Source organism: Streptomyces sp. NRRL S-646, assembly GCF_000720765.1.
In the GTDB taxonomy this organism is placed as follows: Bacteria; Actinomycetota; Actinomycetes; order Streptomycetales; family Streptomycetaceae; genus Streptomyces.
On the sequence record NZ_JODC01000012.1, the window covers coordinates 1 to 57,445 of the forward strand.

General features: G+C 70.6%; 47 protein-coding genes and 2 pseudogenes (1 of these 49 cut by a window edge). 22 read left to right on the forward strand and 27 right to left on the reverse strand.

Annotated elements, in window-relative coordinates; all coding sequences use genetic code 11:
- Positions 1–324: 324 nt before the first annotated feature.
- Positions 325–1,332: a stage II sporulation protein M gene (locus tag IH68_RS0131140; RefSeq protein ID WP_030941639.1), complete on the reverse strand. Its 1,008-nt coding sequence runs from the start codon at positions 1,330–1,332 to the stop codon at positions 325–327.
- Positions 1,333–1,461: 129 nt separating this feature from the next.
- On the opposite strand from IH68_RS0131140, the gene IH68_RS0131145 reads away from it, so the two are divergent.
- Complete coding sequence (locus IH68_RS0131145; RefSeq protein ID WP_037885556.1) at positions 1,462–2,499, forward strand: RDD family protein; 1,038 nt, start codon at positions 1,462–1,464, stop codon at positions 2,497–2,499.
- Between the two features lie 83 nt (positions 2,500–2,582).
- Here the strand turns inward: IH68_RS0131145 and IH68_RS0131150 are convergent, their stop codons facing one another.
- Positions 2,583–3,197: a hypothetical protein gene (locus IH68_RS0131150; protein ID WP_030941643.1), complete on the reverse strand. Its 615-nt coding sequence runs from the start codon at positions 3,195–3,197 to the stop codon at positions 2,583–2,585.
- A 157-nt stretch (positions 3,198–3,354) separates the two neighbouring features.
- Positions 3,355–4,486, reverse strand: a pseudogene (locus IH68_RS50335) (adenosylhomocysteinase).
- Between the two features lie 465 nt (positions 4,487–4,951).
- On the opposite strand from IH68_RS50335, the gene IH68_RS0131160 reads away from it, so the two are divergent.
- The 3 genes from IH68_RS0131160 (at position 4,952) to IH68_RS59225 (ending at position 7,840) form a co-directional block, all read left to right on the forward strand.
- Positions 4,952–7,063 carry a fructose-specific PTS transporter subunit EIIC gene (locus tag IH68_RS0131160; RefSeq protein WP_030941646.1) on the forward strand — a complete coding sequence of 704 codons (2,112 nt, stop codon included), beginning with the start codon at positions 4,952–4,954 and terminating at the stop codon, positions 7,061–7,063.
- Between the two features lie 107 nt (positions 7,064–7,170).
- Positions 7,171–7,482, forward strand: coding sequence for a S26 family signal peptidase (locus tag IH68_RS59220; protein WP_267883747.1), 312 nt, complete (start codon positions 7,171–7,173; stop codon positions 7,480–7,482).
- Positions 7,483–7,492: 10 nt separating this feature from the next.
- Positions 7,493–7,840 carry a S26 family signal peptidase gene (locus IH68_RS59225; protein ID WP_267883748.1) on the forward strand — a complete coding sequence of 116 codons (348 nt, stop codon included), beginning with the start codon at positions 7,493–7,495 and terminating at the stop codon, positions 7,838–7,840.
- A gap of 69 nt (positions 7,841–7,909) precedes the next feature.
- Here IH68_RS59225 and IH68_RS0131170 read toward each other — a convergent pair whose 3' ends face one another.
- From IH68_RS0131170 to IH68_RS0131200, 7 genes and pseudogenes are all read right to left on the reverse strand, one after another.
- Complete coding sequence (locus IH68_RS0131170) at positions 7,910–8,890, reverse strand: cation diffusion facilitator family transporter (protein ID WP_030941648.1); 981 nt, start codon at positions 8,888–8,890, stop codon at positions 7,910–7,912.
- A 136-nt stretch (positions 8,891–9,026) separates the two neighbouring features.
- Positions 9,027–10,178 carry a mannose-6-phosphate isomerase, class I gene (gene manA / locus IH68_RS0131175; RefSeq protein WP_030941650.1) on the reverse strand — a complete coding sequence of 384 codons (1,152 nt, stop codon included), beginning with the start codon at positions 10,176–10,178 and terminating at the stop codon, positions 9,027–9,029.
- Between the two features lie 75 nt (positions 10,179–10,253).
- On the reverse strand, positions 10,254–11,384 hold the full coding sequence (locus tag IH68_RS0131180; protein ID WP_030941651.1) for an SIS domain-containing protein: 1,131 nt from the start codon (positions 11,382–11,384) through the stop codon (positions 10,254–10,256).
- 122 nt (positions 11,385–11,506) lie between these two features.
- Positions 11,507–11,707, reverse strand: coding sequence for a Trm112 family protein (locus tag IH68_RS0131185; protein WP_030941653.1), 201 nt, complete (start codon positions 11,705–11,707; stop codon positions 11,507–11,509).
- Between the two features lie 325 nt (positions 11,708–12,032).
- Entirely contained in the window at positions 12,033–13,397 is a 1,365-nt protein-coding gene (locus IH68_RS0131190) for a phosphomannomutase/phosphoglucomutase (protein WP_030941655.1), read from the reverse strand.
- A gap of 171 nt (positions 13,398–13,568) precedes the next feature.
- A pseudogene (locus tag IH68_RS50345) lies at positions 13,569–15,186 on the reverse strand (L-lactate permease).
- Positions 15,187–15,320: 134 nt separating this feature from the next.
- Complete coding sequence (locus tag IH68_RS0131200; RefSeq protein WP_030941657.1) at positions 15,321–15,698, reverse strand: DUF3499 domain-containing protein; 378 nt, start codon at positions 15,696–15,698, stop codon at positions 15,321–15,323.
- A gap of 343 nt (positions 15,699–16,041) precedes the next feature.
- On the opposite strand from IH68_RS0131200, the gene IH68_RS0131205 reads away from it, so the two are divergent.
- Positions 16,042–16,491, forward strand: a complete 450-nt coding sequence (locus IH68_RS0131205) for a metallopeptidase family protein (protein ID WP_078912687.1) — start codon at positions 16,042–16,044, stop codon at positions 16,489–16,491.
- A gap of 143 nt (positions 16,492–16,634) precedes the next feature.
- On the opposite strand, the gene IH68_RS0131210 is transcribed toward IH68_RS0131205, so the two are convergent.
- The 3 genes from IH68_RS0131210 to IH68_RS0131220 form a co-directional block, all read right to left on the reverse strand.
- Positions 16,635–18,197, reverse strand: a complete 1,563-nt coding sequence (locus tag IH68_RS0131210) for a DUF5719 family protein (RefSeq protein ID WP_030941660.1) — start codon at positions 18,195–18,197, stop codon at positions 16,635–16,637.
- Positions 18,194–21,847: a glycosyltransferase family 2 protein gene (locus IH68_RS0131215; protein ID WP_078912688.1), complete on the reverse strand. Its 3,654-nt coding sequence runs from the start codon at positions 21,845–21,847 to the stop codon at positions 18,194–18,196. Before IH68_RS0131215 ends, IH68_RS0131210 begins: the two co-directional genes overlap by 4 nt.
- 184 nt (positions 21,848–22,031) lie before the next feature.
- On the reverse strand, positions 22,032–22,295 hold the full coding sequence (locus tag IH68_RS0131220; protein ID WP_010986447.1) for a WhiB family transcriptional regulator: 264 nt from the start codon (positions 22,293–22,295) through the stop codon (positions 22,032–22,034).
- Between the two features lie 641 nt (positions 22,296–22,936).
- Here IH68_RS0131220 and IH68_RS0131225 point away from each other — a divergent pair.
- The 4 genes from IH68_RS0131225 to IH68_RS0131240 all read left to right on the forward strand — a co-directional run bounded on the left by IH68_RS0131225 (position 22,937) and on the right by IH68_RS0131240 (position 27,007).
- A complete protein-coding gene (locus IH68_RS0131225) occupies positions 22,937–23,449 on the forward strand; it encodes a cysteine dioxygenase (RefSeq protein ID WP_030941664.1) in 513 nt (170 codons plus the stop codon).
- A 33-nt stretch (positions 23,450–23,482) separates the two neighbouring features.
- On the forward strand, positions 23,483–24,442 hold the full coding sequence (gene cofD, locus IH68_RS0131230) for a 2-phospho-L-lactate transferase (protein ID WP_030941667.1): 960 nt from the start codon (positions 23,483–23,485) through the stop codon (positions 24,440–24,442).
- An 8-nt stretch (positions 24,443–24,450) separates the two neighbouring features.
- Positions 24,451–25,785, forward strand: a complete 1,335-nt coding sequence (locus IH68_RS0131235) for a coenzyme F420-0:L-glutamate ligase (protein ID WP_030941668.1) — start codon at positions 24,451–24,453, stop codon at positions 25,783–25,785.
- A 202-nt stretch (positions 25,786–25,987) separates the two neighbouring features.
- Positions 25,988–27,007: a DNA-3-methyladenine glycosylase family protein gene (locus IH68_RS0131240; protein ID WP_078912690.1), complete on the forward strand. Its 1,020-nt coding sequence runs from the start codon at positions 25,988–25,990 to the stop codon at positions 27,005–27,007.
- A 175-nt stretch (positions 27,008–27,182) separates the two neighbouring features.
- On the opposite strand, the gene IH68_RS0131245 is transcribed toward IH68_RS0131240, so the two are convergent.
- Positions 27,183–28,265, reverse strand: coding sequence for a nucleotidyltransferase family protein (locus tag IH68_RS0131245; RefSeq protein ID WP_030941672.1), 1,083 nt, complete (start codon positions 28,263–28,265; stop codon positions 27,183–27,185).
- A gap of 175 nt (positions 28,266–28,440) precedes the next feature.
- Positions 28,441–29,922, reverse strand: a complete 1,482-nt coding sequence (locus IH68_RS0131250; RefSeq protein ID WP_030941674.1) for a peptidoglycan recognition protein — start codon at positions 29,920–29,922, stop codon at positions 28,441–28,443.
- A 129-nt stretch (positions 29,923–30,051) separates the two neighbouring features.
- Between IH68_RS0131250 and IH68_RS0131255 the strand changes: the two genes are divergently transcribed.
- The 5 genes from IH68_RS0131255 to IH68_RS0131275 all read left to right on the forward strand — a co-directional run bounded on the left by IH68_RS0131255 (position 30,052) and on the right by IH68_RS0131275 (position 37,760).
- Complete coding sequence (locus tag IH68_RS0131255) at positions 30,052–30,807, forward strand: TIGR03089 family protein (protein ID WP_030941676.1); 756 nt, start codon at positions 30,052–30,054, stop codon at positions 30,805–30,807.
- A gap of 228 nt (positions 30,808–31,035) precedes the next feature.
- Positions 31,036–32,280 carry an LCP family protein gene (locus tag IH68_RS0131260; RefSeq protein ID WP_030941678.1) on the forward strand — a complete coding sequence of 415 codons (1,245 nt, stop codon included), beginning with the start codon at positions 31,036–31,038 and terminating at the stop codon, positions 32,278–32,280.
- A 241-nt stretch (positions 32,281–32,521) separates the two neighbouring features.
- Positions 32,522–34,246: an LCP family protein gene (locus IH68_RS0131265; protein ID WP_030941680.1), complete on the forward strand. Its 1,725-nt coding sequence runs from the start codon at positions 32,522–32,524 to the stop codon at positions 34,244–34,246.
- A gap of 80 nt (positions 34,247–34,326) precedes the next feature.
- Positions 34,327–35,967 (forward strand): LCP family protein, encoded by a 1,641-nt coding sequence (locus IH68_RS0131270; RefSeq protein WP_030941682.1) that lies wholly within the window; start codon positions 34,327–34,329, stop codon positions 35,965–35,967.
- A gap of 209 nt (positions 35,968–36,176) precedes the next feature.
- The gene (locus IH68_RS0131275) at positions 36,177–37,760 is read left to right on the forward strand and encodes an LCP family protein (RefSeq protein WP_078912701.1); all 1,584 of its coding nucleotides are present in this window, start codon (positions 36,177–36,179) and stop codon (positions 37,758–37,760) included.
- A 30-nt stretch (positions 37,761–37,790) separates the two neighbouring features.
- Here the strand turns inward: IH68_RS0131275 and IH68_RS0131280 are convergent, their stop codons facing one another.
- Positions 37,791–38,819 carry a glycosyltransferase family 2 protein gene (locus IH68_RS0131280; protein WP_030941686.1) on the reverse strand — a complete coding sequence of 343 codons (1,029 nt, stop codon included), beginning with the start codon at positions 38,817–38,819 and terminating at the stop codon, positions 37,791–37,793.
- Positions 38,820–39,066: 247 nt separating this feature from the next.
- On the opposite strand from IH68_RS0131280, the gene IH68_RS0131285 reads away from it, so the two are divergent.
- On the forward strand, positions 39,067–40,428 hold the full coding sequence (locus IH68_RS0131285; protein ID WP_030941688.1) for an LCP family protein: 1,362 nt from the start codon (positions 39,067–39,069) through the stop codon (positions 40,426–40,428).
- Between the two features lie 168 nt (positions 40,429–40,596).
- Positions 40,597–40,959 carry a four-helix bundle copper-binding protein gene (locus tag IH68_RS0131290; RefSeq protein ID WP_030941690.1) on the forward strand — a complete coding sequence of 121 codons (363 nt, stop codon included), beginning with the start codon at positions 40,597–40,599 and terminating at the stop codon, positions 40,957–40,959.
- A gap of 296 nt (positions 40,960–41,255) precedes the next feature.
- On the opposite strand, the gene IH68_RS0131295 is transcribed toward IH68_RS0131290, so the two are convergent.
- Both IH68_RS0131295 and IH68_RS0131300 read right to left on the reverse strand, forming a co-directional pair.
- On the reverse strand, positions 41,256–41,885 hold the full coding sequence (locus IH68_RS0131295) for an HAD family hydrolase (RefSeq protein WP_030941691.1): 630 nt from the start codon (positions 41,883–41,885) through the stop codon (positions 41,256–41,258).
- Positions 41,878–43,179 carry an LCP family protein gene (locus IH68_RS0131300; RefSeq protein WP_030941693.1) on the reverse strand — a complete coding sequence of 434 codons (1,302 nt, stop codon included), beginning with the start codon at positions 43,177–43,179 and terminating at the stop codon, positions 41,878–41,880. The genes IH68_RS0131295 and IH68_RS0131300 overlap by 8 nt, the downstream gene beginning before the upstream one ends.
- 92 nt (positions 43,180–43,271) lie before the next feature.
- On the opposite strand from IH68_RS0131300, the gene IH68_RS0131305 reads away from it, so the two are divergent.
- Positions 43,272–43,865, forward strand: coding sequence for an acyl-CoA thioesterase (locus IH68_RS0131305; protein ID WP_078912691.1), 594 nt, complete (start codon positions 43,272–43,274; stop codon positions 43,863–43,865).
- A gap of 66 nt (positions 43,866–43,931) precedes the next feature.
- Here IH68_RS0131305 and IH68_RS0131310 read toward each other — a convergent pair whose 3' ends face one another.
- Positions 43,932–45,089: an acyl-CoA dehydrogenase gene (locus IH68_RS0131310; protein WP_030941698.1), complete on the reverse strand. Its 1,158-nt coding sequence runs from the start codon at positions 45,087–45,089 to the stop codon at positions 43,932–43,934.
- Between the two features lie 189 nt (positions 45,090–45,278).
- Between IH68_RS0131310 and IH68_RS0131315 the strand changes: the two genes are divergently transcribed.
- On the forward strand, positions 45,279–46,622 hold the full coding sequence (locus tag IH68_RS0131315) for a UDP-glucose dehydrogenase family protein (RefSeq protein ID WP_030941700.1): 1,344 nt from the start codon (positions 45,279–45,281) through the stop codon (positions 46,620–46,622).
- A 109-nt stretch (positions 46,623–46,731) separates the two neighbouring features.
- On the opposite strand, the gene IH68_RS0131320 is transcribed toward IH68_RS0131315, so the two are convergent.
- Complete coding sequence (locus tag IH68_RS0131320; RefSeq protein ID WP_030941702.1) at positions 46,732–47,232, reverse strand: CGNR zinc finger domain-containing protein; 501 nt, start codon at positions 47,230–47,232, stop codon at positions 46,732–46,734.
- A 114-nt stretch (positions 47,233–47,346) separates the two neighbouring features.
- Between IH68_RS0131320 and IH68_RS0131325 the strand changes: the two genes are divergently transcribed.
- Both IH68_RS0131325 and IH68_RS0131330 read left to right on the forward strand, forming a co-directional pair.
- Complete coding sequence (locus IH68_RS0131325; protein WP_030941704.1) at positions 47,347–47,706, forward strand: VOC family protein; 360 nt, start codon at positions 47,347–47,349, stop codon at positions 47,704–47,706.
- 14 nt (positions 47,707–47,720) lie between these two features.
- Complete coding sequence (locus IH68_RS0131330) at positions 47,721–48,110, forward strand: VOC family protein (protein ID WP_030941706.1); 390 nt, start codon at positions 47,721–47,723, stop codon at positions 48,108–48,110.
- Here IH68_RS0131330 and IH68_RS0131335 read toward each other — a convergent pair.
- The 4 genes from IH68_RS0131335 to IH68_RS0131350 form a co-directional block, all read right to left on the reverse strand.
- Positions 48,097–49,227, reverse strand: coding sequence for a dipeptidase (locus IH68_RS0131335; RefSeq protein ID WP_030941708.1), 1,131 nt, complete (start codon positions 49,225–49,227; stop codon positions 48,097–48,099). The genes IH68_RS0131330 and IH68_RS0131335 overlap by 14 nt on opposite strands.
- 441 nt (positions 49,228–49,668) lie before the next feature.
- Complete coding sequence (locus IH68_RS0131340; RefSeq protein WP_030941710.1) at positions 49,669–50,853, reverse strand: dipeptidase; 1,185 nt, start codon at positions 50,851–50,853, stop codon at positions 49,669–49,671.
- 5 nt (positions 50,854–50,858) lie between these two features.
- Complete coding sequence (purE, locus tag IH68_RS0131345; protein WP_030941712.1) at positions 50,859–51,362, reverse strand: 5-(carboxyamino)imidazole ribonucleotide mutase; 504 nt, start codon at positions 51,360–51,362, stop codon at positions 50,859–50,861.
- Positions 51,363–51,445: 83 nt separating this feature from the next.
- Positions 51,446–52,585, reverse strand: a complete 1,140-nt coding sequence (locus tag IH68_RS0131350; protein ID WP_030941714.1) for a 5-(carboxyamino)imidazole ribonucleotide synthase — start codon at positions 52,583–52,585, stop codon at positions 51,446–51,448.
- Between the two features lie 196 nt (positions 52,586–52,781).
- On the opposite strand from IH68_RS0131350, the gene IH68_RS0131355 reads away from it, so the two are divergent.
- On the forward strand, positions 52,782–53,294 hold the full coding sequence (locus tag IH68_RS0131355; RefSeq protein WP_037885592.1) for a GtrA family protein: 513 nt from the start codon (positions 52,782–52,784) through the stop codon (positions 53,292–53,294).
- Positions 53,295–53,439: 145 nt separating this feature from the next.
- On the opposite strand, the gene IH68_RS0131360 is transcribed toward IH68_RS0131355, so the two are convergent.
- Together IH68_RS0131360 and IH68_RS0131365 are read right to left on the reverse strand one after the other, a co-directional pair.
- Positions 53,440–54,714, reverse strand: coding sequence for an ATP-binding protein (locus IH68_RS0131360; RefSeq protein ID WP_030941718.1), 1,275 nt, complete (start codon positions 54,712–54,714; stop codon positions 53,440–53,442).
- 107 nt (positions 54,715–54,821) lie between these two features.
- Positions 54,822–55,499: a response regulator transcription factor gene (locus tag IH68_RS0131365; protein ID WP_030941720.1), complete on the reverse strand. Its 678-nt coding sequence runs from the start codon at positions 55,497–55,499 to the stop codon at positions 54,822–54,824.
- Between the two features lie 301 nt (positions 55,500–55,800).
- Between IH68_RS0131365 and IH68_RS0131370 the strand changes: the two genes are divergently transcribed.
- Complete coding sequence (locus IH68_RS0131370) at positions 55,801–57,339, forward strand: peptide MFS transporter (RefSeq protein WP_030941721.1); 1,539 nt, start codon at positions 55,801–55,803, stop codon at positions 57,337–57,339.
- Positions 57,340–57,411: 72 nt separating this feature from the next.
- Here IH68_RS0131370 and IH68_RS0131375 read toward each other — a convergent pair whose 3' ends face one another.
- Positions 57,412–57,445: the 3' portion of a hypothetical protein gene (locus IH68_RS0131375; RefSeq protein ID WP_030941722.1), read on the reverse strand. The gene runs 329 nt beyond the window's last position; only the last 34 of its 363 coding nucleotides appear in the window; its start codon lies off the right edge, out of view; its stop codon occupies positions 57,412–57,414.

Sequence of the window (57,445 nt, forward strand, 5' to 3'; positions counted from 1 at the left end):
GTCTTGCGTTTCCGACTCTATCAGACCGTTTCCCGATCCGATTTCCTCGGTGCTTTCCAGGTTCCCGCTTTCGCGTTTCCCTTTCCGGCGGCTCCGACTTTATCAGAAGTTTCGAGCCGGACTGACCGGCCGCTCATTTTCCGATTCATCGGGAGTGGCTTCTTCGAAATCGATGTTTCCGAGAAGCAGACAGACACTCACTGTTGCCGACCGGACTAGATCCAGTTCCAGGCAACTGTTCGAATCTACCTCCCCACTTGGTCCGTGTCAACGGCTCCTGTGGGGCGAAGGAGAGACTAACAGGTCAGGAGGTGCGGCCGCACATCAGGCGGCCGTCGGCACCGTGGCGCTGCGCTCGGCTGCATCGACGTCACCCGTCTCTCCGGCACGGGCCGCTCGGCCGCCCAGGACGAAGACGTACACGAGGAACGCGAGCTCTACAGCGACCCCGATGCCTATTCGAGCCCACGTGGGCAGGCCCGACGGGGTGACGAAGCCTTCGATGGCGCCTGAGACGAAGAGGACGAGCGCGAGACCGATCGCCATGCCCACGGCGGCGCGGCCCTCCTCGGCGAGGGCCGTGCGTCGGGAGCGGGGGCCCGGGTCTATGAGGGTCCAGCCGAGGCGAAGGCCGGTGCCGGCGGCCACGAAGACAGCGGTCAGTTCGAGCAGGCCGTGTGGGAGGACGAGGCCGAGGAAGGTGTCGAGCCTGCCGGCCGAGGACATCAGCCCGAAGCCGACCCCGAGGTTGAGCATGTTCTGGAGGAGGATCCAGAGGACGGGCAGGCCGAGGAAGACGCCCAGGATCAGGCACTGGGCGGCGGCCCAGGCGTTGTTCGTCCAGACCTGGGCGGCGAAGGACGCCGCAGGGTGGCTCGAGTAGTACGTCTCGTACTGCCCCCCTGGGCGGGTGAGTTCACGCAGCTCGCTGGGTGCCGCAATCGTGGCCTGCACCTCTGGGTGGGTGCCTATCCACCAGCCCAGGAGGACGGCGACGACGGTGGACAGAAGCGCTGTGGGGATCCACCAGCGGCGCGATCTGTAGACCGCAGCAGGGAATCCCTGCGTCAGGAAGCGGATGACGTCTCGCCAGGAGGCGCGTCGGGTGCCTGTCACTGCGCTACGCGCGCGTGCCACGAGCTGGCTGAGGCGTCCGGTCAGCTGGGGGTCCGGGGCGCTGGACTGGATCAGAGAGAGGTGGGTGGCTGTGCGCTGGTAGAGCGCGACGAGTTCGTCGGCCTCCGCGCCGGTGAGACGGCGTTGCCGCCCGAGGAGGGCGTCGAGGCGATCCCATTCGGCTCGGTGGGCAGTGACGAAGACGTCGAGGTCCATCGGTTTGCCTGCTCCTCGGCTGTTCGTCGGCGGCTCGTCGTGGGGTCAGCTTTTCGTACTGCGGCGCGATGCGCCCTCAGCTTGGCAGACTGACCGTTCACGGGGCAGGCCAGGGGAAGGACTACGGGCGTGAGTGAGCTTGTGACGGGCGAGGCGGTGGCGCTGGAGTTGCGCCCCGCAAGGCTGCCCAGCAGGGCGCTTGCAGTGTTGCTCGACCTGGTCGTGGCCATGGTCGTCTACGTGGTGCTGACCATCGCTCTGGTCGCTGCCACCGCTTCGCTGGACGACGCGGCACAGATCGCGGTGTCGATCGCGACGTCCGTTCTGGTGCTGGTGGGCGGGCCGATCGCGGTCGAGACGCTCAGCCATGGGCGGTCGCTAGGAAAGTTGGCGTGTGGGCTGCGGGTAGTGCGGGACGACGGGGGGCCGATCCGGTTCCGGCATGCGCTGGTTCGGGGTGGGATCGGTGTGGTCGAGATCGTGATGACGTTCGGGGTCGTCGCCTGCATCGCATCCCTTGTGTCGGCTCGGGGACGTCGGCTCGGCGACGTGTTCGCCGGGACTCTCGTCGTTCGGGAAAGGGTGCCTGCGGTGCGGACGGGCTTCTTGCCTCCGCCGCCGCCCTGGCTGGCCGGGAGGTTCTCCGGGCTTGATCTGTCTGCGGTTCCCGACGGGTTGTGGCTCGCCATCCGTCAGTACCTGTCGCGCATGCAACAGCTGGACCCGCAGGTCGGCGGGGCGATGGCGCAGCGGCTCGCCTCGGATCTCTCGGCGCGTACGGGTACGCCGGTGCCGCAGGGGGTTCCGCCGGCGGCGTATCTGGCGGCTGTGGTGCAGGAGCGGCAGGCCCGGGAGGCACGACGGACCTTCGCGAATGGATCCGCGGTGGGGAGCCCGGCTGCGAGTGGGTGGCCTGCGGGTGCATTGCGCCCGGCTGGTTCGCCTGGCTCCTACGAACCTCCCGCCGGCTTCCCTCCGGTGACGGCACCGCCGGCTGCTCATGCGGCGCAGACGGCTGCCGTCGGACGGCAGGCTGAGGGGCCGACGCAGGAAGCTCCGGCACATGAGACGGCGCAGACCGCGGAGCAGCATGCGTCGTCGAGCCACCGTCCAGCCGGCAACGGGGGCGGAACCACCGAGTCCACCGGGTTCGTGCCACCGGCGTAGGGCCGTGGCGGCCGCCGTAGGAGCCGCCTGGCCCAGGCGGCTCTATCCGCGTGTTCCCCCTGCAACGCATGCGAACGTCTCGCTCAGGTGAATGTGGACGGCGGCGATTCGAGGTCTTCGAGCTCGATGCCGGGCGCGGCGAGCACCACGTCACCGGCGATGTGTACGGCGTACTGCTCGCCCGTGTCCAGGGCTGTGACCTGGTATTCGTCCACGGCCAGGGGGGCGTTGTCAGTGGCGTGTGTTTCTCTGTTCACCAAGGCCCAGGACTGGTCCACGGTGCGCGGGGCGAGGACAGGGTCGGTGAAGGTGACGAGGCGTACGCGGGTTGCTGTGGCGGAGGGGGTGAGGCGCAGGAGACGGGTGGTGGCGATGAGGAACGCGGGGGATGTGCCGGTGAAGGCGTGGGCGCGCACGTTGCCTTCGGTGGCATGTGTTCCGGTCGGGTCTGTCCGGACCCAGGTGACGCCGTCGAGGGCGGCACCGCGGACCTGCCAGCCTGCGGCGTGCAGCTCGAGACGGATGGGGCGCCCCAGCTCGTCGAGGGCGAGGTCGACGGAGCCCCGGTGATCGCCGGCGGGGGTGGTGAGTTGGGACACGTAGCGCCAGCCGGACGGTCCGGGGGCGCAGTGGAAGTGCTCTTCTGCGAGGGGGGTGTGATCGTGCGGATCGTGGAGCGAATAACGGCCGCGGGGCATGGGGGTCCTGGGTCTTGACGGGCTGGTCCGGCCGACGGGCCGCAGAGCCAAAGGGGCAGGCCCCCGGCACGGGGGTGCGGGGGCCTGCCTCGGAGGAACTGCTGCTGGTGAGCGCGTCAGCGCACCGACGCGCTCACCATCCGCTGTGCCGAGCCGCTCAGTAGCGGTAGTGGTCCGACTTGTACGGGCCCTCGACCTGGACGCCGATGTACGCGGCCTGCTCGGGGCGGAGCGTGGTCAGCTTCACGCCGAGCGAGTCCAGGTGGAGACGGGCGACCTTCTCGTCGAGGTGCTTGGGCAGCGTGTACACGCCGGTCGGGTACTCGTCGGGCTTGGTGAACAGCTCGATCTGGGCCAGGGTCTGGTCCGCGAAGGAGTTGGACATCACGAACGACGGGTGGCCGGTGGCGTTGCCCAGGTTCAGCAGACGGCCCTCGGACAGGATGATGATCACCTTGCCGTCGGGGAAGGTCCAGGTGTGGACCTGCGGCTTGACCTCGTCCTTGACGATGCCTGGGATCTTGGCGAGGCCGGCCATGTCGATCTCGTTGTCGAAGTGGCCGATGTTGCCCACGATCGCCTGGTGCTTCATCTTGGCCATGTCCGAGGCCATGATGATGTCCTTGTTGCCGGTCGTGGTGACGAAGATGTCGGCCTTGTCGACGACCTCGTCGAGCGTGGTGACCTGGTAGCCCGAGCTGGGTCCACTTCTGCGAGCCGTTGGTGATGGTGCGGTGCAGGAGCTCGAGGATGACGCGGTGCTCGTCGGACTCGGCGGTGTCGACGGAGGGGACCTTGCCGTCCTTCTCGTACTCGACGCCCTTGTGGACGAGGAGGGTGGCGTCACCGCCGTCGTCGAGGATCATGTTGGGGCCGCCGGTGGGGCTGTCCGGCCAGGTCAGCGCCTGCTCCGTGCACCACCAGTACTCCTCCAGGGTCTCGCCCTTCCAGGCGAAGACCGGGATGCCCTGCGGGTTCTCGGGCGTGCCGTTCGGGCCGACGGCGATGGCGGCGGCCGCGTGGTCCTGGGTGGAGAAGATGTTGCAGGACGCCCAGCGGACCTCGGCGCCCAGGGCGACCAGGGTCTCGATGAGCACGGCGGTCTGCACGGTCATGTGCAGGGAACCGGTGACACGGGCGCCGGCCAGCGGCTGGGTCTCGGCGTACTCCTTGCGGATCGCCATCAGGCCGGGCATCTCGTGCTCGGCGAGGGTGATCTCCTTGCGGCCGAAGGCGGCCAGGGAGAGGTCGGCGACCTTGAAGTCCTGTCGGTTCTCGACAGTCGTCATTGCGAGCTGCTCCTCGGGGTTGGGGCGAGGTGGGTACGGCTGGTCTGCGCGGCGGCTGGCACAGGGGTGCCCAAGAGGACACAGGATGCCCGCGTGCGCGCAGCGCAGTCCGTCGGAGGCCCTCTCTCCCTCGGTCGGTCCGCGGTGGGACCGCCCGACCGCCATCAGCAGCGACGTCTGGCTCGGTTCCAAGCTACACCGGCCGCCCCGGCGACCCCAGTCCGCCTTCGAACACATCGCGCCGGTCGAGCGTTCGGCGGGTGCCGGCCGCGAGGGTCGGGAGAGCGATAACAGGGCACCTACGAACGGGAGAACAGGAGGCAGCAGACCAGGTCGAACAGGGACTTCCGCGCCTTTGAGCAGGGCGGCGGATGTTGCAGGATGCCAGGAGATCGGGAACCACTGATCGATCTTGCGGGGCGCCCGGGACGGCGTTTCGCGCGACAAAGGCGTTAGGAGATCGATGTGACCAATCCGGCCGGCCCTCCCCCCACGGGCGGCGGCAGTGGCGAGCAGAGGCGGCTGAAGCTGCTCGCGGTGACCGCATGCCCGACCGGCATCGCACACACATATATGGCCGCGGAGAAGCTCGCGCAGGCTGCCGAGAGCCGTGGCATCGACATGAAGGTGGAGACGCAGGGGTCCATCGGGGCTGAAAACGTCCTCGGCGACAACGATGTCAGAACCGCGGACGGCGTCATCGTGGCCGCGGACAAGGATGTGGATCTGAGCCGCTTTGCAGGCAAGAGGGTGCTGACCGTGGGGGTGGCGGAGGGGATTCACCACCCTGAGCAGTTGATCGAACGAGTGCGCTCGGCGCCTGTCCATACGGCTGGTGGTGTGCCGACGGCGGCGTCTCTGGTGGACGGTGGCAAGCAGCGGAGCACGGTCTACAAGGCGCTGATGAACGGTGTCTCGTACATGATCCCGTTCGTCGTGGTCGGCGGTCTGCTGATCGCCGTATCGCTCGCGCTCGGAGGTGACGCGACGGCGAAGGGTTATGTCATCCCGGAGGGCACCTTCTGGGCCGACGTGAACCAGATCGGCGTCGTCGGCTTCCAGCTGATGATCCCGATCCTGTCCGGGTACATCGCCTACGCCATCGCCGACCGGCCCGCGCTCGTGCCGGGCATGATCGGTGGCTGGATCGCCAACACCGGGTCGTTGTACGACTCCAAGGCCGGTGCCGGGTTCATCGGGGCGATCGTGACCGGGTTTCTCGCCGGGTATCTGGTGCTGTGGATCAAGAAGGTCAGGGTCCCGAAGTTCGTACAGCCGATCATGCCGATCATCGTGATCCCGATTGTGGCGACGACGGTGCTCGGGATGTTCTTCATCTACGTCATCGGAAAGCCGATCTCGTGGGTGTTCGAGCATCTGACCAGCTGGCTCAGTGGAATGACGGGTACGAGTGCGGTTCTGCTCGGCGCGATTCTGGGGCTCATGATCGCGTTCGACATGGGCGGGCCGGTGAACAAGACGGCGTTCCTGTTCGGCGCCGGGCTCATCGCGACCGGCAACCAGACGGTCATGGGGATGTGCGCGGCCGCGATCCCGGTCATGCCGCTGGGTCAGGGGCTGGCGACGCTGATACGGCAACGGCTCTACACCGAGCAGGAGCGGGAGACCGGTTTCGCGTCCCTGTTCATGGGCTGTTTCGGTATCTCGGAGGGTGCGATCCCGTTCGCGGCGGCGCGGCCCGCGCAGGTCATTCCGGCCAACATGCTCGGCGGCGCGGTGGCCGGTGCGGTCGCCGGGATCGCGGGAGTGAAGGACGCGGTTCCGCACGGTGGGCCGATCGTGGCCCTGCTGGGCGCGGTGAGCGGCGTACCGATGTTCTTCGTGGCCGTGGTGATCGGCACGGTGGTCACGTCGCTGACCACGGTGACGCTGGTCGACCTCGCTGAGCGCAGGCGGAGCGGTGCGGCGGTGGTCGGTGCGGGGGTGGCGGATGCCGAGGCCGCGCTGGTCCCGGTCGGCGCTGGTGTGTCGTCGAGTTCGGGCGAGCATGCCGTCGTGGGGCCGCGGGCCGAGCATGGATCCACGCCGTCCGCTTCCGGTTCGGGGGGTGCGGGCTCAGCGCCCGCGGCCGATCCTGCCGGTGCCGCCGAACCCGGTGGCGAGGTCCTCTCCGGCTACCTCACCGAGCAGACCGTCAAGGTCCGGCTCGACGCGCAGGAGAAGGAGGCCGCCATCCGGGAGATGGCGGACCTGCTGGCCCGCAGCGGCGAGGTCGCGGACGTGGACGAGCTCGTGCGGACGGCGCTGCGGCGCGAGGAGCAGGGCAGCACCGGGCTCGGTGAGGAGATCGCGATTCCGCATGCCAAGACGGACGCGGTGACGGCGCCGGTGGTCGGGTTCGCACGCTCCGACGAGGGCGTCGAGTGGGGCTCGATGGACGGTACGAAGGCGCGGCTGGTGTTCATGATCGCCGTACCGGAGGCGGCCGCGGGCGATGAGCATCTGCGGATTCTGGCCTTGCTGTCGCGGAAGTTGACGGACGCCGGGTTCCGGGAACGGCTGACGGCGGCCACGGACGAGCGGGCGGTCCTCGGTGTGCTGAGCGAGATCCGGTAGCCGGCTCAGGGCCCGCGCCCGTCGAGGGCGCGGGCCAGCACAGCCGGTTCACAGCCGGCGGCTACCCTCTGCGCGGCGCGGATGTTCCGCGTGGGGAGGGAGTGGCGATGAGCAGGGCGCGGAAGCTCGGGATCTGGGCCGGGGTGCTGGGGCCGCTGGGGGTCGTGCTGGTGGTTGCGGCGCTGGTGAGCCTGTGGACGGGCTACCACGGCACCACGGTGGCCGGCGACAGCATGTCGCCGACGTACACACAGGGGCAGCAGCTGGTGTACGAGCGCATGGACGGGACCGGGGTGCGGCGGGGCGACGTCGTGCTCTACTCGGCGCCGGAGCGCTACCAGGGCGCCGTCGTCATGCAGCGCGTCATCGGTGTCGGCGGCGATCACATCGTCTGCTGTACGGGGGAAGGGCGAGGGTGAGCGGCTCCTAGTGAACGGCAAACCGCTCGACGAGCCGTACCTGGCAGGCGGCATCGCCGACGGGATGCACCAGACGTACGCCGTGAAGGTGCCCGAGGGCCGGCTCTTCCTGCTCGGTGATCACCGGTCGAACTCGCGGGACTCGCGGGCCTTTCCCGACGATCACGGCGGCACCGTCCCGGTGAGCGCGGTCCAGGGCCGTGTGACGGACGACTACACCGGGCCGGCCCTGCTCGGGGTGGCCGCGCTGGTGGGGGGCTTGATGGCGCTCACGGGGCTCGGCCTGGGGATCGCGGCCGTGGCCGTACGGAAGCGGATCGTGGTGCCCCCGTCTGTGCCCTGGGCCGTGCAGGTGTGACGGCGGGGCCCACCGAGTGTTCGGCGGGCCCCGTCGTCGTACGGCGAAGTGCCGTACGGCGCAGTGGTGTCAGTGGTCGGCAGGGTGCGGCGCCGGTCCGCCGGGCGTGGCCTCGCGGTCGGGGCCCTTCGCCGCCTCGGCCTCGCTGTAGATGTCCGGCTCGAGGTAGATGACACGGGCGATGGGGACCGCGGCGCGGATGCGGGCCTCGGCGGCGTTGATGGCGGAGGCGACCTCGGCGGCCGTGTCGTCGTGCTGGACGGCGATCTTGGCTGCGATCAGCAGTTCCTCGGGGCCGAGGTGGAGCGTGCGCATGTGGATGATGCCGGTGACGGTGTCGCCGTCGACGATGGCCGCCTCGATCTGCTTGACCTCGTCGATCCCGGCGGCCTCGCCGAGGAGGAGGGACTTGGTCTCGGCGGCGAGGACGAGGGCGATCAGCACGAGCAGGACGCCGATGCAGACTGTGCCGATGCCGTCCCAGACGCCGTCGCCGGTGAGCAGGGCGAGGCCGACACCGCCGAGCGCCAGGACCAGACCGATCAGGGCGCCGAAGTCCTCCAGGAGGACCACGGGCAGCTCGGGCGCCTTGGCGCGGCGGATGAACTGCGACCAGGACAGCTTGCCGCGCAGCTCGTTCGACTCCTTGATGGCCGTCTTGAAGGAGAAGCCTTCGGCGATGATCGCGAAGACGAGGACACCCACCGGCCAGTACCAGTGCTCCACGTCGTGCGGGTGGCGGATCTTCTCGTAGCCCTCGTAGATGGCGAACATGCCGCCGACCGAGAAGAGGACGATGGAGACGAGGAAGGCGTAGATGTACCGCTCGCGGCCGTAGCCGAAGGGGTGCTGCGGGGTGGCCTCGCGCTGCGCCTTCTTGCCGCCGATCAGCAGCAGGAACTGGTTGCCCGAGTCGGCGAGCGAGTGGACGCCCTCGGCGAGCATCGACGACGAACCGCTGAACGCGAACGCCACGAACTTCGATGCCGCAATCGCGAGGTTGGCGCCGAGTGCCGCCACGATCGCCCTGGTGCCGCCTGACGCACTCATCTGTCCGCGTTGTCCCTTCGCCTTCGTACGTATGCCGTCCGGGGTCCCGCCTCGTCGCGGCTTTGCCCGTCCTTTGCCGGTGGGCCATTCTTGCAGCCCTGCCCGACGACGGCGCGTCAGGTATCCACAACCCCGGTCATACGATCACAGTGGCCCGGAAGACCGTACCCGCTCCGGACACCTCGGCCTTCTCGCCCGCCGGGACGAAGACCGACTGGCCGGGGCGCAGTTCGTGTTCGCCCGCATGCACAGAACCGGCCGTGCAGAGCAGGATCTGCGGGGTGGCGCGGGTGAGGTCGTGGGCGGAGCCGCCCTCGGGGAGGACATAGCGCGACAGCCGGAATTCGTCGATCGGGGTCTCGTAGACCTCTTCGCCGTCCGGGGACGCCTCGGGGCGCAGCACGCCGGGGTCACTGGCCTCGAAGCGGACGATGCGCAGGAGTTCGGGGACGTCGACGTGCTTGGGGGTCAGGCCGCAGCGCAGGACGTTGTCGGAGTTGGCCATGATCTCGACGCCGAGACCGTTGAGGTAGGCGTGCGGGATGCCGGCGCCGAGGAAAAGGGCCTCGCCGGGCTGCAGGCGGACGTAGTTGAGGAGCATGGCGGCGATGACGCCCGGGTCGCCCGGGTAGTGGTGGGCGATGTCCGCGTAGGGCGCGTAGTCGCCGCCGAGGCGGGTGCAGGCGGCCGCGGCTTCGGCGACCGTGTGGTGCATCTCCTCGGGGTCGGCGGTGAGGATCGCCGTGAGGACCTCGCGCAGGGCGGCGTCCTCGGGGTGGGCGTGCAGCAGGTCGACGTACGGCTTGAGGGAGTCGACACCCAGGCCGTCCAGCAGGTCAGCGGCCTGGAGCGGGTCGCGGAAGCCGCAGAGTCCGTCGAACTCGGTGAGCGCGCAGATCAGTTCGGGCTTGTGGTTGGCGTCCTTGTAGTTGCGGTGCGGGGCGTCGACGGGGATGTTGCGGCGCTCCTCGTCCTGGTAACCCTCCTTCGCCTGGGCCAGGTTGGGGTGCACCTGGAGGGAGAGGGGGGCGCCGGCGGCGAGGATCTTGAGGAGGAAGGGCAGGCGGGGGCCGAACTTGGCGACGGCGGCCGGGCCGAGTTCCTTCTCCGGGTCCGCGTCGACGACCTCGACGAGCGTGCCGCGTCCGGTGCGCGAGGGGGCGCCGGGGTGGGCGCCCATCCACATCTCCGCCTGCGGTTCACCGCTCGGTTCGACACCGAGCAGGTGCGGGATCGCGGTGGTCGAACCCCAGGCGTAGGGGCGGACGGTGTTGTCGAGGCGGTCCATGCTGTGTCTTCGTCTCCGTATGTACGCCGCGCTCGGCGGGCGCTGGTCAGTAGGCGCGGGTTGCGCGGGTCAACGTCAGGCCCCCGAGGCAAGCGCCAGGTAAACGGCGGCGAAATCCGTGATGGCGATCAGTTCGGCGAGGGTCTCCAGTTCGCCGCCGGGTTCCGGTTCCAGTTCGCTGATCGGCGTGTCGTGGCTGAGGGCCAGGTCACGAGCGGCGGGGGCGGCGGTGAGGCCTTCGATCGGGCGGTCGCGGAGCAGCACCACGCGCGCGTGCAGGGCGGGCGCTTCCTCTACGCGGTCGCGGAAGAAGTCGTCCGGGTCGGCGCTGGCGGCGAGCGGACCGGCCAGCAGGGCGCCGTGTGCGGCGAGTGCCTCGGGGAGCTCGGCGACGACCGCCGGGCGGCCCGCGAGTTCGGCGAGGGCGGCCGCGAAGCGCCGTCCCGCGGGGCCTGCCGAGACGCCCTCGGTCCATACGACGGGCAGCGTGTCCGCGAGTTCGGCGGCGAGCGTCTTGGCGGGGTTGCTGTAGGTCGCGATGGCGGGGCCGCAGCGTTCGGCGATGTGGTCGAGACGGTCGGCGATCTTCTCGACGGCCTCCGGCGGGGCGGTGACCAGGCCGGTGCGGTCGAGGAGGGCGAGGAGGGGCGTGAGCAGGGCCCACAGGACGCCGGGGGCGGAGGCGGCGAGCTCCTGCCCTTCCTCCTCGTAGGGGGCTGTAGCCATCGGCACGAAGAGGCCGTGGGCGCCTTCCACCGCCTCGGTGAGCGGGGTGCGGGCGGGGGCGACGGCGACGACCGTGCAGCCGCGGCGGTAGGCCGCGTCGGTGAGCAGGGACAGGCCCGGTTCGGTGCCGTCCGGGGTGGTGATCAGGAGCAGGTCGACGCTGCCGGCCCAGCCCGGGAGTTCCCAGCGCAGGGCGCCCGCGGCGGGGGCGACGCCGGTGGGGGCGAGCCGGATGACGGGACTGCCGGGGCCGGCGAGCGTGCCGAGGAGGTCGGCCACGCAGATCGCTGCGGCGCCGGGGCCAGCGATGAGGACCGCGCGGGGGCGGCCGTCGGGCTTGAGGTCGTCCACGCCGGCCTCTGCGGCGTGCCGGGCGGCCGTGCGGACGCGGGCGCCTGCCTCGGCGGCGCCGCGGAGCAGGCCGCGGCGGTCGGCCTCCGAGAGGGCCTCGGGAGTGTCGAGCAGCGATTCGTCGAGCATGGGCGGCAGCCTCCGATCGCCGGGGGTTCTTTGTGTGCGCGCCGGGGTCGTACCCGCGGCGGGGGCTTCCTGCGCGGGTGCCCTTTGCGGGCGCCTTCTTGCGCGGGTGGCCGGGCTCGGCGTTACGCGGGGCGGCGGGCCTCGTCGACGAGCAGGACGGGGATGCCGTCGCGGATGGGGTAGGCCAGGCCGCAGTCCTTGCCCGTGCAGACCAGCTCGGTTTCCTGCTCCTTGGTTTCCTGCCCCTCGGTTTCCTGCTCCTTGAGCGGGGCGTGGCAGGCCGGGCAGGCGAGGATCTCCAGGAGGCCGGCTTCGAGCGGCATGGGTGTGTCCCTTCGGGGGTGCGCGCGTGTGCGTGTGCGGATGTGCCTGGTCAGCGTACCGCCGTGGGGGGCGGGGTGCCGGGGTTGGGACGGGGTCGGGTCGGGTGGCTGTGGGAGGGGATCGCCCCCGCCGCCCCTACCCGTCCCGTCCCAGGGGCGCGGCCCCTTCGGCCCCGCCAGGGGGCTCCGCCCCTGGACCCCCTGTCGGTCTGAACGGCCTCGTCCTCAAACGCCGGACGGGCTGAAAACTCGAACGCCGGACGGGTTGAAAGACTTCAGACACCGGACGGGCTGAAAGACTCAGACACCGGACGGGCTGGGCGGTTCACCCTCGGATGATCGCCAGAGCCTCGTCCCGGATCTTCGTCATCGTCGCCTCGTCCCTCGCCTCTGCGTTCAGCCTGAGCAGCGGTTCCGTGTTGGAGGGGCGGACGTTGAACCACCAGTCGGTGGAGGTGACCGTCAGGCCGTCGAGTTCGTCGAGGGCGATGTCCTCGCGGGCGCCGTACGCCGCCTTGATGGCCGCCAGGCGGCCGGCCTGGTCGGCGACCGTGGAGTTGATCTCGCCGGAGCCTACGTAGCGGTCGTACTCGGCGACGAGTTCGGAAAGCGGGCCGTCCTGGCCGCCGAGGGCCGCGAGGACGTGGAGGGCGGCCAGCATGCCCGTGTCGGCGTTCCAGAAGTCCTTGAAGTAGTAGTGCGCCGAGTGTTCGCCGCCGAAGATCGCGCCCGACTTGGCCATTTCGGCCTTGATGAAGGAGTGGCCGACTCGGGTACGGGCCGGGGTGCCGCCGTGTTCGCGCACCACCTCGGGGACCGACCAGGAGGTGATCAGGTTGTGGATGATCACGCCCTTGCCGCCGTTCCTGGCCAGCTCGCGCGCGGCCACCAGGGCCGTGATGGCGGACGGTGGGACCGGGTCGCCGTGCTCGTCGACGACGAAGCAGCGGTCCGCGTCGCCGTCGAAGGCGATGCCCAGGTCGGCGGACTCCTCGCGCACGCGCTGCTGCAGGTCGACGAGGTTCGCCGGGTCCAGCGGGTTCGCCTCGTGGTTCGGGAACGTGCCGTCGAGTTCGAAGTACATGGGTACGACGGTCAGGGGCAGGCCCGCGAAGACCGTGGGGACGGTGTGGCCGCCCATGCCGTTGCCCGCGTCGACGACGACCTTCAGGGGGCGGACGGAGGTCAGGTCGACGAGGGAGCGGAGGTGGGCCGCGTAGTCCGACAACGTGTCGCGCGAGGTGATGGTTCCCGGCTCGGCTGCCGGCTCGGGAGCGCCCGACTCGCTCCACTGCTCGGCCAGTTCGCGGATCCGGGACAGGCCCGTGTCCTGGCCCACCGGCGCCGCGCCCGCGCGGCACAGCTTGATGCCGTTGTACTGCGCCGGATTGTGCGAGGCCGTGAACATCGCGCCCGGCAGGTTCAGGGCGCCCGAGGCGTAGTAGAGCTGGTCGGTCGAGCACAGGCCGATCTCGGTCACGTCGACGCCCTGTGCGGCCGCCCCGCGCGCGAAGGCGCGCGACAGGCCCGGCGACGAAGGCCGCATGTCGTGGCCGGTCACGATCGCGTCCGCCCCGGTCACCTGGACGAAGGCCGCCCCGAAGAGCTCGGCCAGCGACTCGTCCCACTGGTCCGGGACCACCCCGCGTACGTCGTACGCCTTCACGATCTGCGACAGATCAGCAGCCACGGCCAACCCTCCTGAAGTCCTATCGGTCGCCTCAAACTACCCGTACCGGTTGGCCGAGCGCTGCGCGGACTCAGAGTGGACTCCCAGCCGTAACCTCAGGTCAGAGCAGGGTGAGAAACCGGGAAGAACCGGGGCAGGATCCGGGAAGAGCGGGACAGGGTCCGCCACGGGTCAGGGCAGCATCCAGTCCAGGACCGGTGAGCTCTGGCCCACCACGATCAGGCACATCACCAGCAGCAGGCCTACGCTCCAGGGCAGCACCTTGCGCAGGAGGTCCCCCTCGCGGCCCGCGAGGCCCACGGCCGCGCACGCGATGGTGAGGTTCTGCGGCGAGATCATCTTGCCGAGGACGCCGCCCGAACTGTTGGCAGCGGCCAGGAGTTCGGGCGACAGGCCGGACTCGCGGGCCGCGGTCACCTGCAGGGCTCCGAAGAGCGCGTTGGCCGAGGTGTCCGAGCCGGAGACCGCCACCCCGAACCAGCCCAGGACGGGTGACAGGAAGGCCAGTCCGGCTCCCGCAGCCGCCACGAAGTGGCCGATGTGGCCCGCCTGTCCGGAGAGGTTCATGACGTACGCCGAGCGCCAGCACGGACGTCACGGTCAGGATCGCGAACCTCAGCTCGTGCACGGTCGCCAGCCACTCCTTGACGGCCACGCGCGCGTGCACGCCGAGTACGACCGCCGTGCAGACTCCGGCGAGCAGCACGAGCGTGCCGCCCGTCGACACGATCGGCCAGGTGAAGGCATTGCCGCCGACCGGCTTCCCGTCCGGCCCGGCGACATCCAGGTACGGCCGGTCGTACGTCTGCGTCACCCGGGCCAGCCGGTCCTTGACCGCCGGGATCTGCGCGACCCAGAAGATCGCGACGATGAGCGCGTACGGGGCGTAGGCGCGCAGGACTTCGCGCCGCGGGTCCTCCTCGTCCAGCTCCCCGCTGCGTACGCCGGTCAGCACGGACGTGCGCACCGACTCGGTGGCGGGCACGCGCGCGTGCGGCACGGCGACCAGGGCGCCCGCGCCCGCCAAGGACGCGCCGATGTCGGCGAGTTGTGCGGAGACGTAGTTGGAGGTGGCGAACTGGGCGACGGCGAAGGCCACTCCGCACACCAGGGCGGGCACCCAGGTCTCGCGCAGGCCGCGCCGCCCGTCCACGAGCCGGACCAGGACGAGCGGCACCACCAGTGCCAGCAGCGGCGTCTGACGCCCCACCACGGAGGCCACGGAGTCCAGCGGCAGCCCCGTCACCTGCGCGAGGGTCACGACCGGTGTGCCCATCGCCCCGAACGCGACCGGGGCCGTGTTGGCGACGAGCGCGACGACCGCGGCGCGCACGGGGTCGAAGCCGAGGGCGACGAGCATGACGGAGCAGATCGCGACCGGCGCACCGAATCCGGCGAGGGCCTCCAGGAGCGCGCCGAAGCAGAACGCGACCACGAGCGCCTGGATGCGCGGGTCGTCCGAGAGCCGTGCGAAGGAGCGGCGCAGGATGTCGAAGTGCCGGGTGCGGACCGTCATGCGGTACACCCACAGGGCGTTGACCACGATCCACAGGATGGGGAAGAGGCCGAAGACGGCCCCCTGGGCGGCGCTGGAGAGCGTTTGGTCGAGCGGCATGCGGTAGGCGAGCCGGGCGACCAGAACGGCCGCGAGAAGCCCTGTCAGGCCTGCCAGATGCGCTTTCGTGCGCACTCCGCCGAGCAGGATCAGGACGATCAACAGGGGCAGGACCGCGACGAGGGCGGACAGGCCGAGCGAGTCGGCGACGGGTTCCATTTCCTGGACGTACACGGGCGCCTCCCTGGATTCCGGCATGCGGAAAGCGATTTCCCGCCGGTGGCATCACCGGAATGGCCGTGTCCGCGACAAGGGCGCGTCAACGGGTGTGCATCACTGGGCGGAACGGGAGGATTGGACGGAGGCGCTCAGTTGTCCGGAGACCGCAGTACCCGCAGATGCCCGCGCCGCGCGACCTCCATCGGGTCCGCCGTGCGCGCCCCGCCACCGCCGGCGCCTGCCGCCCGCTCCTGGGGGCGGGCCGCCTCGCGCACCGCATTGGCAAGCGCTTCCAGGTCGTCGCCGCTGGGGCGGGCCGGAGCGGAACCGTCGAGCAGTCGGACGACCTCCCAGCCGCGCGGGGCGGTGAGGCGCTCGGAGTGCTCGGCACACAGGTCGTAGCAGTGGGGTTCGGCGTAGGTGGCGAGCGGGCCGAGGACCGCGGTCGAGTCGGCGTAGACGTACGTCAGCGTCGCGACGGCGGGACGGCCGCAAGCGGTGCGCGAACAGCGACGTACAGGGCTCACGACGTTGGACGGTACCGCACTCTTGAGCGGGCCGCGACGACTCTCCCCCAGGTCACTCCACCGTGTCGTACTGTGAAACACCCCACACACTTCCCGTGGAACACGCCGCTGACCTGCACGGACGCGCATTCACACGGCCTCGCGCACCCCTTCGCCCGATCAACACACCGTACAAACACCGTCAATTGCCCCAAGATCGCCGGTCTCGGAGAGATACGGAAACGAGCCCAACCTTGGCTGGAATGGTCATCCTGCGACAGGCCGTCCAGGGGGGTCCGAGGCACTCCGGCCGGCCGCGTGGGGCACGGCGTGCGGTCCCGGCGGGGACTACGCTTCACCAGTGATGGACAACCCCGTACCGCCCCGTGCCGCCCGCCCCGGGCCCCGCCGTCGTGATCGCCACGGCCGGGGCATGCGCGGCCCGATCGCGCCGCCCCAGGTACCGCTCGCCGCGAGCCGTGCAGAGGCGTTCGCGGATCTGGTGCAGGACTCCGTGGAGCGACTGGAACGGCGGTGGCCGCAGCTCGCCGAGATCGATTTCCTCGTCCTGGAGGTGCCGCGTCTGGACGGCCCGGCCGAGGCCTGGAGCGACGAGGCGGTGCCGTTGGGCGGCACGATTCCCTCCCGGGAGGGGCGGCCGGCACGGGTGGTCGTGTACCGGCGGCCCGTGGAGATCCGTACGAAGGGGCGCGACGAGCGGGCGGCTCTGGTGCACGAGGTCGTTGTCGAGCAGGTCGCCGAGTTGCTGGGGCTCACTCCGGAGACGGTGGATCCGCGGTACGGCGAGGACTGAGCCGGCGTTCAGCTGGCACCCGGCGGTGGTGTGGCCCTGCTGGGGGCTGCCGCCCCCAGACCCCCGCTTCGGCCTGAACGGCCTCGTCCTCAAACGCCGGACGGGCTGAAAAATCAAGCCCAGGCCGGCGCCTCGAAGTGCCGCTATTTCTGCAGCACAGACAGGTCCTGGTCCGCCTCCGGTACCGCCACCGTCCCCCGGTCGTCCGGGAGTGTCTGGACCGTGAAGCCCGGGACTCCCTCCTCGGTCGCCGCCAGTGTGCGTGCCGCGTAGACCGGGCCGCCGGACAGGGGCTCGACCGTCAGGGCGTAGGTGCCCTGCAGGCCGCTCGGGACGGGGGCGGCGATGTCCTGGGTGGTGCCGGCCTTGATCGTGTACGTCTTCGAGACCGCGGTGCCGCCGTCGCTGCCCGCGGACGCCGTGACCTTCACCTGGGCGGTGCGGGTGGGTGCCGCGAGGGACAGCGTGGTGCCCTTTCCGCTGTTGTCGGCGGACGTCGCGCGCGTGCCCACCGGGCTGGTGGCCGGGATGAACGCCGTCTCCTGCTTGTCGCCCTTGCCCCGTACGACGCGCAGCGCGGCGACCACCGGCACGGACTTGTCGGTGGGGGTGAGGACCAGGGAGCCCGCCTCGCCGCGGGTGACGGGGCCGAGGTCGACGGCGTTGGTCATGCCGGCCTTCACGTGCAGCGTCTCGTTCCCGGCGGGGGTGATCTGCCCGGACGGGGAGGCGAGCCGCACCTTGAGGTCGGCGTCCGCGTCGCCGGGCGTGAAGGCGATCAGGCGCACGGACGTGGCGTCCTTGGGGATGCCGGGCAGGACGAGGCTGCCCGCCGGGTCCGTGGACGCGGCCAGCCAGTCGCCGCCGACCTTGTCGTCGAGAGCCTGCACGGCGGCGCCCACGCGTCCGCTGCGGACGTTCACATGCACCGTGAGGTTGGTCTGCTTCTCGTCGGTGAGCGTGGACAGCAGAACCGGGTCGCTGGAGTGCGGTGCGACGGTGATGCCCTCCCCCACGGTCGACTTGAGGGCGCCGTCCTTGCCGTAGAGCTCGATGTCGACGACGGCGGCGGAGTCGTCCGGGTTGGTGAGGTGGACGTAGTCGGTGCGGGCGGCGTCCGTGCTGGCGCCCGGGAACCAGAACTCGGTGTCGGGCGCGGTGCAGTTGACGCCCTGGAGGCCGCGTCCGGTGCCCGCGGCGACCTCGGTGGTCTCCTGCACCGCCCAGCCGGGCGCGAACCTGCCCTCGGCGGTGCCGACGAGCGCGGGTGTACCGGAACCGGAGGTGTCGCCCGTGACGGGCTTGCCGGGCTCCTTGGGCGTGAGGACCGGCTTGTCGGTCTTCGGCTTGTCGGTCTTCGGCTTGTCGGTCTTCGGCTTGCCGGCCTTCTTCTTGCCGCTCTTCTTGCCGTCGGTCTTGCCGCTGTCCCCCGTTCCGTCGGCCGACTGCTCGGTGGCGGACCGGAGTTGGGCCGTGCCGTCGCCTCCCGCGCCCTTCGTGACGGGCGTGAAGGAGGTGTACGACGTGTCGGCGAGGTCGGAGGTGCTGGGCTGCGGGCACAGCAACGTGGTGCGTTCCACGGGCAGTTCGGCGGCCGCCTTGGCGGTGTCCGCGCCGGAGGCGCCCGGCGCGGTGAGCGAGGCGAAGCCCGTGATGGCGGCGAGCGCGGCCGTGCCGGCGATCAGGGAGATGGTGGTGCGGTTCACTGCTGACTCCCGTCGGGGCGCTCAGGGGCGTGCGGGTGCGGCTGCGCAGGGTCGTACGTCGGGTCGTAACCCTGCTGGTACGACGGGTCGTACGCGGTCTGGTCGTACGCCCCCTGGGAGGAGCCGCCGTACGCGTACGGGTCGTACTGGCCGCCCTGGTACGGGTCCGCCTGGTACGTCTGGTCGTAGGTGCCCGCCGGGTACTGCTGGGTGCCCTGGTACTGCTCGTTGCCGTAGCTGCCGTAGTCGGCGCCCTGGTAGCCCGCCGCATCCCAGTCGCCGTAGGACTGCTGATGCGGGACCGCCACCGGTGTCTCCTCCGCAGGAGGAGACGGGAACTCCTCGCTCCGGCCCGCCTCTTCGGCCTCGGCCTCCGCCTGGGCGCGCAGACGGCGGGCGCGGCGGCCCTCGCCTGCGACGGCCTCGGCGGGTACGGCCGGCTCCTCGGGGAGGTCGTCGTCGATGTCGCGGCGCCGGCCGGGCAGCGCCAGGACGACGAGGACGACGGCCAGGAAGCCCTGCGCCCACAGCCAGGCGGTGTGTGTGATCGGGTCGTCGAAGGTGACGTCCAACTTGCCGCCGGAGGCGGGGAGTTGGAAGCCCTGGGCCCAGCCGTCGAGCGTGGTGCGGGTGAGCGGCCTGCCGTCCAGGGTGGCCGTCCAGCCCTCGGCGGCGGTGTCGGCGAGGCGCAGGACGCGGCCGCCGGTGCCGGAGGGGACCGTGGTGTGGATCTCGACGGGTCCGGCGGCGACGGGCTGCGCCGCCCCGGAGCCGGAGGCGGGGACGATGGTGGCGCGCGCGACCTCCTGGTCGACCCGCCACAGGGCGCTGCCGCCCTGCTGGCTCAGGCGGGAGAGGCCGGGGGTGGCGTCCAGGACACGGGTGACCTCGCGGGGCGCGCCCTTGTGGACGAGGACGTAGCGGACGGCGAACTTGCCGAGCTGGTCGGCCTGGTCGGCGCCGGAGCCGGCGACGAGGTTGGCGACGACCTTGTCGAGTCTGGCGTTCTCGCCGTCGGCCGCGGCGCTCTCGGCGTCGCCGAGCCGGGCGCCGGAGCCGCGGACCAGGGTGTAGCCGACGCGGGCCGTGGAGTCGCTGTCGAGCACGAGCGTGCGTGCCTGGTCGCGGGTGCCGCTCTCCTCGGCGACGAACGCGGGGACCTGCACGGGGTCCTGCCGCTCGACCGGTCCGTCGGCGCCGCGGATCATCCAGCCGAAGGCGATGACCAGCGGGCCCGCGAGCGCGGCGAAGGCTATGAGTGCGGCAACCGGCTGGCGCCAGCCGAAACTCTGCTCGGCCACACGCGCGCGTGCACCGTCGGCGCCGAGGACGGCGGCGGTCAGGAGGGCGAGGCCGTAGACGAGGGTGGCCGGGCCGGCCCAGGTCGAGCTGTTGGACAGGACCGCAAAGACGAGGCCCACCAGGGCGACCGCCCAGGCCGTCCAGATTCCGAACTGGCGCTCCGAGCGCAGCAGGGCGGCCAGCGCGGCCAGGACGACGCCGATGAGCATCAGCCCGCTGACCGTGCCCGGGCCGCCGGGGCTCACGCCGAGCAGGTCGAGGGCGGAGGCGGCCGAGGGGCCGTAGTCGAGCCCGGCCTCCTTGAAGAAGCCGAACGGGAGCAGCGACAGCGACCAGGGTGCGAGGACCAGCAGGGGCGTGCCGAGCTGGGCCAGGAAGCGCAGGCCGTGGGCGGTGAGGCCGGTGCGCCGCACGGCCGGCAGCGCGAGACCGAGGACCAGCGCGACGGGCCAGACGATCGGGGTGAACGCCGTGGTGATCGTCAGCAGCAGCGTGTACGCCCAGGTGGCGCGCCAACTGCCGGGCGCGCCCGACTCGTTTGCGAGGCCGCTGGCGGCGATGCCCGCGCGCGCGATGAGCGGCAGCAGCACGGCCAGTACGGCGGTGCCGATGCGGCCGCCCGCGAGCGCGCCCGTGGCGGCCGGCAGGAAGGCGTAGACGACGGCGGCCCACGCGCGCAGCAGACGCGACTCGACGAGCGGGCGGGAGGCGAAGTACGCGGTGACGCCGGCCAGCGGCACCGAGCACACGAGCAGGACCGTGACCGCGAGCCCGGTCGAGCCGAACAGCACGGAGGCGAGCATCGCCACGATCGCGAGGTACGGCGGCGCGGACGGGGTGCCGCCCGCGCCCACGGCGTGCCAGGAGTCGAGGTAGCGCGACCACAGCTCACTGGAGTCGGCCGGGGCGGGCAGCAGGGCGCCGCCCGCGAGCGCGCCGCCGCCGAGCAGTGCACGGCAGGCGACCAGCGAGACGAACAGCAGCACCAGGAAGAGCATCGGGCCGGGCTTGCGGCCGATGCGCTTGAGGCGGGCGAACTGCTCGATCTCCAGGAAGTCCGCGTCGTCGCCGCCGGGCCCGGACTCGACCGCGCCGCCGTGCCGTCCGGCGCCGGAGGTCACTTCGGGGTCGGAGCGGCCGACGAGGTCGCCCGCGGCCTGTTCGACGGTGGCCCGTATGGTCGCGCCGGGCGGCGGGAACAGGGCGCGCAGTTCGCCCTTGTCGATCTGCGGGCTGCCGCGCCGGCGCCGTCCGGCGATGATCCGCTCGGGGCGCAGCAGCGTGCCCAGCAGGCCGCGGATCTCGTCGACGGCCTGCCCGGGGACCTTGCCGACGAGGTAGGCGACGGTCCGCAGGAGCGTGCCGAGCACGAGGCGCACCAGCACCCAGGGCAGCGCGGCCGTACGCGTGTTGACCAGGAGGGTGTAGGCGGCGCCGGCCTTGTCCACCTTGTGCGGGGAGGCGACGGTGCGGCCCGAGCAGTCGACGGTGCGGCGCTCGCGCGAGGCGGCCTCGGCGTGTCGTACGACCGCCTCGGGGGCGACGAGGACGCGGTGGCCGGCGGCGGTGGCGCGCCAGCACAGGTCGACGTCGTCACGCATCAGCGGCAGCCGGTTGTCGAAGCCGCCGAGCTGCTCGAAGACGTCGCGCCTGATCAGCATGCCGGCGGTGGACACGGACAGCACGGTCCGGACGTGGTCGTGCTGTCCCTGGTCCTGTTCGCGGCGGTCCAGACCGGTCCAGCGGCGGCCGGAGTTGGCGATGGTGACGCCGACCTCCAGGAGCTGGCGGCGGTCGTACCAGCCGCGGAGCTTGGGGCCCACGACGGCCACGTCGTCGCGGCCGAGCTCCAGTTCGTTCTCCACGACGCGCAGCAGCTGGGCCAGGGCGTCGGGTTCGGGCGCGCAGTCGTCGTGCAGCAGCCACAGCCACTGGACCGGCTCGCCGTGCGGGAGCTCCGGCATGTCGTACGCGTCGTCGCGCCAGCTGCGGGTGACCGGGTCCCAGCCGCTGGGCCGCTTCAGATAGGGCAGCTCGTCCGGGGTCAGGACGGGCGCGCTGCGTTCCGCCTCCTCGACGGCCTGGCCGAAGCCGGTGCGCCGGGCGAGGTGCAGCACGCGGTCGGCGCCGAGGGCGTCGGTGACCAGCTGGGCGGAGTCGTCCGCGCTGCCGGTGTCGGCGGCCACGGCGTACTGAACGGGGCGCTCCTGGCCGAGCAGCCCGGCGAGCGCGTCGGGCAGCCAGCGGGCGCCGTCGTGGGAGACGACGACCGCCGTCACCACGTGACGCGGAAACTCTGGTGTGGCAGCGAGGTCTTGGTGGGCTGCCGTGTGGCTGTGCGCGGACATCGAGGTACGGGCCCCGGTTCGATGGACTGCGGTGGACGTCTGTGCCCTCTGGGGGCAGCGAGGCGTCTCGGACGAGCGACCACACTATCGGCTGGGCATTACGGCGGCCCGCCGCCTGTGGATAACCCCACCTGCGACGGGCCGTTCGAATCTGTTTCGGTTGTGTGGGGCGACGGCCGCCCGGTCAGATTGCGGCCTTCTTCAGACGGCGTCGTTCACGCTCGGACAGCCCGCCCCAGATGCCGAAGCGCTCGTCGTTGGCGAGGGCGTATTCGAGGCACTCGGAGCGGACTTCACAGGCCAGGCAGACCTTCTTGGCCTCACGGGTGGAGCCGCCCTTCTCGGGGAAGAAGGACTCGGGGTCGGTCTGGGCGCACAGCGCGCGCTCCTGCCAGCCGAGTTCCTCGTCCGCGTCGTCGACCAGCAGTTGCTGCACCAGCTCGGTCATGTGCGCCCCTCGTCTGTCTTTCGCGTCCCCGTGATGTAGCCGTTACCGATTCCGGCTGAACGACACGAGTGAAATTACAAGTGTGCTGCTCCGGGCGAGTCAAGCCGAGATCTGCTATTGAGCCCCTTATTCACTCTGCGGAACCAAGGCCATGCGGAAAGTGTTCAAATCGGCATAAACCTTGACATGCAGACGAGGCCCGGACGGGCCTTCGACCCCGCGCAGAGCCTGTACGGGGAAGGACGCCCGCAGATCCGATCTCGTTCCACGCGCACCTCGAAGCAAACCGGATCACAGTCGGATCACAGGACCGCAACGAGGTTTGAGCGCCATGTGTCCGGAGCAGCGCATGCACAAACCTTTCGCCTCCGACATCAACCGGATGAGGTGAACCATGTCCCACATACCGGGCGTCGAGTTGACAGCAAAGGTGTGAACCGCTGTCCTTGGGGGCATGCTCGCGAACTTGGCGCCCACCTCGACCCGCACCGCCGGGTCCCACGGTGCTGCCCGCGCTCGCTGTAGCTGTTGTTGCTGTTCCAGCTGTTGAGCCACACCTGCTCCGGCTGTAGGCCCTGTCGTCCGTGACGGGGCTCCCGTTCCCCTCTGACCTTCTTTCACTGAGGAACCACGCACCCCTTATGAACAGCGACAACGACCTCCAGATCGCCGGCGACATCCTCGAAGTCCAGCACCTGCTGCAGCCCCCGCGCGAGCACCCGGCCACCGTCGCCGAGTTCGTGGGCCTGGCCCGCTCCATCGCCGCCGACCGCTCCCAGTGGGAGCACCTCGTCGAGTACGACGCGACGACACGCTGGTACCACCGGCTGCGCACCGGGCCGGGCTACGAGGTGTGGCTGCTGTCCTGGGTGCCCGGGCAGGGCAGCGGGCTGCACGACCACGGCCCCTCCTCCGGTGTGCTGACCGTCCTGGAGGGCACGCTGACCGAGCGGACCGGGCGGGGCACGCGCGCGTTGGGCGCGGGCGCGCAGCGGGTGTTCGCGCCGGGATATGTGCACGACGTCGTCAACGACGCGCTGGAGCCGGCGGTCAGCCTGCACGTCTACTACCCGGGCCTGACGGAGATGCCGATGCACTCCACCTGCACCGCGGCCCCCGCCGCGTACGACGAGGTGGACGTCGTAACCGCCTGACGCTTTGTCGTACCCGCCTGTAAGACTTGGCCCATGCGCATTGTGGTTCTGGCAGGCGGCATCGGTGGTGCCCGGTTCCTGCGCGGTCTGAAGAAGGCCGTGCCGGACGCGGACATCACCGTCATCGGCAACACCGGGGACGACATCCACCTCTTCGGACTGAAGGTCTGCCCGGACCTCGACACGGTGATGTACACGCTCGGTGGCGGCATCAACGAGGAGCAGGGCTGGGGGCGGGCCGACGAGACGTTCCATCTCAAGGAGGAGCTCGCGGCGTACGGCGTGGGGCCGGAGTGGTTCGGGCTCGGCGACCGGGACTTCGCCACGCACATCGTGCGGACGCAGATGATCGGCGCCGGGTATCCGCTGAGCGCGGTGACGGAGGCGTTGTGCGACCGGTGGAAGCCGGGCGTGCGGCTGATTCCCATGACGGACGACCGGGTCGAGACGCATGTGGCCGTCGAGGTCGACGGTGAGCGCAGGGCGGTGCACTTCCAGGAGTACTGGGTGCGGCTGCGGGCCTCGGTGCCGGCCGAGGCGGTCGTGCCCGTCGGGGCGGAGCAGGCCAAGCCGGCGCCCGGTGTGCTGGAGGCGATCGCGGAGGCGGACGTGGTGCTGTTCCCGCCCTCGAACCCGGTTGTCTCCGTCGGCACGATCCTCGCCGTGCCCGGCATCCGTGAGGCGATCGCCGATGCCGGGGTGCCCGTCGTCGGCCTCTCCCCCATCGTCGGGGACGCGCCCGTGCGGGGCATGGCCGACAAGGTGCTCGCGGCGGTCGGCGTGGAGTCGACGGCCGCGGCGGTGGCCGAGCACTACGGCTCCGGTCTGCTCGACGGCTGGCTCGTCGACACCGTGGACGCGGGCGCCGTGGACCGGGTGGAGGCCGCCGGGATCCGGTGCCGGGCCGTACCGCTGATGATGACCGACCTCGACGCGACCACCCGGATGGCACGTGAGGCCCTGGCACTGGCGGAGGAGGTGCGGGTGCCTTGAGCGACGGGATGTCCGAGGGCACGGCCGCGCGCGGCGGCGGGGACAGCGCGGGTGGGTACCGGGTCTGGGCTGTGGACGGGATTCCTGAGGTCGTGCCGGGGGACGACCTCGCCAAGTTGATCGCTGCCGCCGAGCCCGGGCTGGTCGACGGGGACGTGTTGCTCGTCACCTCGAAGATCGTGTCCAAGGCGGAGGGGCGGGTCGTCGAGGCGGCCGACCGGGAGGCCGCGATCGATGCCGAGACCGTGCGGGTCGTGGCGCGGCGCGGGGCCCTGCGGATCGTCGAGAACCGGCAGGGGCTGGTGATGGCCGCGGCAGGGGTCGACGCCTCGAACACCCCGTCCGGCACGGTGCTGCTGCTGCCCGAGGATCCGGACGCGTCCGCCCGGGCGATCCGGGAGGGGCTGCGGGACGCCCTCGGCGTCACCGTCGGGGTCGTCGTCACCGACACCTTCGGGCGGCCCTGGCGCTCGGGGCTCACGGACGTCGCGATCGGCGCCGCCGGAGTGCACGTACTCGACGATCTGCGCGGGGGCACGGACGCGTACGGCAATCCGCTCAGCGCGACGGTCGTGGCGACGGCGGACGAGCTGGCCGCCGCCGGCGATCTGGTCAAGGGCAAGGCCGCCGGGCTGCCCGTCGCCGTCGTGCGCGGGCTGCAGCACGTGGTGGCCGAGGACCACGGCGAGGGAGCGCGGGCCATGGTGCGCGGTGGGCGAGACGACATGTTCCGGCTGGGGACGTCCGAGGCGATACGGACGGCCGTGACCCAGCGGCGTACCGTGCGGGCCTTCACCGACGAGCCCGTCGACCCCGGTGCCGTACGGCGGGCGGTCGCCGCGGCCGTGACCGCGCCGGCGCCGCATCACACGACGCCGTGGCGGTTCGTGCTGCTGGAGTCGCAGGACGCGCGGACCGGCTTGCTGGACGCCATGCGCGACGCCTGGATCGCCGATCTGCGGCGGGACGGGAAGAGCGAGGAGTCCATCGCCAAGCGGGTGCGGCGCGGGGACGTACTGCGCAATGCGCCGTATCTGGTGGTGCCGTGTCTGGTGATGGACGGGTCCCACGCCTATGGGGACGCGCGGCGGGACGGGGCGGAGCGGGAGATGTTCGTGGTCGCCGCGGGGGCGGGGGTGCAGAACTTCTTGGTTGCGCTGGCCGGAGAACGGTTGGGGTCCGCGTGGGTTTCTTCGACGATGTTCTGCCGGGATGTTGTGCGGGGTGTGCTGGGACTGCCCGAGGACTGGGATCCGATGGGGGCGGTGGCGGTCGGGCATGCGGCGGAGGAGCCGCGGGCTCGGGCTGAGCGGGATGCGGAGGCCTTCATCGAGGTGCGATGAACACCCCCGCCGGGGAGGGCGCCTACGGATGTGGAGGGTTCGGGTCCTGTGTGCGAGTGCGGGCCTGTGGGGGCTGGTCGCACCCACGCGGCGGAGCCGCATGTCGGACACAGCCTCGCGCCCCTGAAGGAGTTGTGCGCACCGGCAGTCGTATGTACCGCCTAGTCTCGTAGGGCAGCTCTCACCCCCTAGGAACTCAGCCTTGGCAGGACGATTCGCTCCCCGGCCTTCGCGGCCCACTCGTACGACCGTGCGCGGTGGGCATGTTGCCGTACCGGCGCGCGGGAGTGTGCCGCCGCAGGCCGTGGCGCCCGGGCGGGTGCGGGTGGTCGTACCGGACGGGCCGCTTGATCTTGGTCTTGTGCTGGGACCGCTTCGGCGTGGTGGAGGGGATCCGACGTTTCGGGCCATGCCCGACGGGTCCGTGTGGCGGGCCAGTCTGACCCCCGGTGGGCCCGGGACGCTGCGGGTCTCCGTCCGTGGAGGCGAGGTGCGCGGGGAGGCCTGGGGGCCGGGGGCCGAGTGGTTGCTGGAGCGGTTGCCGGAGCTGCTCGGAGGCGCGGACGAGCCCGATGCGTTCGTACCGCGGCACCGGTTGGTGGCGCACACAGCGCATCGTCGGCCTGGGCTACGGCTGACGCGGACCGGGCTGGTGCTGGAGTCGCTGATTCCGTCGGTTCTGGAGCAGAAGGTCACGACCGGCGAGGCGTACCGGGCGTGGCGGCTGCTGGTGCGGAAGTACGGGGAGCCGGCGCCGGGACCCGCGGCCGGCGGACGGCTGTGGGTGATGCCGGCCCCGCGGACGTGGGCGCTGATCCCGTCCTGGGAATGGCACCGGGCCGGGGTCGACAACAAGCGGGCCTCGACCATCCTGCGTGCCGTGCGGGTCGCCGCCCGCTTGGAGGAGGCGGTGGGGATGGAGCCGGCGGCCGCGCAGGCGCGGTTGGAGGTCGTGCCGGGGATCGGCCCCTGGACGTCGGCGGAGACCGTGCAGCGCAGTCATGGGGCGCCGGATGCGGTGACCGTCGGGGATCTGCATCTGCCGGGCATTGTGGGGTGGGCGCTCGCCGGGGACCGGGATGCGGACGACGCGGCGATGCTGGAGTTGTTGGAGCCGTATGCGGGGCAGCGGCATCGCGCCGCGCGGTTCATTCTGCTGAGCGGGCGTACGCCGGCGCGGCGGATGCCGAAGATGCCCAAGACCGACATCGGACGGCTCTGACGCCGGCCTGCGCCCCGGTGAACCCGACTCGCCGGGCGAACCCGGTGACACGGCACGGACGAATCAGCCCGCGTTCACCGGTCGCTCGAAGAACGTCTCCAGGACGACCGTCGCCTGCGTGCCGCTAGACCCCCCTCGATGGCGTACAGGCGTCGTAGCACGTCCTGGAGCGTGACTACTGGTCCGAGGAGAACCGCACCGACCCCGCGGGGATCTGCGCGTCGCACCACACCCGTACGCCGTCGCGCAGTTCGTTGTCGGCGCCGATGACGGCGCCGTCGCCGATGACCGTGCCGGTGAGGACGGAGCGTTCGCCGACGCGGGCGCGGGTGCCGATGAGGGAGTCGGTGATGACGGCGCCGGGTTCGATGACGGCCCCGGGAAGGATGGTCGAGCCGAAGACCCGCGCGCCCTCCGCCACGAACGCGCCCTCGCCCACCACGGTTCCGCCCGTCAGCTTGGCGTCCGGGGCGACCCTCGCCGTCGGCAGGATCAGGCGGTCGCCGCAGCGGCCGGGGACCGCGGGGGACGGGGCGCGGCCGAGGACGAGGTCGGCGGAGCCGCGGACGAAGGCCGCGGGGGTACCGAGGTCCAGCCAGTACGTCGAGTCGACCATGCCCTGCAGGTGGGCTCCGGCCGAGAGGAGGTCGGGGAAGGTCTCGCGTTCGACCGAGACCGGGCGGCCCGCGGGGATCGTGTCGATGACCGAGCGACGGAAGACGTACGCCCCCGCGTTGATCTGGTCGGTGACGATCTCCTCGGGGGTCTGCGGCTTCTCCAGGAAGGCGAGGACACGGCCGGTCTCGTCCGTGGGGACCAGGCCGTAGGCGCGTGGGTCCGTGACCTTGGTGAGGTGGAGGGAGACGTCGGCGCCCGTCTTCTGGTGGGTGTCGACCAGGGCGCGGATGTTCAGGCCGGTGAGGATGTCGCCGTTGAAGATGAGGACCGGGTCGTCGGGGCCCGAGTGGAGGCGGGACGCGACGTTGCGGATGGCGCCGCCCGTGCCGAGGGGCTCCTCCTCCGTCACGTACTCGATGTGCAGGCCCAGGGAGGAGCCGTCGCCGAAGTACGGCTCGAAGACCTCGGCCAGATAGGACGTGGCCAGGACGATGTGGTCGACGCCCGCCGCTCTGGCTCTCGCCAGCTGGTGGGTGAGGAACGGGACGCCGGCCGCACGGACCATGGGCTTCGGGGTGTGGACCGTGAGCGGGCGCAAGCGCGTGCCCTTGCCGCCGACCAGGAGGATCGCTTCTGTCACCTGTCGTCTCTGCTTCCTGCCGGGACCGGCCGAACTGTCTTTCGGCCGGCCAGTTTATGCAGACCGTCGTGTGGTGATTTGGATGGTCGTGCGGCGTTCGCCGTTCCACCCGGTGCCCCGCTGTGGCGTGACTAACTCCTCCGTGCCCAACTCCCTGGCGGGTTGCGGCGGTCGCTCAACGGCGGCCCTGGTAGCGCGCCGCGGTGGAGCGGACAGTGCCGAGCTTTCGGTAGAGCTGCCAGCCCGGGCACGCCGTCGGGTAGCCGTCACGGTGGCCGGAGATCACATTCATTCGGACGTTCTTACCCTTTCGGTAGAGATTGCCACCGCTCGACTTCAGATATGTCTTTCCGCGCGGATTGGCACCGTAGAGGCCCAGTTTCCAGGCCGTGAGCCGGGCGATGGCCTTCAGGGCGGCCGCGGGCGGCTTGTTCTTGCTGAAGTTGCCGATGACGGCGATGCCCATGCTGTTGTTGTTGAAACCGAGGGTGTGGGCACCCCTGACCGCCTTCGCCACTCCCCCGGCGCGGCCCTCGTAGATGGTTCCGCACTTGTCGACGAGGAAGTTGTAGCCGATGTCACGCCAGCCCATGCTCACAACGTGGTAGCGGTAGATGGCACGGATGACGGAGGAGGCCTGCGAACAGCGGTAGGTGTTGCCGGACGACGTGTGGTGCACGAACGCCGCCTTGACCTTCTTCGTGTAGGCGAACCCCCTCTCGCGCAGGTCCTCGTCCGCGCCCCAGCCCCGGCGGGTGACGATGCGGGGGCGGGGGCCGATGTGCGGCTTCTTGCGCTGACCCTCCGTCAACTCGTGCCCGCGCAGAGTCCGCATCTCCCGCTCGGTCGCGGACCGGCTCAGCGCGGGGATCACGGTGGCGCCGAGCGGGACGAGATCGGCGTTGGCGGTGGAGGAGGCCAGGGCCTCGGCCGACTCGGAGTTGCCGGGCCCGGTGACGGGGGGCCCGGCCTGACTGCCGTGCGGCACGAGCGGTGCCGTACCCCGCATCGGGACCTCGTCGCCCCCGTCGTCCGGGTCTCCCGGGTCGCCCGGGTCCACGAGTTCCACACGCAGGCCCGAGGGGAGGGCGGAAGCGGCCGGGACGGCGCGGGTGCTCGGAGTGTGGCCTTCGGTACGGCGTCCGCCCTCGGGCTGGACCCGGACCTCCACGGCGTCCGAGTCGCCCACCCACAGCGGTGCGGTGGAGCCGCGGACGCGGCCCGAGGTGCGCTCGGCGGAGCCGGGGTCGGCCGCGTCGTCGTTGTGCGTCTCGAGGCTGCGCCAGCCGGACCAGACGCCGTTGCCGGTCGCGCGGGTGCGGACCTGGACCTGGCCGTGCAGTGCGGTGTCCGGGTTGTCCCAGATGACGCCGACCATCGAGAAGCGCCGTACGTCCCGGCGGGTCAGGCCCTGCTCCGCGAGGCCCGTTGAGGCCGTGGAGCCGAGGGCGCGGGTGAAGGGCGTCAGCGGCGCGAGGGGCAGCGACTGGGTGCTGCCGCGGATGTCGGGCCGGGCGGGCGCCGGCGCGGATCCTGCGCCGGCGAGCGCGGCCCTCGCCGTCGCCACGGGGACGGGCAGGGTCAGCGGAAGGGCGAGGGCGGCCGCGCAGGCGACGCCGATCGAGGAGGCGATCGAGGAGGCAAGGAATCCACGCATGCTCCTGATGTTGGACATAGTCATACATATCTGTCCATCCCGGAATTGACGGACCGTCGGTTTTCGTTCCTCCGAACCGGTGGCCCCACCAAGGGGTGCGCGAGCGGTCGCCCGCGTACCCTTGCGCGGGTGAACGCCACCGACCGCACCCCTGCCGACCTGCTGCGTTCCGCGCTCGCCGCGGACCCCGGACGCCCCCTGGTGACCTTCTACGACGACGCCACGGGCGAGCGCGTCGAACTGTCTGTGGCCACCTTCGCCAATTGGGTGGCCAAGACCGCCAATCTCCTCCAGGGCGACCTCTCCGCGGCCCCCGGCGACCGGGTCGCGCTGCTGCTGCCCGCGCACTGGCAGACCGCGGTGTGGCTGCTGGCGTGTGCGTCGGTGGGGGCGGTCGCCGATGTCGGCGGGGATCCGGCGGCGGCCGACGTGGTGGTGAGCGGGCCGGACACGCTGTCCGCCGCGAGGGCCTGTCGGGGGGAGCGGGTTGCGCTCGCCTTGCGGCCGCTGGGTGGTCGCTTCCCACAGGCGCCGGACGGCTTCGCCGATTACGCCGTGGAGGTGCCGGGTCAGGGGGATCGGTTTGTTCCGTTCGCGCCGGTGGATCCCGACGAGGCCGGGCTGATCGTGGCCGGGCGGGAGTTCAGTGGGGCGGAGGTTGTCGAGCGGGCTCGGGCGGAGGCGGCGGGGCTGGGCCTTGCCGGGCCGGGGTCGCGGATCCTGTCCGGGTTGCCGTACGACACCTGGGAGGGTCTGAATGCAGGGTTGTACGGGCCGCTTGCCACCGGGGGGTCTGTGGTGTTGTGCCGGCATCTGGAGCAGTTGGGGGAGGATGCGCTGGCCGCGCGGATCGAGAGTGAGCGGGTGAGCGTGGTGCGCCGCTGAGGGGTTGCTTTTCCGGTGCAGGTCCGTCGTGGCTGGTCGCTCCCCCACTCTCGGCTTCGCTCGAGCGGGGGGACCCCCATCGCGGCGGAGCCGCACATTGATACAGCCCCGCACCCCTCAAGGCGGTGCAGTCACCCGGATGGATCAGCACCGGACGCTTCCACCCGCCTCTCCACGCCATGCTCGTAAGGACTGCATGTTCCTACGCCATGAGGGGTGGAGCCGCACGTGAAAGGGCTGGTACGGCGGCGTCGGCGGCGGTGGGTGCGGTACGGGGGGCTTGCGGTTGCTGCCGTGGTGGTGGGGGCCGTCGCGGGCGGGTGGGTGGTGTACGCGAAGCTCGACGGGAACATCAGGGCCGACGATGCGGCGGCCCGGGAGCTCGCCCGGTACGAGAAGGAGCGGCCCACCTCGCTCGTCAAGGGCGCGCAGAACATCCTGCTGATCGGGTCGGACACCCGGTCCGGGGACGGGAACGCGCAGTACGGGCGGGACTCGGGGACCGAGCGGTCCGACACGACGATCCTGCTGCATCTCTCCGCCGGGCGGCACACCGCCACCGCGATCTCGCTGCCCCGTGACCTGATGGTGGACATCCCCGCCTGTCTGCGGTCCGACGGGAACCGCTCCGAGGCGATGTTCGCGATGTTCAACTCCGCCTTCGAGACGGGTGGTTCGGCCTGCACCATCCGGACCGTGGAAAAGCTGACGAACATCCGTGTCGACCACCACATCGTCGTCGACTTCCACGGCTTCAAGGAGATGGTCGACGCGGTCGACGGCGTCCAGGTGTGCCTGACGAAGCCGATCGACGACAAGGCGGCCAAGCTGAAGCTGCCCGCCGGACGGGTCACGCTCGACGGCGAGCAGGCCCTCGGCTACGTGCGCGCCCGCAAGACGCTCGGCGACGGCAGCGACACCGACCGGATGGACCGTCAGCAGCAGTTCCTCGGGGCGCTCGTCACCAAGGTCCAGAGCAACGACGTACTGCTGAACCCGGTGAAGCTCTATCCCGTGCTGGACGCCGCCACCTCGTCGCTCACCACCGACCCGGGGCTGGCGAGTCTGCGCGGGCTGTATCAACTCGTGCGCGGACTGCGCGACATCCCCACGAAAGCGGTGCAATTCCTCACGGTTCCGCGGGAGTCGTACCTCTACGACGCCAATCGCGACCAGCTCGTGGAGCCGGAGGCGGAGAAGTTGTTCGAACGGCTGCGCAGGGACGCGCCGTTGGCGGTCGCGGCGGAAGTTCCACGGGATTCCGACTCAAAGAGTCGCAATTCGGCCACGCGTGGCCTGGATAACTCGTACGGATATTCGGGCGGGGATTCGTATGAGCAGTCGCACGACTACGGCGCGTACGGACACGGCGACGGGAAGTCGGGCGGAAAGCGGTCCGGCGGGGCTTCGGCGTCCAGTTCGCCCGCACCGACGTTCCGCGGGAACACCGCCGACGAGGACGGCTGCAGGTAGGGCGAGCATCAACGCGACGAACAGCCGTCCCAAGAAAACCCAAGGAAATGGGCGGATTGCCCAGTTGTAGGGACGTGGAATTTGTCACCGACGTCGCTCCACGCCGAACTGGCCGGATAGTGTGAGCGATCCGGTGCACCGGTCCGCCAGGTCCTTCCTGGGGTCGCGCACTGTGTGACCGAGACCCGAGCGTCTTTGAGGGGGAAGGCGCCGCGTGGCCCAAACGGAGGATTCGGAAACCGTGGACGCGCAAAGCCGTGGGCGGGCGGAGAACATCGACCCCGCAGACCAGTGGGTGCTCAATCCGAACACCGGCGAATACGAACTGCGACTGACTCCTTCCGCACCGCAATCGGCGGTGCCCCGGCCGCGCAGATCCGCCCCCCGTGGCGCGAACGGCGCGGCGCGCGGCCGTACGGCGACTCCGCAGGCCCCGGGCCGCGGGGTGCCGCCGCAAAGGCGCCGCCGCGGCGCGCCCGAGGAGCCGCTGCCGGGGCGGCGCGGCCGGCGGCCGGTGCAGAAGAAGTCGAAGGCGAAGAAGGTCCTGCTGTGGACCGGTGGCACCATGGCGTTCGTGCTGGTCGCCGCGGCCGGCGCCGGGTACCTCTACATCAAGCACCTCAACGACAACATCACGTCCGTCTCCGACGACGGCGCGAGCACCGGTGGCTTCAGCAAGGGCAAGGCAATCAACATCCTGCTGATCGGCACCGACAAGCGCACCGGCAAGGGCAACGAGAAGTACGGCGACAGGAACAGTGTCGGTCACGCCGACACCACGATCCTGCTGCACCTCTCCAAGGACCGCTCGAACGCGACGGCGCTGAGCATCCCCCGGGACCTGATCACCGACATCCCGGACTGCCCGACCACCCAGGCCGACGGCTCCCAGAAGGTCATCGCGGGCACCAGCAACGTCCGCTTCAACACCAGCCTCGGCCAGGACGACCGTACGCCCAGCTGCGTCGCGCGCACGGTCACGGAGCTGACCGGCATCAAGCCGGACAACTTCATGGTGGCCGACTTCAACGCGGTGAAGACGCTGACCACCGCGGTGGGCGGCGTCGACGTCTGTCTCGGCAAGGACATCAACGACCCGGACTCGCACCTGAACCTGAAGAAGGGCATGCAGCACATCGCGGGCGAGACCGCACTCGCCTTCGTGCGCACCCGGCACGCGGTGGGCTTCGGCGGCGACCTGAGCCGGATCACGCTGCAGCAGAACTTCCTCAGCGCGCTGATGCGCAAGCTGAAGTCGAACGACACGCTCACCGACCCGACGAAGATGATCAAGGTGGCCGAGGCGGGCACCAAGGCGCTGACCGTCGACGACAACCTCGACAGCATCGGCAAGCTGAAGGACCTCGGCCTGGAGCTGGGCAAGCTCAACCCGAAGAACCTGACGTTCACCACGGTGCCGGTGATCGACAACCCGGCCGAGAAGGTGCACGCGACCGTCGTCCTCAAGCCCGGCGCGGCCCAGCCGGTGTTCGACGCGATCAAGAACGACGTCTCCTTCACCGCGGTGAAGGAGAAAAAGAAGAAGGAGGCGGCCGCGGTGGCCGCCCGCCTCAAGGGCACCAAGTCGGAAGCCTCCGCGGTGCGGGTGCGGGTCCTGAACGGCGGCGCCGAACCCGGCAGTGCGCAGGCCGAGCTCGAGTACCTGCAGAACGAGGCGGGCGTGCTGAAGTCCGAGAACGCCGGCAACGCGGACGCGCAGCTGAGCAAAACGACGCTGGAGTACGCCCCGGACCAGGCCGACCAGGCGCGCCGGCTGGCCGCCATCCTGGGGCTGTCCGGTTCCGCGATGAAGCCCGGCAAGAGCGTGACCAACTCACAGGGTCTGCCCGCCATCACGCTGACCCTCGGCAAGGACTTCCCGGGCGCGGGCGATTCCTTCACCGCGGCGAGCAAGGCGCCGGACGTGGACAAGACCACGGCCGACAAGGTTGAGTGCGCCAAGTAGTGACCTGACAGGCCTGTCGTACGTCTAACAGGGCGTACGGCAGGCCTGATGCATGGGCGCAGGGTGGGGAGGACGGGGAGATGGCGCAGAGCAGCGTGCAGGGGGAAGGGACGTTCCGGGGCGTTCCGCACACACGTGAACCCGAGCGGGACGGCCGGCGCGACGGCGGCGGGCGGGGCGGCGGCCTGCACGGCAGACCGGCCAGTCGCGGGCCCCGGCGGGGGCGCCGGGTGCTCAGATGGTCGGCGACCACGCTCTCGGTGCTGATACTCGGCACGGCCGGCGCCGGATACCTGTACTACCAGCACCTCAACGGCAACATCCAGAAGGGCGAGCGCAGCAGCGGCGACGGCAAGGCTCAGAAGACCGCTCCGAACGCGGCGGGGCAGACGCCGCTGAACATCCTGCTGATCGGCTCGGACAGCCGTAACTCCGACGAGAACGTGAAGCTCGGCGGCGCCAAGTACGACCGCGGCACCCCGCCGCTGGGCGATGTGCAGATGCTGATCCACCTCTCCGCGGACCGCAAGAGCGCCGCCATGGTGAGCATTCCGCGTGACACCCGGGTCGACATCCCCCAGTGCCGGGACCCGAAGACCGGCAAGACGTATCCCGAGACCACCAAGATCATCAATGAGTCGCTGGCCCGCGGTGGCGCCGGCTGCACGCTGGCCACCTGGGAGAAGCTCACCGGGGTCTACATCGACCACTGGATGACGATCGACTTCTCGGGTGTGGTGCGGATGGCCGACGCCATCGGCGGCGTCGACGTCTGTGTGAAGCAGAACGTATGGGACCACCCGACGGCCGCCGTGCCCGGCGGCTCCGGCCTGAAGCTGACGGCCGGCACCCACAAGGTCGAGGGCAAGCAGGCCCTGCAGTGGCTGCGCACCCGGCACGCCTGGGGCAGCGACCTGATGCGGGCCAGGGCCCAGCACATGTACCTCAACTCGATGATCCGCACGCTGAAGAACCAGAACGTCTTCACCGACACCGGGCGGCTGACCGACCTCGCCGAGGCGGCCACGAAGTCCCTGAAGGTCTCCGAGGAGATCGGCACCGTCAAGAAGCTGTACGACCTGGGCATGCAGCTCAAGTCGGTGCCCACGGACCGCATCACCTCGGTGACGATGCCGAACGTCGCGGACCCGCAGAACTCCGACCACGTCGTGCCGGACAGCACGGGCGCCGCGAAGCTCTGGGAGATGCTCCGCGACGACGTACCCCTCGACAACAAGGGCAAGGCCTCGGACGCGAAGCAGACGACCGCCAAGGAGGCGGCGACGAAGGCCCCTTCGGCGCCGGACGGCGACATCGGCGTCGTGGTGCAGAACGCCACCGGGACCTCCACCCTCGGCCCGGTCGCCGGACGCGCGGGCACGGTCGCCGAGGAACTCGTGCAGAAGGGGTTCACCAAGGCGTCCAAGGACGCGACCACGGGGCTCTCCGCGGACAAGACCGTCGTGCGCTACCCGAGCGCGGAACTGGAGGGCGACGCCCAGCGCATCGCCAAGTCGCTGGGGATTCCGCTGAGTTCCGTGCAGAGGTCGACGGACGTCTCCGGGGTCACCGTCGTGGTCGGCGCCGACTGGCGCACCGGCACGGCGTATCCGAAGCAGTCCAGGCCCAAGGCCGGCGAACTGCCCGGCAACGCCGACGCCATCAACGGCTCGGACAAGAGCCAGTGCATGGACGTGTACGCGCCCTACCGCTGGAGCTGATCTTCACCGATCCGCACAGGGAACTCCCAACTGACTGCACAATGATGAGGCGCGCTCACGTCCGAGGGGTTTCAGGGGGACGGCGCGCCCTCTCATTCGCCTGATCCGGGGGGACGGGCAGCGGGGAGGTCCGGCATGTCCAGGGGTGGGAGGGCAGGGAGTTGGCGCGGAGCAGTGTGCGCGGAGAGGTTCCCGCGGTCGAGGACACGATGTCCCTGACACCGCGGGAGCGGGACGCGACGGCCGAGCACGGCCGGCACGGCGGCGGCAGACGCAGAAAGGGCCCGGACGGCGACGGGAAGCGCCGCAGACGGCGTGTCCTGCGCTGGGCGGCGATGATCCTGGCGGTGGTGATACTCGGCACGGCGGGGGCCGGCTATCTCTACTACCAGCACCTCAACGCCAACCTCAAAAAGGATGCCCTCAACATCGGCGACGAGAAGGACAGGGCGGCCAGGTCGAAGGCCAACGCGGCCGGTCAGACGCCGCTGAACATCCTGCTGATCGGCTCCGACGCCCGGGACTCCAAGGAGAACCAGAAGCTCGGCGGTGCCAAGGACACCTTCAACACCGCGCCGCGCGCCGACGTCCAGATGCTGCTGCACGTCTCGGCGGACCGCACCAACATGTCGGTCGTCAGCATGCCGCGCGACACGCTCGTGAACATCCCCAAGTGCACGGATCCCGACAACGGCAAGGTCTACGGGGCGCTCACCTCGACGATCACCAACGACTCCCTGGGCCGCGGCGGCCCCGGCTGCACGGTGGCGACCTGGGAGAAGCTGACCGACATCCACATCGACCACTTCATGATGATCGACTTCGCGGGCGTGGTGTCCATGGCGGACGCCATCGGCGGCGTACCGGTCTGTGTGGACGCCAACATCCGCTCCAAGTCGTCCGACGGCCACGGTTCGGGCCTGAAGCTGAAGGAGGGCACCACGTACGTCAAGGGCATCCAGGCCCTGCAGTGGCTGCGCACACGGTACGGCTTCGAGGACAACACGGACATCGCCCGGGCCAAGGCCCAGCACCAGTACATGAACGCGATGGTCCGCCAGCTGCGCGAGAACGCCACGCTCGGCAACCCGAACGAGCTCCGCAAGCTCGCCGAGACGGCCACCAACGCACTGACCGTCGACGACGGCCTCGGCACCGTGGCGAAGCTGTACGACCTGAGCAAGGAGCTCAGGAAGGTCCCCACCAAGCGCATCACCATGACGACGATGCCCTGGCAGTACTCCACGACGAACAGCGGCCGGGTCGTGCCGAAGCCGGGTGACGCGGCGCAGCTGTTCCGGCTCGTCCGCGAGGACATCGCGCTGGACGGCAAGGACAAGAAGAAGTCCGCCGGCACGAAGGCGTCCTCGGACCCGGCCGCGGCGAACGACCGGATCGCCGTACAGGTGCAGAACGGCACCAGGTCCGGCACGCAGCTCGCGGTCACCGGACGGGCGCGTACGATCGCCCAGCTGCTCGTCGGCAAGGGGTTCACCGAGGCGGTGGCGGACACCACGACGGTCCTCAGCGAGGAGAAGACGGTGATCCGCTATCCGAGCGCGGACCTGGAGGGCGACGCCCAGCGGGTCGCCAAGTCGCTCGGGATTGCGCTGAGTTCGGTGAAGAAGTCGACCGAGGTCTCCGGGGTCACACTGGTCGTCGGCGCGGACTGGCGCTCCGGAACGACGTACACGGCCCCGGCGGACGACGACACAACGCCGGCGTCCGCCCAGGTCATCAACGGCTCGGACAAGAAGCAGTGCATGCACGTGAACCCGGCCTACACCTGGTAGTCCGGGTTCGACAGGGACGGCCCCCGGTGCTCAGTTGGAGGCGAGCACCGCGGGGCGCCGGGAGGCGATGACCTTCCTCGCCAGCGCCTTCGGGCTGGTCAGGAAGCCCCAGCCCCACGACATGTGCATGGTGGCGAGAGCCACCGGGATCTGCAGCCGCGCCTTCAGCGGCAGGCCCTTGCCCGCCGGGACGGAGCCCAGGGCTATGGCCGCGAGGTAGCCGCCGGGGATCACAAGACCCCAGGGCGTCAGCGCCGCGCCGACCACGAGACCGGCCGCGATCGCCAGGACCGCCGTCGGCGGCGCGAGGTAGCGCAGGTTGATGGAGCCCTCGTGGTAGCGGGCGACGACGTGCCGCCAGCGGCCGTAGTCCTTGTACTGCTTGGCGAGGGCTTTGACCGACGGCCGCGGCCGGTACGACACCTTCAGCTCCGGCGAGAACCAGATCAGCCCGCCGGCCTCGCGGATCCGGAAGTTCAGCTCCCAGTCCTGGGCGCGGATGAACTCCTCGTTGTACCCGCCCTGCTGCTCCAGCGCCTCGCGCCGGAACACCCCGAGGTAGACGGTCTCGGCCGCCTGGGCCTCGCCACCGGTGTGGAAGGCGGCGTTGCCGACGCCGATCTTCGAGGTCATGGCGGCGGCGACCGCGTGCTCCCAGTCGTTCTCGCCCTCGGCGTGCATGATGCCGCCGACGTTCTGCGCGCCGGTCTCCTCCAGGAGCCGTACGGCCGTCGCGATGTAGTTCGGCGAGAGCATGCCGTGCCCGTCGACGCGGACGACGATCGGGTGCCGGGAGGCCTTGATCGCGGCGTTGAGGGCAGCGGGCGTACGGCCGGCCGGATTGGGGACGGTGTGGACGCGCGGGTCTGCGGCCACGAGCTCGGCGGCGATCTCGTCCGTGCGGTCCGAGGACGGACCGAGGGCGAGGACGACCTCCATCTCGCCGGCGTACTCCTGCGCGAGGATCGCTTGGACGGCTCCGCGCAGATGCCGCTCCTCATCGAGGACAGGCATGATCACAGAAACGGCGGGGAGCGGCGCGTCGGGGTTGGCGTTCATCGCCCGTTACGTTACCGCGAACGGGGGACACCTTTGCGCCCCGCCGGGGCGGTGGCCCGGGCCACAGATCGTATCGGCCTACGGTGCTCACGGTCCCACGTACGGCCGTCGCCCGGAGGTGTCCCCCTTGCCCACGCAGCCTCGGTCCGCCGCGCCCGCCCCTCCGCAGCGCCGCCCCCAGCCCGCGCGCACCCCACCGCCGCGCGGGCCGCGGCCTCCCGTACCGCGGAGGAAGCCGCGCTGGGTGATGCGGGCGGCGACGACCCTGTCCGTGGTCGTCCTCGCCTCCGCCGGGATCGGGCATGCCGTGGTCACCAGCCTGGATGCGGGCATCGCCCGGGTCGACCCGTTCAAGGACATGAAGAACCGCCCCAAGGCCGGTCACGGCATGAACGTCCTGCTGGTCGGCACCGACGGCCGCGACCGGATCAGCGAGGAGGAGCGGCACCGCTACCACCTGGGCGGCGAACCCTGCCACTGCACCGACACGATCATGATCGTGCACATCTCGGCGGACCGGGAACGGGCGACCGTCGTGAGCCTGCCGCGCGACTCGTACGCCATGACGCCCGCGCACACCGACGACAAGACCGGCAAACGGATCCCCGGCCACCCCATCAAGATCAACGCGGCGTACGCCGAGGGCGGCCCGAACCTCACCGTCCAGACCGTCGAGGACATGACCCATGTGAAGATCGACCACTATCTGGAGGTCGACTTCACCAGCTTCATGAAGACGGTGGACGTGCTCGGCGGAGTCTCCGTCTGCACCGCCTTCCCCCTGAAGGACACGTACACCGGACTCGACCTCCCCGCCGGGACGCACGTCCTCAACGGCGGACAGGCCCTGCAGTTCGTCCGCGCCAGACATCTGGACGCGGCCTCCGACCTCGGCCGGATGAAGCGCCAGCAGCGGTTCCTGGCGGCGCTCATCGAGCGCGCCACGTCCTCCGGGATCCTGCTGAACCCGATGAAGTTCCGGGACGTGACGCGGGCCGTGCTGGGGTCGGTGCGTGCGGACAAAGGTTTCGGCACGGACGAACTGCTCGACCTCGGGCGGGCGATGCGCAACTTCTCCCCCTCGTCCTCGGAGTTCACGACGGTGCCCATCGGGCAGATGGGGTACGTCGTGCCGGGCATCGGCGAGACGCTGAAATGGGACACCGCCAAGGCCGAGCGGCTCTTCCAGTCGCTGCGCGACGACAAGCCGCTGGCCGTGCGCCCGTCCCGCCCCCAGCCGGTGCCGGTCGAGGTGGACCCGCAGCAGATCCACGTCCAGGTCGAGAACGGCACGCCCACGGAGGGACTCGGCAAGCGCGTGGACGCAGCCCTGGCGGCGACGGGCTTCCGCACGACCCGGATGCCGGCGGACGCGGAGGACCACAGCCTGAAGCGGACGGTCATCGTCTACGACCCCGGGTGGGACCGGTCCGCGAAGGCGCTGGCCACCGCGCTGCCCGGGAGCGAGCTGCGGGAGGTGCAGGGGCTCGGGCCGACATTGAAGGTGATCGCGGGGGCCGACTTCAAGCAGGTGCGGCAGGTGCGGGCGGAGGCCGCGGACCAGGGGGAGCCCGGAGTGATGACGGGGGACCAGGAGATGTGCTCGTAACCCGAACGGACCTGTGCTGCGACCCCTGACGGAATGTCGGGGGTCGTGCGCTGTGCGGCAAAGGTGCGGATTGTTGGCTTCCGCCCGATGGCGCGCGGCGCCCGGCAGGCGTAGGAACAGAAGGGCACGGGGCCCACCCCCGGGCCCCTCTGCCTCTCAGGAGGAGCCATGACCCAGCCCGGAACCATGACCGCCATGAGCAAGGAGATGCAGGACTGCGTCCAGGCGTGCATGTCCTGCCACACCGTCTGCGAGGAGACCATGAGCTCCTGCATGCAGATGGGCGGCCAGGCCCAGATGCAGATCATGCGCGCGCTCATGGACTGCTCCGAGACGACCCGTATGTGCGCGGACATGATGATGCGCCGCTCACCCATGGCGGCCGAGATGTGCGCGATGTGCGCCAAGGCGTGCGACATGTGCGCCGAGGCGTGTATGTCCATGCCGGACGACAAGCAGATGATGCGGTGCGCGGAGGCGTGTCGGCGGTGTGCCGAGATGTGTCGTTCGATGTCGGGCGCCACTATGTGACGAGCGCCTGAGCGAGTATCAAGGGCACCCGCGCGCTGGGTGCCCTTGGTCATGTGCGGGCGGGGCTGCTGGCGTTGGACGGTGCCCGGCGTTGGTGCAGGCCGGGGCGGTGCGCGGCCCGGCGGTGCGGGGTGCGCGGCCCGGCGGTGCGGGGTGCCGCCTGCGCCCACCCGTGCCGCCCTAGGCGGCACGAATGCCCGCAGGCCACGGCAGACACAGTCGCCCGCAGGCTACGGCGGGCACGGCCGCCTGCGGGCTACGGCGGGCACGGTCGCCCGCGGGCTACGCAGGGGCGGCTACGTCGTGAAGAGTGGTTCCAGGGCCCGTTCCAGGTCTGTCGCCGTGCGGAAGTGCACCGGCTGCATTCCCAGGGCTGCCGCCGCCTCGGTGTTCTCCTCTGTGTCGTCGATGAACAGGCAGCGTTCGGGGCGTACGCCCGCCAGGTCGGCCGCGAGGCGGTAGATGCGCGGGTCCGGCTTGGCGAGGCCGACGCGGGCGCTGTTGACGACCTCGTCCGCGAGGTCGGCGAGGCCGAGCGCGGTGAGGTCGTCCTCGAGGCGGACGGTGGCGTTGCTGACGAGGACGAGCGGCACCCGGGTGCGCGCCCGGCGCAGCAGCGCGACCACCGTCTCGTCGGCCGTGAAGGGCGACTCCAGCAGGGCCGTGCCCAGGTCCCAGGCCGTGGCTTCCGGAACCAGCCCGGACAGGCCCTCGGCGATGGCCTGCACCCACTCCTGCAGGTCGACCCGGCCCAGCAGCACCGGCAGAGCGGTCTCCCGCGCGAAGGCGACCTTCGCGGTGGTGCCCTCGGCGAGCCCGGCGGCCCGCTCCAGGGCGTGCAGCCCGGAGGGGTCGTAGGACCGGATCACGTTGTCCACGTCGCAGAGCACCGCGTCGAACGGTGCTCTGCCAGGCCGCTCAGTCACCCGCGACCGTGACCTTCTGGTCGTTGTTCAGCTCGTCCACCAGCGTCTTGACCTTCGCCTTGTCCCAGACGAGGTTGCCGCCGGTGGAGCCGGAGATCGGCATGTTCATCGACGTGCCGTCACCGCCGCTGACGCCCTTCATCGCCCAGAACATGGACGCCAGGTCCCACAGGCTCATGTCCTTGTCGACGGTGAGCGAGTCCAGGCCCGCGCCCATGGTGGGGTACAGCTTGAAGGGGTTCAGGACCGTCGACGGGGTCGCCACCTGGTGCGCCAGGGCGGAGAGGAACTTCTGCTGGTTCTTGGTGCGCTGCAGGTCGGAGGTGGCGAAGGCGTGCCGGGTACGGACGAAGGCCAGGGCCTGCTCGCCGTTGAGCGTCTGCTCGCCCGACTTGAAGTCGGCGCCCGAGTACTTGTCCTTGAAACCCTTGTCGATGTTGATCGTCACGCCGCCGACCGCGTCCACGATGTTCGCGAAGCCTGCGAAGCCGATCTCCACGTAGTGGTCGATGTGCAGGCCCATGTTGGCCTCGACCGTGCGGACGAGCAGCGTCGGCCCGTCCTCCGCGTACGCCGCGTTCAGCTTCGTCTGCCGGCCCGTGGCCGGGTAGGTCTTGCCGGAGGTCGACCCCTTGTAGGAGGGGATCGTCACGTTCGAGTCGCGGGGCAGCGATATGAGCGTGTCGCCGCTGTCGCCGACGTGCAGGATCATCATCGAGTCGGTCCGCTTGCCCTCCGCGGACCCGGTGTGCAGCTGCTTCTTCTGCTCGGAGGACAGCCCGGCCCGGCTGTCGGAGCCGACGATCAGGTAGTTCGTGCCGTCGCCCGTCGCCGGCCGGTCGATGACCGTGGACAGGTCGACGTCCCGGTGCAGCTTGCCGTCGGCCCAGAAGTACGTGGCGACCGACGTCACGGCCAGCGCCGTGACCAGGGTTATCGCCGTCCACTTGATACGGCGCCGCCAGTTCGGCCGCGGCCGGTACTCGCCCGGGTCACCGGGACCGCCCGGCCCTCCGCCGCCGGGCGAGCCGTAGACGTGGCCGGTGTTGTAGCCGCTGTCGTAGCCGTCGTTCGCGGTGTCGGCGCCGCCGTACCCCTGGCCGTTGACGTACGAGGGCTGCTGGGGCACCCCGCCGCCGTACGGCTGGGCGGACGGGCCGGAGCCCCCGTACGCGCCCGAGGCAGGCCGGCGGACCTGCCGCATCGCGCGGGCACCCTCAGGGTGTGCGCTCGCGCTGCCGCGTCCGTACCGGTTGCGGTTGTCGTCGGACCATGCCTCGGGCCAATCGTTCATGGGGCCCAGTGTGCAGGGAGCAGCCATGCCCTTCACAAGAGTCGTAGGAAAATCAGGGCACGGCTGTTGCGAAGCCAACACAAAGTCCGCGGATGTCACCTCGGCATAAGGTGGAGGCCATGACAGACCAGGCCCCCGCCACGGAATCGGATACTCCGGATATACCGGAGGTCCCTGGCAAGCCCACCTCGGCGTCCCGGACCACGCTCAGTCACATCATGACGCACAACGACACGAACCTTCTGGGCACGGTGCACGGTGGCGTGATCATGAAGCTGGTGGACGATGCGGCGGGCGCGGTGGCCGGCCGGCACAGCGGCGGCCCCGCCGTCACGGCGTCGATGGACGAGATGGTGTTCCTGGAGCCGGTCCGCGTCGGCGACCTGGTCCATGTGAAGGCCCAGGTCAACTGGACCGGCCGGACGTCGATGGAGGTCGGGGTCCGGGTCCTGGCCGAGCGCTGGAACGAGTCGACCCCGCCCACCCAGGTCGGCTCCGCCTACCTGGTCTTCGCCGCGGTGGACGCCGACGGCAAGCCCCGCCGGGTGCCGCCGGTGCTGCCGGAGACGGAGAAGGACAGGCGCCGCTACCAGGAGGCCCAGATCCGCCGCACCCACCGGCTGGCGCGGCGGCGGGCGATCGTGGAGCTGCGGGAGAAGCGGGCGGCGGAGGGGCTCGACGACTGAGCCGAAGCGCACGACAGCCCCCGGCAGACACCGGGGGCTGTCGCATGAGCGAGGAACCGCGGAGTGCTACGGCAGGTTCCGCGCCATCACGATCCGCTGGACCTGGTTGGTGCCCTCGTAGATCTGGGTGATCTTCGCGTCGCGCATCATGCGCTCCACCGGGTAGTCACGGGTGTAGCCGTAGCCGCCCAGCAGCTGCACCGCGTCCGTGGTGACCTCCATGGCCACGTCCGACGCGAAGCACTTGGCGGCGGCGCCCTGGAAGGTCAGGTCCTTGTCGCCGCGCTCCGAGGCCGCCGCGGCCTGGTACGTGAGGGCGCGGGCGGCGGAGACCTTCATGGCCATGTCGGCCAGCATGAACTGGATGCCCTGGAAGTCGGCGATCGGCTTGCCGAACTGCTTGCGCTCCTGGACATAGCCCTTGGCGTAGTCGAGGGCGCCCTGGGCGACACCGAGGGCCTGCGCGGCGATGGTGATGCGGGTGTGGTCGAGGGTCTTCATCGCCGTGGCGAAGCCGGTGCCCTCCTCGCCGATCATGCGGTCGGCGGGGATGCGGACGTTGTCGAGGTAGACCTCGCGGGTCGGGGAGCCCTTGATGCCGAGCTTCTTCTCCGGGGCACCGAAGGAGACACCCTCGTCCGATTTCTCGACGACGAAGGCCGATATGCCCTTCGAGCGCTTCGAGGGGTCCGTCACCGCCATCACCGTGTAGTACTCGGAGACGCCCGCGTTGGTGATCCAGCGCTTCACGCCGTTGAGGATCCAGTGGTCGCCGTCGCGCACCGCCTTCGTCTTCATGCCGGCCGCGTCCGAACCCGCGTCCGGCTCGGAGAGGCAGTACGAGAACATCGCGTCGCCCTTGGCGAGCGGGCTCATGTATTTCTTCTTCAGCTCCTCGGAGCCGGAGAGGATCACGGGGAGCGAGCCGAGCTTGTTCACGGCCGGGATCAGGGACGAGGAGACGCACACGCGCGCGACCTCCTCGATCACGATGACCGTCGCCAGCGCGTCGGCGCCCGCGCCGCCGTACTCCTCGGGGACGTGCACCGCGTGCAGGTCGTTCGCGACCAGGGCCTCCAGGGCTTCCTGCGGGAAGCGGGCCTCCTCGTCCACGACGGCGGCGTACGGCGCGATCTTCGCCTCGGCCAGTGAACGGATCGCGTCGCGGAGCATGTCGTGCTCCTCGGACGGGCGGTACAGGTCGAAATCAGCCGATCCGGCCAAGGTTTCTCACGCTCCAAGGACGCTTCTGACGCACTGTGGTGATGGCGCTAATTACCGTTAAGTAACTCAAATTTTAGGGGGCGGTCCACGGGAGTGATACGTGAGCTTGGCGACAGCGGGAAAGCTGCCCGTGGAACCGCCCGACTATGCTCGGCTCCGCACTACCCACGTCCCCCTTCTGGAGCACTCATGGCCCTCAAGATCACCGTGATCGGCATCGGCTATCTCGGCGCGACACACGCCGCCGCGATGGCCGAGCTGGGCTTCGAGGTGCTCGCCCTGGATGTCGTACCGGAGAAGATCGAGAAGCTGGCGCGGGGCGAGGCCCCGATGTTCGAGCCCGGCCTCGACGAGCTGCTGCGCAAGCATGTCGCCGGGATCGAGGGGTCCACCGGGCGGCTCCGCGTCACCATGGACTGGGCCGAGGTGGGGGCCTTCGGCGACGTCCACTTCCTGTGCATCAACACCCCGCAGAAGCACGGCGAGTACGCCTGCGACATGTCGTACGTCGACTCCGCCTTCGCCTCCCTCGCCCCGCATCTGACCAGGCCCGCCCTGGTCGTCGGCAAGTCGACCGTGCCGGTCGGGTCCGCCGACCGGCTGGCCCGCTTCCTCGTCGAGAACTCCCCGGCCGGCGAGGACGCCGAGCTGGCCTGGAACCCCGAGTTCCTGCGCGAGGGGTTCGCCGTGGACGACACCCTGCACCCCGACCGGATCGTGGTCGGCGTGCGCAGCGAGCGGGCGGAGAAGCTGCTGCGCGAGGTGTACGCGACGCCGCTGTCCGAGGGGACGCCGTTCGTCGTCACCGACTTCCCGACCGCCGAGCTGGTGAAGACGTCCGCCAACTCCTTCCTCGCCACCAAGATCTCCTTCATCAACGCGATGGCGGAGATGTGCGAGGCCTCTGGTGGCGACGTCACCAAGCTGGCGGAGGCCATCGGCTACGACGACCGGATCGGCAAGAAGTTCCTTCGGGCCGGCATCGGGTTCGGCGGCGGCTGTCTGCCCAAGGACATCCGGGCCTTCATGGCGCGCGCCGGTGAGCTCGGCGCCGACCAGGCGCTGACCTTCCTGCGCGAGATCGACTCGATCAACATGCGGCAGCGCGGGCAGATGGTGGAGCTGGCGCGGCAGGCACTCGGCGGCGGGCCCTTCCTGGGCAAGCGGGTCGCCGTGCTCGGCGCCACCTTCAAGCCGGACTCGGACGACGTACGTGACTCCCCCGCGCTGAACGTCGCCGGCCAGATCCACCTCCAGGGCGGCCAGGTCACGGTGTACGACCCGAAGGGCATGGACAACGCCCGCAAGGTCTTCCCGACGCTCGGCTACGCCGACACGGCGCGGGAGGCCGTGCGGGGCGCCGACGTGGTGCTGCATCTGACCGAGTGGCGGGAGTTCCGCGAGCTGGACCCCGCGGCGCTCGGCGAGGTCACGGCGGCCCGGGTGATCCTGGACGGGCGCAACGCCCTGGACCCGGAGCTGTGGCGCAAGGCGGGCTGGACGTACCGGGCGATGGGGCGCCCCACGGCCTGATCTCTCTGACGAGACTCGTGCAGGACGACGCCGGTTCGGCCGAGGCTCAGTCGGCCGAACCGGCGTCTTGTTGCATTCTGCACCACTGGCACCCGGTGCGGCCGCTGAACTACTTCGCCCGGTACCGGCGCATTTTCGCGCGCGCCCCGCACACCTGCATGGAGCACCAGCGGCCGCGGCCGGCCGGGCTGCGGTCGTAGTACGCCCAGTGGCAGGTGACCGACTCGCAGGCCTTGAGGCGGGTCCAGGTGCCGTCGACGAGGGACTGGGCGACGGCGGCGGCGATACGGGAGTGCAGTGGGCCTGCGTCGGCGGCGGCGAGGGCGGCCGAGCCGTCCGCGGGGTCGACCGTCAGGCGCAGGGGTGCGGACGACAGCAGGTCGTCCAGGGGCGTGACCCGGGCGTGCGGCGGATGGCCCGCGTGGGCCAGCAGCGCGGCTCGCAGTGATTCGCGCAGTTCGCGTGCCGCGGGGACCTCGTCCTCGGTGAGGCCGAAGGGCGCGCGGCCGTCCGCCGTGTCGAGGGCGTCGGCCCCCGACTCGATGTCCAGCGTGTTCACCAGGGACTCCACCAGAGCCAGGCTCCCCGGTGCGGCCGTCCGCTCACTCATGGCTGCGCGCCACCTCCCGAATTTCCCTTGCGACGTTACCTCCTATGCGGGAGCATGCAGTAACCGTTACCTGTTGCCCGGATCTACGGGTAACGTCGTCTTCGAGGAGGAGTCATGGCTCTCGCCAAGCTGGGTGCCGTAGTCCTGGACTGTCCCGACCCCGCCGCGCTCGCCGGTTTCTACGCCGGGATCCTGGGCGGCACCGTCGAGGCCGAGGAGGGCTGGGCCGACCTCACCACCCCCGACGGCCGGGCGCTGGCCTTCCAGGCCTCCCCCGGTTTCGTCGCCCCCGAGTGGCCCGCGCCCGACCACTCGCAGCAGTTCCACCTGGACCTGACCGTCGACGACCTGGACGCGGCCGAGGCGGGTGCGCTGGCTCTCGGCGCCAAGCCGCTGGACGCCGACGACCGCTCGCGGACCTGGCGGGTTTACGCGGATCCGGCCGGGCACCCGTTCTGTCTCTGCGCCTGCTGAACCGGGAGGACACCATGCCAGTGGCCCGCTTCCGCTCCGTCGTCCTCGACTGCCCCGACCCGCGCGGCCTCGCCCGTTTCTACGCGGGCGTCGCGGGCGGTACGCCCGAGGAGGAGGACCCCGACTGGGTCGTCCTGCACGTCCCCGGCGGGCCCCGGCTCGCCTTCCAGCGGGCGGAGGGCCTCACCCCGCCCGAGTGGCCGCGCGCGGACCGCAACTCGCAGCAGTTCCACCTCGACTTCGACGCCGGGTCGACGTGGGAGGAGATCGACGCGGCGCACGAGAAGGTGCTGGCACTGGGGGCGCGGCCGCTGGACCTGGAGGACCGGGAGAAGAAGGACTTCCAGGTGTACGCCGACCCGGCCGGGCATCCGTTCTGCCTGTGCCGGATCAGCGAGCCGTAGACCGGCCGTCGAGTTCCGCGATCGTCGCCGTCGAGGGCTCCCGGCGCTGCTGGAGCGCCCGGGCCGTGAAGTCGGCGGTGCGCAGGACGCGCTGGACGTTTCCCCAGGTCAGCAGGGCGATGTCGGGCTCGGACCAGCCGCGGTGCAGGAGTTCGGCGATGAGGTGCGGGTAGCAGGAGGCGTCGCCCAGGTCCTGGGGGTGGGCGGTGCCGGCGTCGTAGGTGCCGGACAGGCCGACGCACTCAGGTCCCGCCACCTCGCGCACATGGTCGAGGTGGTCGGCGACGTCGTTGACGGAGGGGCCCGTCTGTTCCGGCGTCAGCGGCACCATGCACAGGCCCTTGGCGGTGCCCACCCGGGCGAGCAGCTCGTCGGAGAGGTTGGCCGGGTGGGGGCGCAGGGTGCCGGCGGCGGAGCGGGTGAACAGGACCGGCGCCCTGGAGACCGCCAGGGTGCGGTCGACGGTGTCGGCGGAGGCGCCGGAGAGGTCGGCGAGCACACCGAGCCTGTTCATCTCCCGCACGACTTCCTCCCCGAACCGGGTGAGCCCGTCCTCGCTCGCCCAGGACACCCCGGACAGCGTGAGGATGCGCAGGCCGAGGGTGTACAGGGCGCGCAGGATGCCGAGGGAGTCGCCGAGCGCGGCGGCTTCGGCGGGGCCGAGCAGGAGGGCGATACGGCCGCAGTTGTGGGCGTCGGTGGCCTGCCCGGCGGTGCAGACGATGCGCAGCCCGTCGGGGTGGGCCCGCATCACGGTGTTCACGAGGTCCAGCTGCTCCAGGGTCTCGACGACGATCTGCTCCCCGGTGATGCCTTCCGGCAGGTGCAGCGAGCAGAAGAGCATGCCCACATGCCCTTCCTGCAGCCGCGGCACGTCCGTGTCGACGTCACTCTCGCCGAGTTCCAGGTCGTACCAGGACAGATGCCGGAGGGCCCATGGGAGCCCGCTGTAGCCGTCGGCGACGGGATGGACGGCGAGGATGGCGTGGGCGCGCTCCATCGGGGCGGCGCCCGGATCGGAGACGGGCTTGTACGGCCCGGCCTGGAAGGCTTCCGGCAGGCCGATGCCGTCAAGCTCCCCGACGGTGTGCAGTTCGTCGTCCTGGAGGTCTGCCATGGCGGGCTCCGTACGTCGTGAATCGTCCCCAAGGGGTACGGTCACCGTCGCACGGGGGCGCGGGGCGCTTCCTGGTGAGCGGGGCGTTCGGGGGTACGGGACCCGGCTCGGCGCTCCTGAGCCGCCTGGATGACCTCGTCCGGTCGCGTTCCGCGGTGAGGCCGGCGACCAACCGCGGTCGGCCGATCGCGCGGGTCGGCTGTGACAGCCCGTCCGGCGTTTGGGGACGAGGCCCGTTCAGGGCCGACAGCCGGGGCCTGGGGGCGGCAGCCCCCAGAGAGGGCGACACCGACGCCGGGCGACCACAGGGCCGGCGCCGGTCGCGGTCGCGCCCTCTCCCGTACCGCTCGCCACGCCGGACAGGGTGACGCGGCTGCGTCGGGGCGCTCCGATGTACGTGGGCGGGGCGGGCGGCCACACCGAACGCCCCGCCCTCGACGGTCAGCCGTCCAGCGACTCGATCGTCGCGTTGGACGCCGGGCGGGTCGCCTGGAGCTCGCGCGCCACGTCCTCCGCCGCGCCCAGTACCCGTACCGAGTTCTGCCAGGTCAGCTTGGCCAGGTCGGGCTTCGACCAGCCTCTGTCCAGGAGTTCGGCGATCAGGTTCGGGTAGCCCGAGACGTCGTTCAGGCCGTCCGGGGTGAAGGCCGTGCCGTCGTAGTCGCCGCCGATGCCGAGGTGGTCGATGCCGGCGACCTCACGCATGTGGTCCAGGTGGTCGGCGACCGTCGAGACCGTGGCGACCGGGCGCGGGGTGCGTTCCTCGAAGGCGCGGTGCACCTTCATCGCCTCGGGGGTCGTGTCGAGGTGGTGGAAGCCCTGGGAACGCAGGTTCTCGTCCGCCGCGGCCGTCCAGTCCACGGCGGCCTGGAGCACGAACTTCGGCACGAAGGTCACCATCGCCACCCCGCCGTTGCCCGGCAGGCGTTCGAGGACGTCGTCCGGGATGTTGCGCGGGTGGTCGCACACGGCACGCGACGAGGAGTGGGAGAAGATCACCGGCGCGGACGTGGCGTCCAGCGCGTCCCGCATCGTCGTCGCCGCCACGTGCGACAGGTCGACCAGCATGCCGAGGCGGTTCATCTCCCGGACCACCTCGCGGCCGAAGGCCGACAGACCGCCGACGTTCGGCTCGTCGGTCGCCGAGTCCGCCCACGGGTTGTTGTCGTTGTGGGTGAGCGTCATGTAGCGCACGCCCAGCCCGTACAGACCGCGCAGCGTGCCGAGCGAGCAGGCGATGGAGTGGCCGCCCTCCGCTCCCATGAGGGAGGCGATACGGCCCTCACCGCGCGCCCTCTCCATGTCGGCGGCCGTCAGCGCGGGCGCCAGGTCCGCGGGGTAGCGCGCCAGCAACTGCCGTACGCAGTCGATCTGTTCGAGCGTCGCGGGCACCGCGTCCGGCAGGTCCGAGGGGACGTACACCGACCAGTACTGCGCACCGACGCCGCCCTCGCGCAGGCGCGGGATGTCGGTGTGCAGATATGCGTTCTGGTGTGCGGCGATGTCGCGGGCGTCGAGGTCGTAGCGGACCTGCTTGCGCAGCGCCCAGGGCAGGTCGTTGTGGCCGTCGACGACCGGGAACTCGCGCAGGAGCTCCCGGGCCGCCGACGACGAGGCGGAGGTCATCGCCGTCACTTCCGCGAGCCGAAGCCGAAGCCGTTCGAGCCCTCGACCTTGGTGCGCAGGCGCTTGCCCTTCTCGGTGGCCTGGTCGTTCAGTTCCTGCTGGAACTCCCGCATGCGGCCGAGGAGTTCGTCGTCCTGCGTGGCCAGGATGCGGGCCGCGAGCAGGCCGGCGTTGCGGGCGCCGGCGACGGACACGGTCGCGACGGGCACGCCGGCCGGCATCTGCACGATCGAGAGGAGGGAGTCCATGCCGTCCAGGTACTTCAGCGGCACCGGGACGCCGATGACCGGCAGCGGGGTGACGGAGGCCAGCATCCCGGGGAGGTGGGCGGCGCCCCCGGCGCCCGCGATGATCACCTTGAGCCCCCGCTCGGCGGCCTGCTCGCCGTACGTGATCATCTCTCGCGGCATGCGGTGCGCGGAGACGACGTCGACCTCGTAGTCGATCTCGAACTCGTCGAGGGCCTGGGCGGCGGCCTCCATGACGGGCCAGTCGGAGTCCGAACCCATGACGATGCCCACGACCGGGCCGGAATCAAAGGGGTGCGCGTCAGCGCTCGTTGAGGGGCGGTGGTCGGGTGACGGGAGGGCGCTCATTCGGTGATCGTGCCTCTCAGGTAACCGGCTGCGTGACGTGCGCGCTCGAGGACGTCGTCCAGGTCGTCGCCGTAGGTGTTGACGTGGCCCACCTTGCGGCCGGGCTTCACGTCCTTGCCGTACATGTGGATCTTCAGCCGGGGATCGCGGGCCATGCAGTGCAGATACGCGGAGTACATGTCCGGGTAGTCCCCGCCGAGGACGTTGACCATCACGGTCCACTTGGTGCGCGGCCGCGGGTCGCCGAGCGGGAGGTCGAGGACCGCGCGGACGTGGTTGGCGAACTGCGAGGTGATCGCGCCGTCCTGGGTCCAGTGGCCGGAGTTGTGCGGGCGCATCGCGAGCTCGTTGACGAGGATGCGGCCGTCGCGGGTCTGGAACAGCTCGACGGCGAGGTGGCCGACGACGTCCAGTTCCTTGGCGATGCGCAGCGCCATCTCCTCCGCCTGCAGGGCGAGGGGCTCGTCGAGGTCGGGCGCGGGCGCGATCACGGTGTCGCACACGCCGTTCACCTGCTGGGACTCGACGACCGGGTACGCGACCGCCTGGCCGTGCGGGGAGCGCACGACGTTCGCCGCCAGCTCCCGTACGTAGTCGACCTTCTCCTCGGCGAGGACCGGGACGCCGGCGCGGAACGGGTCCGCAGCCTCCTCCGCGGACTCGACGACCCACACGCCCTTGCCGTCGTAGCCGCCGCGGACGGTCTTGAGGACGACCGGGAAGCCGTCGCCCTCCGCCGCGAAGGCCACCACGTCGGCCGGGTCGCTCACGATCCGGTGCCGCGGGCACGGCACCCCGATCGCGTCGAGCCGCGCGCGCATCACGCCCTTGTCCTGGGCGTGCACGAGCGCATCGGGGCCGGGGCGCACGGGGATGCCGTCCGCCTCCAGCGCCCTGAGGTGCTCGGTGGGTACGTGTTCGTGATCGAAAGTGATCACATCGCAGCCCCTCGCGAACTCACGCAGCGTGTCGAGGTCGCGATAGTCGCCGATGACGACATCGCCGACGACCTGCGCCGCGGAGTCCTGAGGGGTGTCACTGAGGAGCTTGAACCTGATGCCGAGCGGGATGCCTGCCTCGTGTGTCATACGAGCGAGCTGGCCTCCGCCGACCATGCCGACTACCGGGAACGTCACGCCCCTAGGGTATCGGCCGCGCCACCCTGGCCGGTTTCCGGCCGTTTCCGGGGCCTCTTACCCCCGCCTTTCCGGGCTTTTCCGGTCCTCTTCCCGACCTCTATCCGACCTGTGAACACAACCACGGGCGTTTGAGAAGGGGGGTGGTTAGCATGGCTGAGTTGACGAAACCGACCGAATGGGGGCCTGCACGGCCATGGGACATGGTTCCGGCGGGCTGCGAAGGCTCGCACACGAGGTTGCCAAGTTCGGTGCGGTGGGTGCCCTGGGCACCGTCGTGAACTTCGGAGTCTCCAATCTGCTCTGGCACCTCACGAGCCTGCAGGCCGTACGCGCCAACGTGATCGCCACCGTGGTCGCGATCGGCGTCAACTACCTGGGCTTCCGCTACTTCACCTACCGTGACCGCGACAAGAGCGCCCGGACCAAGGAGCTCTCGCTCTTCCTGGCCTTCAGCGCGGTCGGCCTGGTGATCGAGAACGGCATCCTGTACGCGGCCATCTACGGCTTCGGCTGGGAGAGCTCGCTGCAGCGCAACATCTTCAAGGTCGTCGGCATCGGGCTCGGCACGCTGTTCCGGTTCTGGTCGTACCGCACGTGGGTGTTCAAGGCACTGCCCGCCCACGAGGCCGTCGCAAGCGCCGAATCGTTCCTGGAGGCCCAGGCCGCCGAGGCCGACCGCCCGAAGCCCGAGGCACGCGTCAGCTGAGCGCCCCAAAGGGGCGCGGGGCTGTGACATGTGCGGCTCCGCCGCGCGGGCACGACCAGCCACGATGGCGCCGCAGACGACAGACGGCACATCGCGGAACTCCCTGGCGGAGCGTTTGGGCACCCCCCAGCGGAGCGCAGAGCGCTCAGCGGACCATCGGTTCCTCGTCCTCCGCCGGCGGCCGCTTCAGCGGCGTACGCGACAGGAACAGGCCGAACACCGGCGGCTGAGTCTGCAGCATCTCCAGACGGCCGCCGTCCGCCTCCGCCAGGTCCCGCGCCACCGCCAGCCCGATGCCCGTCGAGTTCCGTCCGCTGATCGTGCGCTCGAAGATCCGCGCACCGAGGTCGGCGGGCACGCCCGGCCCCTCGTCGGTGACCTCCACGACCGCCTGGTTGCCGGTCACCCGGGTCCGCAGCGCCACCGTGCCCCCGCCGTGCATCAGCGAGTTCTCGATCAGCGCCGCCAGAACCTGCGCGACCGCGCCCGGCGTGCCGACCGCCTGAAGATGCCGCTTGCCGGAGCTCACGATCGCCCGCCCCGTCTGGCGGTAGGCGGGCCGCCACTCGGCGAGCTGCTGCTGGATGACCTCGTCGAGGTCGAAGGAGACGGCGCTGCCGGTGCGGGGATCGCGCGCGTTGGTCAGCAGCCGCTCCACCACGTCCGTCAGCCGCTCGACCTGGGTGAGGGCGACGTTGGCCTCCTCCTTCACCGTGTCCGGGTCGTCGGTGAGGGTGATCTCCTCCAGCCGCATCGACAGCGCGGTCAGCGGCGTACGCAGCTGGTGGGAGGCGTCGGCGGCCAGGCGCCGCTCGGCGGTGAGCATACGGCCGATGCGCTCGGCGGAGGAGTCGAGGACGTCCGCCACCCGGTCCAGCTCGGGAACGCCGTACCGCTTGTGGCGGGGCCGCGGGTCGCCGGAGCCCAGCCGCTCGGCGGTCTCCGCGAGGTCGGTGAGCGGGGAGGCGAGCCGGTTGGCCTGCCGGATCGCCAGCAGTACGGCGGCCACCACGGCGAGCAGCGCGACCAGCCCGATGATCAGCAGCGTCCGGCCGACCTCCCGGCTCACGGTCGAACGCGGCTCCTCGACGACGACCCGCTCGCCCTCCTCGCCCGTCGCCCGCCCGCGGATGACCTCACCCTCGGGCTTGGTCCCGACCGCGATGGCCGACTGCCCCGGGATCTCGATCACGGCGTACCGCTCCCCCGTGACCTGCCCCTTCAGCACCTCCGCGCTGACGGCCCCGGCCCCGATGAGCCGGCTGTCCACGATGCTGGCCAGCCGCTGCGCCTCGGAGCTCACCCGCTCCTGGGCGCTGTTGCTGATGGTCCGCGTCTCGACAATGACGAGAGACACACCGAAGACGGCGATGACCACGAGCACGACGGCAAGCGTGGACTGGATGAGACGACGACGCACGGGGGCCCTCCGGGCAACGGTTTACGACGACCAGTGTGCCTGTGGGCGCCTGAAAACGCCGGGCCGGGGCAACGCCAAAGCCGCCCCGGCGCAACGCGCGTAGCCGCCTAACTCTTCTCGAACCGGAAACCCACACCCCGCACGGTGGCGATGTACCGCGGGTTCGCCGCGTCGTCGCCCAACTTCTTACGCAGCCACGAGATGTGCATGTCGAGCGTCTTGGTCGACGACCACCACGTCGTGTCCCAGACCTCGCGCATCAACTGGTCTCGGGTCACCACGCGGCCGGCGTCCCGCACCAGTACCCGCAGCAGGTCGAACTCCTTGGCGGTGAGCTGGAGTTCCTCGTCGCCCATCCACGCCCGGTGCGACTCGACGTCGATCCGCACGCCGTGCGTGGCGGGCGGCTGCGCCGGCTCGGCCGCACCGCGCCGCAGCAGGGCCCGGACACGGGCGAGCAGTTCGGCGAGCCGGAAGGGCTTGGTGACGTAGTCGTCGGCGCCGGCGTCGAGACCGACGACGGTGTCCACCTCGTCGGCACGCGCGGTCAGGATGAGGATCGGCACGGTGTGGCCTTCGGCCCGCAGCCGGCGGGCGACCTCGAGGCCGTCCATGCCGGGCAGACCGAGGTCCAGCACGACCAGGTCGATGCCGCCGGCGTTTCCGGCGTCGAGCGCGGTGGGTCCGTCCTCGCGCACCTCGACCTCGTAACCTTCCCGGCGCAGGGCACGGGCCAGCGGCTCCGAGATGGACGCGTCGTCCTCGGCGAGCAGTACACGGGTCATGAGGTGATGGTAGTCCGCTCTTGACAGGTGCTGTGGTGTGATCGGCACCCATGATTCTTACCTTTGGAGGCTGCGGGGCGAACCTGTGTCTGTGCGGTGCGATCCCCGAAGAGACCTTGGAAAAGGTGTGTATGGTTCCACCTCCACCTGTGATCCGCGTCTCAAGTCCTTCCATATCCGGCAGTGTCCTGCCGTATGGTGAAACAACGCCTGTAGCACTGCGGGGACCTTTGGCAAGCATTTGACGCCGAAGGTCTCTTTTGTGTGCGGTAAACCCCCACCAGCACAGCAAGGAACGACCATGGCGTCCAGCCTGACGAAGGACTCGGTCCGCCCGGACACCCCCGGCTCCGAGAAGACCTTCTTCGGCCACCCCCGCGGACTGGCCACTCTCTTCATGACCGAGATGTGGGAGCGATTCTCCTACTACGGCATGAAGGCCCTGCTCACCGTCTACCTCCTCTCCGGCGGCCCCGGTGCCGGCAAGGGGAGCATGGGCGGCGGCCTCGCTATGGACGTGGCCACCACCACGGTGATCGTCTCCGTCTACTCGGCGATGGTGTACCTGCTCGCCATGCCCGGCGGCTGGCTCGGCGACCGCGTCTGGGGCCCGCGCAAGACAGTGACCATCGCGGCCGTCACGATCATGGCCGGCCACATCACGCTGGCGCTGCCCGGCGGTCAGGCCCCGTTCTTCGCGGGTCTGGCGCTGGTCGCGGCCGGCTCGGGTCTGCTCAAGGCCAACATCTCCACGATGGTGGGCCATCTCTACGACGGCCCGGACGACCCGCGCCGTGACGGCGGCTTCACGATCTTCTACATGGGCATCAACGCCGGTGCGTTCTTCGCCCCGTTGGCCATCGGCACCGTCGGCCAGGAGGTCAGCTGGCACCTGGGCTTCGGCATGGCCGCGGTCGGCATGGCGATCGGCCTGGCCGCGTTCCTGCTCGGCACCCGCAACCTGAGCCCGAAGAGCAGCGTCGTCCCCAAGCCCCTGGCGGCCGAGGAGCGCGCTGCCTGGCTGCGCAAGGGCCTGCTCTGGCTGATCGCCGCGACCGTCTTCTACGGCGTCGTCGGGTTCACCGGCCACTTCACCCTGAACTGGGCGATGATCCCGCTCACCGTCATCGGTCTGGTCATCCCGGCCGGTGTGCTGCTGCGCATCAAGCGGGACAAGGAGCTCAACGCCACCGAGCAGTCGAAGATGACCGGCTACATCTGGTTCTTCGTCGCGGCCGCCGTGTTCTGGATGATCTACGACCAGGGCGCGTCCACCGTCCAGGCGTTCGGCGAGGGCAAGGCCGCCCACTCGATGCTCGGCTTCGACTTCCCGACCTCCTGGTACCAGTCGCTGAACCCGCTGTTCATCATGGCGCTGGCCCCGGTCTTCGCCTGGGTCTGGGTGTGGCTGAACCGCAAGGGCCAGGAGCCCAGCACCATCGTGAAGTTCTCGATGGGTCTGGTCCTGATCGGCGTCTCGTTCTTCTTCTTCCTGATCCCGCTGGCCATGGCGGCGAACGGCACCGCGGTCAGCCCGATGTGGCTGGTGGGCATCTACTTCATCCAGACCGTGGGTGAGCTGTGCCTGTCGCCGGTGGGTCTGTCGGTGACGACGAAGATGGCTCCGGCCAAGTACGCCAGCCAGATGATGGGCGTGTGGTTCCTCGCGGTCACCGCGGGCGACTCCATCACCGGCCTGCTGTCCAACCCGGCCATCGCCGGAGTCGACCTCGGCGGCACGGGAGCCGTGTTCGGGGAGGCGGCCCTCGCGGCCTTCGCCGGCTTTGCGGTGTGGATGTACCGCCGGAAGGTCAAGGCGCTGATGGGCGACGTGCACTGACGCACCGCCGTACAAACGGCTGAAGGCCGCCGCACACGATGTGCGGCGGCCTTCAGCGATTTGGTCCGTCGGTCACTTCGTCTCGACCGACCAGGACCGGGTGAAG

What these genes read in the sequence shown, in the direction of transcription:
- IH68_RS0131140 (WP_030941639.1), bottom strand. Translation starts at nt 1,332, where the DNA reads ATGGACCTCGACGTCTTCGTCACTGCCCACCGAGCCGAATGGGATCGC.
- IH68_RS0131150 (WP_030941643.1), bottom strand. Translation starts at nt 3,197, where the DNA reads ATGCCCCGCGGCCGTTATTCGCTCCACGATCCGCACGATCACACCCCC.
- IH68_RS59220 (WP_267883747.1), top strand. Translation starts at nt 7,171, where the DNA reads ATGAGCAGGGCGCGGAAGCTCGGGATCTGGGCCGGGGTGCTGGGGCCG.
- IH68_RS0131170 (WP_030941648.1), bottom strand. Translation starts at nt 8,890, where the DNA reads ATGAGTGCGTCAGGCGGCACCAGGGCGATCGTGGCGGCACTCGGCGCC.
- manA (WP_030941650.1), bottom strand. Translation starts at nt 10,178, where the DNA reads ATGGACCGCCTCGACAACACCGTCCGCCCCTACGCCTGGGGTTCGACC.
- IH68_RS0131180 (WP_030941651.1), bottom strand. Translation starts at nt 11,384, where the DNA reads ATGCTCGACGAATCGCTGCTCGACACTCCCGAGGCCCTCTCGGAGGCC.
- IH68_RS0131185 (WP_030941653.1), bottom strand. Translation starts at nt 11,707, where the DNA reads ATGCCGCTCGAAGCCGGCCTCCTGGAGATCCTCGCCTGCCCGGCCTGC.
- IH68_RS0131205 (WP_078912687.1), top strand. Translation starts at nt 16,042, where the DNA reads ATGGACAACCCCGTACCGCCCCGTGCCGCCCGCCCCGGGCCCCGCCGT.
- IH68_RS0131215 (WP_078912688.1), bottom strand. Translation starts at nt 21,847, where the DNA reads ATGTCCGCGCACAGCCACACGGCAGCCCACCAAGACCTCGCTGCCACA.
- IH68_RS0131220 (WP_010986447.1), bottom strand. Translation starts at nt 22,295, where the DNA reads ATGACCGAGCTGGTGCAGCAACTGCTGGTCGACGACGCGGACGAGGAA.
- IH68_RS0131225 (WP_030941664.1), top strand. Translation starts at nt 22,937, where the DNA reads ATGAACAGCGACAACGACCTCCAGATCGCCGGCGACATCCTCGAAGTC.
- cofD (WP_030941667.1), top strand. Translation starts at nt 23,483, where the DNA reads ATGCGCATTGTGGTTCTGGCAGGCGGCATCGGTGGTGCCCGGTTCCTG.
- IH68_RS0131235 (WP_030941668.1), top strand. Translation starts at nt 24,451, where the DNA reads ATGTCCGAGGGCACGGCCGCGCGCGGCGGCGGGGACAGCGCGGGTGGG.
- IH68_RS0131250 (WP_030941674.1), bottom strand. Translation starts at nt 29,922, where the DNA reads ATGCGTGGATTCCTTGCCTCCTCGATCGCCTCCTCGATCGGCGTCGCC.
- IH68_RS0131270 (WP_030941682.1), top strand. Translation starts at nt 34,327, where the DNA reads ATGGCGCAGAGCAGCGTGCAGGGGGAAGGGACGTTCCGGGGCGTTCCG.
- IH68_RS0131275 (WP_078912701.1), top strand. Translation starts at nt 36,177, where the DNA reads ATGTCCCTGACACCGCGGGAGCGGGACGCGACGGCCGAGCACGGCCGG.
- IH68_RS0131280 (WP_030941686.1), bottom strand. Translation starts at nt 38,819, where the DNA reads ATGAACGCCAACCCCGACGCGCCGCTCCCCGCCGTTTCTGTGATCATG.
- IH68_RS0131285 (WP_030941688.1), top strand. Translation starts at nt 39,067, where the DNA reads ATGCGGGCGGCGACGACCCTGTCCGTGGTCGTCCTCGCCTCCGCCGGG.
- IH68_RS0131290 (WP_030941690.1), top strand. Translation starts at nt 40,597, where the DNA reads ATGACCCAGCCCGGAACCATGACCGCCATGAGCAAGGAGATGCAGGAC.
- IH68_RS0131300 (WP_030941693.1), bottom strand. Translation starts at nt 43,179, where the DNA reads ATGAACGATTGGCCCGAGGCATGGTCCGACGACAACCGCAACCGGTAC.
- IH68_RS0131305 (WP_078912691.1), top strand. Translation starts at nt 43,272, where the DNA reads ATGTCACCTCGGCATAAGGTGGAGGCCATGACAGACCAGGCCCCCGCC.
- IH68_RS0131315 (WP_030941700.1), top strand. Translation starts at nt 45,279, where the DNA reads ATGGCCCTCAAGATCACCGTGATCGGCATCGGCTATCTCGGCGCGACA.
- IH68_RS0131320 (WP_030941702.1), bottom strand. Translation starts at nt 47,232, where the DNA reads ATGAGTGAGCGGACGGCCGCACCGGGGAGCCTGGCTCTGGTGGAGTCC.
- IH68_RS0131325 (WP_030941704.1), top strand. Translation starts at nt 47,347, where the DNA reads ATGGCTCTCGCCAAGCTGGGTGCCGTAGTCCTGGACTGTCCCGACCCC.
- IH68_RS0131330 (WP_030941706.1), top strand. Translation starts at nt 47,721, where the DNA reads ATGCCAGTGGCCCGCTTCCGCTCCGTCGTCCTCGACTGCCCCGACCCG.
- IH68_RS0131335 (WP_030941708.1), bottom strand. Translation starts at nt 49,227, where the DNA reads ATGGCAGACCTCCAGGACGACGAACTGCACACCGTCGGGGAGCTTGAC.
- IH68_RS0131340 (WP_030941710.1), bottom strand. Translation starts at nt 50,853, where the DNA reads ATGACCTCCGCCTCGTCGTCGGCGGCCCGGGAGCTCCTGCGCGAGTTC.
- purE (WP_030941712.1), bottom strand. Translation starts at nt 51,362, where the DNA reads ATGGGTTCGGACTCCGACTGGCCCGTCATGGAGGCCGCCGCCCAGGCC.
- IH68_RS0131355 (WP_037885592.1), top strand. Translation starts at nt 52,782, where the DNA reads ATGGGACATGGTTCCGGCGGGCTGCGAAGGCTCGCACACGAGGTTGCC.
- IH68_RS0131365 (WP_030941720.1), bottom strand. Translation starts at nt 55,499, where the DNA reads ATGACCCGTGTACTGCTCGCCGAGGACGACGCGTCCATCTCGGAGCCG.
- IH68_RS0131370 (WP_030941721.1), top strand. Translation starts at nt 55,801, where the DNA reads ATGGCGTCCAGCCTGACGAAGGACTCGGTCCGCCCGGACACCCCCGGC.